Here is a 55,800-nt window from a genome sequence, read left to right as displayed (position 1 = left end):
GGCGAAGCCGGTGGCGTCCATGGGCTGCCCGATCATGAACAACGGGGGGCGCCCGTCTGCGGGCGGCAGCGGCCCGCGAACGTCGTAGACGAGGTCGGCGCCGTCTGTCTTGAGTGTGTGGGTCTCCATACCCGTGCAGACCTGTCCGGACCCTGGAAGTCATCGGCGCGGCGGGCGCGGCTTCGCGCAGGGGTGGGGGCGGGCTGCGCCGGATGTCGCTCCGTCAGCGTTCTGCTCCCGCACGAGGGGTGGGAGTGGGATACGGGGGCTGGTTCACTTTCGCGCGGTGCTGCGCGCCCGGGAGAGCCAGGCGCGGTAGCTGCGCAGCGCCCGCCGCTGCCTGCGTTGCTCGCAGATCAGGGCGATCGCCGGGTGTGTGCCGGGCCGGGGGCTGTGGCCGCGGGCGATGCGGCGCATCTGGTGGCGGACCCTGGCCATGCCGGCCGCAGAGGCGAGGGCTTTGTCGGACCACGTCACCGGCTCCATCCGGCGGTCGGCCTCGCGGCGGTTTTCCCAGCGGTCGGGCAGGTCGGGGGTGACGGCGAGGGCGGTGCCCATGCCGATGACCGCGACGCCGCTGTCGAGGACCAGTTCGGCGGTGGCGCGGTGGCTGATGCCGCCGGTCAGCATCAGCGGGAGCGGGCTGGTCGTGACCAGGTCCCTGGCCAGGTCGAGGAAGTAGGCCTCGCGGGCCCGGGTGCGGCCGTCGGCGGGGCGGCCGGTCATGGCCGGGCTTTCGTAGCTGCCGCCGGAGAGTTCGACCAGGTCGACGCCGAGCGGCGCGAGCATTTCGATGACCTGCCGTGCGTCGTCGGCGTCGAAGCCGCCGCGCTGGAAGTCGGCGGAGTTGAGCTTCACCGCGACCGCGAAGGCCGAGGAGACGGCGGCGCGGACGGCGCGCACGATGTCCAGCAGCATCCGGGCCCGGTTCTCCAGCGATCCGCCCCACTGGTCGGTGCGCTTGTTGACCAGCGGGGACAGGAACTGGGACAGCAGGTAGCCGTGCGCGGCGTGGATCTCCACTCCGTCGAATCCCGCTGCCTCGGCGCGGTGGGCCGTGACGGCGTAGCGGGTCACGGTCTCCTCGATCTGCTGCGGGGTCATGGCGCTCGGGCGGCCGAAGCGGCTGCTGTGCCTGCCCAGGGAGAGTCCGACGTCCGAGGGGCCCCACACGACGCCGGGCATGTCGGAGGCGACCTGGCGGCCGGGGTGGTTGATCTGCATCCAGATCGCGCCGCCGCCGGACTTGCCGGCCTCGGCCCACCGGGTGAAGGGCTCCAGCGGCGCGTCCGCGTCGAGGACGACGCCGGCGGGCCCGGTCAGCGCTTCGGCGTGCACCATGACGTTGCCGGTGATCAGCAGTCCGGTGCCGCCGGCGGCCCAGCGCCGGTAGAGCGTCAGCAGCTGCTGGTCGGGAAGCTGGCCGTGACCGGCCATGTTCTCTTCCATGGCCGCTTTGGCGATCCGGTTGCGCAGGACCTGCCCCGAGCGCAGGGCCAGTGGCGAGAACAGCTCGCTGGTCATCGCGTTTCTCTCTTCCATGTCGAGCACGTATTCCATGCCGAGCACTTACGATGTATGCACCACTCACATTAGAGCAGGATGTGAGCACTGCAAACATGAGGGAGCGTGACCTGTGTCACCAGCCGATGCGTATCACCACGGCGATCTGCGCGCGGCCTGCCTGCGTGCCGCGCGCGAGCTGCTGGAGGAGGACGGCAGCGCGGGGCTCTCGCTGCGCGCGGTCGCCCGCCGGGCCGGCGTGTCGGCGACAGCCCCCTACCGCCACTACGCGGACCGCGACGCGCTCGTCTCCGCGGTCGCCGCGGAGGGCTACCGCGAGCTCGCCGAGAACCTGGCCGCGGTCCACCCCTCCCCCTCGACGCCCGAGGATCTGGCCGGGGTCGCCGTTGCCTACGTGCAGTTCGCGCTCGAGCACCCCGCGCTGTTCCGGGCGATGTTCGCCGAGCCCTGCGACCCCACCAGCGAGGAGCGGGTCGCCGCGACCGCCGTCATCTCGCACTACGTCCAGGGCATCGTCCGCAACGCGTTCCCCGGCGCGGAGAGTGCGGACGCGCTGTCGACCACGGTGTGGGCCCTCGTCCACGGCCTGGCGTTCTTGCACCTGGACGGCAAGCTCGACACCTCCGCCCCCGAGGTGGTCGAGGGCCAGGTCCGCGCCGCCGTGCAGGCACTGTTCACCGTTGCCCCGGCGATGCCACAGGCCGCCCGCCCCAGCTGACCGGACGCCGGGTCCCGTCAGCGCCGGCGGAGCTTTCCGGCGCCGGTCGCCCACGAAGGCAGCGGGCAGCGCCGGTGAGTGGGCACGACGGTGCTGCCGGCCATCGCCCGGCGCGGCCGACGCACCCGTGCCGCCCGTTTGATCCGCCCGCAGGCGGCCGTCTCATTTCCCGTCGGCGCGGTGACCACTATGCGGACAAGCGGACGATTGAATTCCGGCCGGTGCATACGATCCGTCGGTAGATCCCTGCACTACCCCGGAAGGCGCTTGTGAGCTCCCCCTCCCCCCTGCCCGCCGACACGTCTGCGGTGGCGGCGGGCGACACGGTACTGATCCGCTCCGCGGCCGACATCTCCGATCTGGTCAACTCGGGTACGGCACGCGGCCGTCACGCCAAAATGATCGTGATCATCGCGCTCGGCGGCATCTTTCTCGACGCCTACGACCTCAGTTCCCTCGCTTACGGGCTGCCCGACATCACGGAGCAATTCGGTCTCAGCTCCGCCATGGCCGGCACGGTCACCGCCTCGATCAGTGTCGGCTCGCTCGTGGGCGCTCTCGTCGGCGGCTGGCTGGTGGACCGGATCGGCCGCTACCGGGTCTTCATGGCCAACATGCTCTTCTTCGTCGTCACCGCGCTGGTGTGCGCGCTGGCACAGGACGTGTGGACGCTGATCGTCGCGCGCTTCGTGATGGGCATCGGCGTCGGCATGGACATCCCGGTCGCGATCGCCTTCCTCGCCGAGTTCTCCCGGCTGCGCGGCAAGGGCAGCAAGGGCTCACGCACGGCTGCCTGGTCGCCCGCCTGGTACACCGCGACCAGCGGCTGCTACCTGGTGATCATGCTGCTGTACTTCCTCCTGCCCGACGCCCAGTTGGGCTGGCTGTGGCGCTTCACCGTCGGCTTCGGCGCGATACCCGCGCTGCTGGTCCTGCTGCTGCGCCGGCGCTACATGAACGAGTCCCCGACCTGGGCCGCCGACCAGGGCGATCTCGAGGGCGCGGCCAGGATCCTGCGGCAGTCCTACGGCGTGGACGCGCGCGTCGCCGACGACGTTCCCGCGCAGACGCCCCGGCCGCCCAGGCCCGGACTCGCCTCCTACGCACGGCTCTTCGCCCCTCCCTACCGCACCCGCACCATCCAGTCGGTGACGGTCGGCCTGGCGGAGACCTTCGGCTACAACGCCGTCGCGTTCGGTCTTCCGATCATCATCGCCACGCTGATGACCCAGGGTCCGCTGACCACCATCGCGTCCTCGTTCGCGCTGAACCTGCTCTTCGCCCTGACCGGCGGACTGCTCGGCATCCGCTGGGCATCGACCCGCGGCGCCTGGCCGATGATGACGCTGGGCTTCGCGATCCAGTTCGTCGCCATCACCGTGCTGGGACTCATCGGGGACCCGTCCGGGACGGCCGTCGTGACGGCGGGCATCCTCATGCTCGGCGCCTTCATGTTCGCCCAGGGCTTCGGCCCCGGCGCACACATCATGAGCTACGCCTCGCTGGGCTTTCCCACCTCGATGCGCGGCGTCAGCATCGGCTTCAACCAGGCGGTGCTGCGCCTGGGTTCGACGCTGACGCTGTTCTTCTTCCCCGTCCTCAGCAGCGGCCTGGGCACCCACGTCTACTGGGTCATCCTCGCCGCCCCCGCCCTCGGCCTGATCGCCCTGCTGGCCAAGCGCTGGGAACCGATCGGCTTCGACGCGGACGCGGAGGAACGGGCCCGGCTCACAGCGGCGTCAGCGAGCTGAATTCCCCCGCCCCCGGCCCGGCTTGGTTCCCCTGACCACCGAGGACAGGGAGCACCGAAGTGTGGCCCGAACTGCCCGGCGGCACCATGGAGCGGTCCCGCCGCAGGAGCCGGCCGGGAATGGGCCGGCCGCCGGAAAGGGACCGCCCCGGACAGCGGCCGATCAGGGAGGGCATCGCGGCATGGGCGTCGGCAAGAGGCATGCGCAGGGGGCGCCGGATAGGCGCCGGCGGATGCCGCTGGCGCTCGCCGTCGGCTGCTACGTGCTCGCCGCGATCGCCGGGATGTACCTCATCGCCGGGGGCTTCGGCCCGGGCCTCCAGGTGCCCTTGTGGATCGTGCACGCAGTACTGCTCGTCGTGCTGATCCGCAGGCTGGGTGCCACGGGTGAGTCCAGTACGTACGCGGCGCTGTTCATCGTGGGTGCCTCGGTGATGTCGGTGGGTGTGGCGGGGATGGCCCGTGAGGACCTCACGCTGCAGCAGCGGGGCGACGAGGTCCGGGCGACGGTGACGAAGGAACGACGGGACCCGGCCCGGGGACGCAAGAACCGCGACTACCACTACACGCTGCGCCACCAGGACGGCACCCGCGTACCCGGCCCCGAACTGAGGACGGCATCCGGCCTCTACGACATCGGCCAGACCCTCACGGTCATCCAGGATCCCGAGGGCGAGCTCGCCCCTCGCACGCCGGGCCAGGCCGACGCCACCGGCGAACTCCTCGGAGCGTCCGCGTTCGCCCTGGCCGCGCTCGGCTCCGTCGCCTGGATGTCCTGGCGGGGCCCGGCGACGGCGAAGCGCACACGTCCCGGCGACCTCACCGCAGAGCGCGCCCGGGAGCAGCAACTCCGCAAGGTCCTGACAACCTGCCCCGCCGACCACCACGGCTACATCGAGGTGGATCCCGGTAACTACCCCGGCTTCTCGCATCACCGGGCCGCCCGCATCGCCCGGGAAGCCGGCCTGCGTGCGGAAGCTTCCGGCAATCACGGCATGTGGCGCTTCGGGGAGACGGTCGTCGAGGAAGTACCGCTCGACTGATCTGCCGACCGGGCGGGATCACGGTGCGGTCGAACGCGAGGAAGTCGGTTCAGGTGCAGAAGCGGCAGGTAGGCGCACCGCTACCAGCGGCAGGAAGTAGCCGACGAGGGGTCCCATGCACAGGGCGATCAGCACGGTTCCGGCCCCGACGGTTCCTCCGAGCAGCCAGCCGCCCGCGGCAACGGTGACTTCGATGCCGGTGCGCACCAGTGCGACGGGCAGGCGGGTGAGCCGGACGAGTCCGGTCATGATGCCGTCGCGTGGTCCCGATCCGAACTGCGCCCCGAGGTAGAGCGCGTCAAAGAATGCCAGGGCGACAAGGCCGAGGAGGAGGTAGCCGAGCTGGGCGAGGGGTCCCTGCGGGTCGGGGAGCACCATCGCGGTGGCGTCGGCGGCGAAGCCGACGGTCGCGACGTTGAGGAGCGTGCCGAGCCCGGGCAGTTCCCGCAGGGGGATCCAGGCGATGAGCACCAGCAGCGCGATCAGGTTGGTCGCCCAGCCGAACGAGATGCCGAGCGCGTTGGCGGTGCCTTCGGTGAGGACGTTCCAGCTGGCCGCGCCGAGTCCGGACTGGACGAGCAGCATGACGGCGGCCCCGTATCCCACCAGGCCGAGCAGGAGTTGGGGGATCCGGCGTGCCTTGCGGCCTGCCCGGGCCTGGGCCAGTGCGTTCATGCGCGGAAGCACGAAAGGGGCGCGGCGAGCCGGATCCGAGGTGGGGGTGGTGGGAGCGGGAGAGGTCATGCGGCGAGTCTCCGGGCGGTCTGGACCCGGATTCCATAGCCAGATTGCCTATGCTGGTCGGGTGAAGATCAGCTCGCACGCGGTCGCGCGGATGGTGGGAACGTGGCAGGAGGGGCCCGGGCCCGCGCACCAGTGCCTCTCCGACCGGTTGCGCCTGCTGGTCCTGGACGGACGCCTCTCCCTGGGTGCGGTGCTGCCGAGCGAGCGTGATCTGGCGTCCGCGCTCGGCACCAGCAGAACCACCGTCGGCTCCGCCTTTCGCACGCTGGTCGAGCACGGATACCTGGCCACACAGGCGCGGACCAGAGCGACCGTACGGCTGCCTGATGACACGGCACCCCGGCAGCCGCTCGCCACGGACGCCGGGACCATCGACCTGTCCTTCGCCGCGCCGGCCGCGCCCGTGGAGATCCTCCATGCCGCGTTCGCGACCGCTCTCGAACAGCTGCCACGGCATTTCGAGCGGCACGGCTACGATCGGTATGGCATCGCGGAGCTGCGCGAAGCAGTGGCCCGCTGGTATCAGCGGCGAGGGCTGCCCACCCGGCCCGACCACATCCTGATCACCAACGGCGCACAGCACGCGCTGGCCCTGCTGACCCGCATCCTCGTATCGCCGCGCGACAGAGTGCTCATCGATCATCCGACGTACCCCCACGCGATCACGACGTTCGTCCAGGCGCGCGCCCGGCTTCTGCCCGTCGCCGTGACGCCTGCCGGTTGGGACATCGAACAGCTCCAAGCAGCGGGGCGCGATGCGCAGTTGGCCTATCTGATCCCTGACTTCCACAACCCGACCGGGATGTGCATGGCCACGAGCGTGCGCGAACGGCTGCGGTTGGGGTGTCCGACGGTCGTCGACGAGACCATGGCCGATCTGGCTCTGGGCGTGGCCGAGCCCGCACCCCTGGCCCTGCACATGCCGGCAGCCATCAGCATCGGCTCGGTGTCCAAGAGTGTCTGGGGCGGTCTGCGCACCGGCTGGATCCGCGCGCTTCCCTCGCTCCTGGAGCGGGTCGAGAGGGCCCGTCCCACGACAGACCTGGGCACGCCCGTCGTCGAACAGCTCGCCACAGCCGTCCTCCTGAACGAGCACCAGACCCGCCGGCCGGACGCCCTGCGGAACCTCGCGGATCAACGTGACGCCCTGCGCCATGCGCTCGCCGAGCATCTGCCGGATGTCCATGCCCCGCAGCCGGCCGGCGGTCTGACGCTGTGGGTCACCTTCCCCCGGCCCGTCAGCTCCCGGCTGGCAGCGGTGGCGCCTGACCACGGAGTGACCATCGCGGCCGGCCCACGGTTCGGGGTCGGGGGCGCGTTCGAACGCAATATCCGCCTGCCCTATACGCTCCCGCCGGGCCAACTGGCCCCGGCTGTCAACAGACTTGCCCGGGCAGCACAAGCACTCGCCCGGGGCGCCACCGGAACCCACACTCCCCCGCCCCTCGCATGAGCGCCGGCCATTCTCCGGGGCGCGTTCTGGTCGCGACGTTCTGGTCGCACAGCAACCTGTTTGACGCCTTGCGCCGCGCAACGGCAAGCGGGCGGCCGCCTACGGGTCATCTCCCCCGGCCCTCGCGATGAGCCGCTCCCCCAGCTCGCTGCGTGCGTACAGCACGCTCCGTCCCGCCCGCGCCCGGGACACCAGGCCCGCGGCCGACAGCACGGCAAGGTGCTGCGATACCGCGCTCGGCGTGACGCCCAGGGACCGGGCCAGGGACGTGGTGGCGGCCGGGGTGTCGAGAGCTGCCAGCACGGCGGCCTTGCGGCGTCCCATCAGGGCGGCCAGTGCTCCGGGGGCCGGCGCGGCGGCGGTTTCCCACAAGGTGGCGACACCGCGCGCCGGGTAGTCCACACGCGGGACCGCACCGATCGGAGCTGTCGCCTTGCGGCCGAACAGGGTGGGGCACAGGGTCAGACCGCTCGCCGCGTGCACCCGCCTGCTGGTGCCCATGGGGTGCAGCCGCAGTACACCGGATTCCCATGTCACGTTGGGGTGCAGGCTCGCGAAGAGCGCCGTTGCCCCGCCGTCGGCGAGCAGCTGTGCCCGGTAGAGGATGTCCGCCTCCAGAACGCCGCGCATGCGCGGCCAGTGGGGTTCCAGGGCTGCGTGCCAGTAGGCCTCAAGCGCGTCGGCGATACGGTCCCGCAGCGCGGCGGGCTCATCGCGGAGCACCGCCGGCATCTGCTGGTCGCGGAAGGCGGCCGCGATGTCCTGGCGCACCGTGGCCGGATCGGTGGCGCGGATGGCCCGCAGTTCCTCGGTCATGTCCGGCACGCGGGACAGCGGGCGCGGTGTGATGAAGTCCGGCAGCCAGCGGCGCTCGCTGACCAGGGCGAGCAGCACCTCGCTGTCCAGCTGGGCCAGTTCGGACCGCACCAGGCGCAACCAGCGCAGGTGCAGCGGAAAGTCACCGGGATCGCGCAGCGCCCACAGGCTGTGGCTGGTCTCCTGGAGCGGGGAGATGGCGAAGCGCACCTGCGCCAGGTCGTCCACGTTGAGATGGATCTCGATCATCGCCCGCCCCGTCGATTTAGGTGAGAGCTAATTTTCTACTGCCACGCGGGCGCTGACGCTTGAGTTGCAGCGTGATCCTTCCTCCTCGGGGCCCCTTGCGGGTCTATACGACGCTGACCTTCTTCGACTCGCTCGTGCCGGGCATCATGCTCGCGGGCGGAGTGCTGTTCTTCACTGAAGTCGCCCGGCTGCAAGCGGTCGAGGTCGGCATCGGCCTCTCGGTCGCCGCGCTGGTCGGGCTCGCCGCGGCGCTGCCCATGGGCCGGCTCGGCGACCGGCTCGGCCAGCGCAGACTGCTGATCGGCATCAACCTGCTGCGCGCCGTCGTCCTGGGCGCCTACCAACTCGTGGACTCATTCTCCGCGTTCCTGGTGGTGGCGAGCCTCGCCGGACTCGCCGAGAGCGGCGTCGCACCGGTACGCCAGGCCTACCTCGGCACGATCACCGTGCCGGCCAACCGCGTGGCGACCCTCGCCTACAACCGCGTCGTGCACAACATCGGGGCGACGCTGAGCACCCCGGCCCTCGGTGTGGCGCTGGCCGTCGACCGGCCCATCGCCTTTCGTCTGCTGGTCGGGGCGGGTGCGCTGAGCGTGCTCGTCGTCGCCCTGGTCGCGGTGCACCTGCCGGAAACCCGCACCGGCGCCGCGACCGCGCCGGGTCGGCGCACCCAGGCGTCCACCGGTGTCCTGCGCGACCGGCGCTACCTGGGTCCGGCACTCCTCAACGGTGTCCTCGTCCTGCACGCGGAGCTGCTGGAGATCGGCGTGCCCCTGTGGGTCGCCAACCACACGCAGGCGCCCGCCTGGACGACCTCGGTGCTGCTGTTCGTGAACGTGCTGGTGGCCATCGCCTTCCAGATGCGCGTGGGGCGCTCGGTCGGTGATGTGCGCAGTGCGGCCCGGGCGCTGCGCCACGGCGGCTACTCGCTCATGGCGGCAGCCGCAGTGTTCGCGCTCACCGGCTCGCTGCCCCCGCTCGTGTGCGCCCTCGTCCTGGTCGCAGCCGTGGTGCTGCTGACCCTCACCGAACTGTGGCAGTCCGCCGGTTCCTGGGGTCTTTCCTACGATCTCGCGGACGCGCGGCGCCTCGGGGAGTACCAGGGCGCCTGGAACACCGGCACCCAACTCGCGCGCTCCGGCGGCCCCTTGCTCATCACCCTCGCCCTCTCCACGGCGCAGGGCACCGGCTGGCTCGTCATCGGCGGGCTGTACCTGCTGGCGTCCTTCCTTGCGGCTCCCCTGGCACACCGCGCCGACCGCCGAACATGCCCCGCCGCCCAGCCCCACGGCCAGGAGCTTGCCGTGCCGCCGGCGGTTCGGCCGGCCCACTTGCCATCGCACCCGTAGCCCGATCCCCGGATGGTTGCCGACGGGCCCCGCCGGCAACCCGGTTCATGCGTGGTGGATCATTCGTCGTAGTCGAAGGCGAGGAGCCGCTCGCCCACCTGACGGCTGAAGAAGTGCTGCACGATCACGTCGCGGTGGCGCAGTCCGCGCCGTGTCAGGCGCAGCCGCCCTTCGGCCGATTCCAGAAGTCCCATCTGGCGCAGGGTCGTCAGCTGCGGGCCGAAGTGGTCCTCGGGCGGTGCGCCGAAGGTCTGGCGGTACCACTGCGGGTCGAGGTCGGTCAGGCCGAGCACCAGGGCCTTGCGGCGGCGTTCGCCGTCGTCCATCAGGAAGCCGTCCGTGCGGCTGTGGCTGCGCAGCGGCACGGCCTCGAGATAGTCGCGCAGCACCCGCATCCGGTGCCGGACGCTGTAGCCGTTGCGGTAGTCGCATTCCCACAGATAGCCACGTGCTCCGGCGCCCAGGCCCACCAGCGGCTGCAGCCCCCAGTGGTTGGCCTTCTGCCGGTAGCCGCCCGACTCGCCGCGCGCCCAGCGCACATGGGTCTGCTGGCGGTAGCCTGCGGCCCGCAGCTGTTCGTCCACGTAGTCATACTTGGCGTACTGGTCGGCGCCGTCGATTGAGCGGTAGCCGCGGGAGTCGAACCCGGTGCGCGGGCGCAAGGTCAGCGCGTAGGCGCAGACGGTCTGCGGGGCGTCGCGGAGCACGGTGTCGACGCTGCGCCGCCAGGAGTCGTGGTCCTGGCCGGGCAGGCCGTAGATGAGGTCCACGCAGACGTTGTCGAAGCCAACTTCCAGGACCTCGGCGAGCGCGCGCAGGGGGGTGGCCGCGGTGTAGGCGCGGCCGATGCCCGCCAGTTCGGCGTCGGCCAGGGACTGGAATCCGAGGTTGACCCGGTTGATGCCCAGCTGGTGGAACTCCCGGACCTTCTGCGGCGTGACGGTGCTGGGGCTGACCTCGATCGCGACCTCGGGGATGGCGGTGATGTCCGCGCCCAGTTCGTGCTCGACGGCCTCGAGCACGCGGGCAAGCTGTGCGGGAGACAGCAGCGAGGGGGTGCCGCCGCCGAGGTAGAGGGTGTCCAGAGTGCGGCCGGCCAGGAGCGGGGCGTAGGCCCGCAACTCCCGCAGGAGCGTGGAGACATACGCGTCGATCAAGTCCTCGTCGCGGGAGGCGACGGCGAAGAGATTACAGAAGCCGCAGATCTGCTCGCAGAAGGGGAAGTGAAGGTAGAGATTGATCGGTCCGTCGACGAAGTCCGTCAGTGAGCGCTTGACCGCGCCGGTGAGGTCCTCTGCGGCGACCGGGCCGTAGGTCTGGCGCGGCGGGTACATGTAGGCGTAGTCGGCGCGGACATGGCTGTCGAGTTGTCTCTCCAGTCTGCGCGCAAGGTGTGCGGGGTCGCCGTCGACGGGCGCAAGGAGTCGCATGCGGTGTCAGCTCTCCGCTCGGGCGGCGTCGTTGCGGTCCCGCTCGCAAGTGATCAGCAATTCACGGACGTTGGGCGAAAGTTCCGACCAGTGTTCCCGCGCCTCGTCCAGGCTCATGAACCGCACGGCGTCGAAAGCCTTTTCGACGGGTGCCGGGGAGCCCCCCACCAGCCGCACCGCATACCACGCGTACCGGAAAGGCCTTCCGTCCTCGGTGAAGGTGCAGTCGCCCAATCGGTTCTGGACGGCAACCGTGACGCCGAGTTCTTCCCGGAGTTCGCGGATCACCGCCTGCTCGGGGGTCTCGTTCTTTTCAAGCTTGCCTCCCGGGAGTTCCCATCGGGGGCGCGGGGTGGTGCGATGGAGGAGGAGGATCCTGAAGGAAGAATCCTGGAGAACTCCACCGACTACGGGAAGTGCGTTCACGGCCGTCAGACTACACAGCCGGGGCTCACGGGGGGAGAGCGGGCGATGCCGACTCTGAAAGTCATGGCCCTGGCCTGTAGGGACGACCTGAGGCCATTGCTTGACGCCGGATTGATCGGTCAGGCGAGCGACGGTCAGGCGTTCGCCGTGGAAAGGACCTGGCTCAAGAATGAGCACAACAAGAAGTGCAAACCACTACTGACTGTTTCGTATGACACGCAGGCCTTCCTCTTCGAGGACGGTTCGTTCTACGCCGAGGGAACCAAGGACGGGCGGGACGAATTCGAGAGATTCGCCGGCACGGCAGAGGCGGGGGATTTGTGCCATGCCGTCATGCTGTTCGTCGGACCGCATGCGGCGAAGAGCGGCGTTTTCACCGCGATCGACCGCGTGCGCGAACGCTGCCCCGGAATAGCGTTCATGGTGTTCATGCTGACGAAGGACAGCTGGGACGTCTTCAACTACATCTCGGGCAAGGGCAATCCGCACTACGCCATCCCGCAGCACACCCGGAAACCCACGGCGTGGGAGGGGCAGTGGACCGACGGCTTCTTCTGGTGCGCCGAGGCACTCAAGGGGATCAAGGAATCTCTGGTAGAGGGACCGACCCTGGGGGTTGGGTGTCTGCTGGTGGCGTGCGAGGAGGGAACCTTCTTCCTCTCCAAGAGAGAGTGGAAGAACGGTGAACAAAAATACGGAACGTTCGGCGGGCCGCTGCATTCGGACGCGAACGTCACGAAGGTCATCCTCCAGCACGGGAAGGAACGCTTCCACCTGGACGACCCATCCGTCTTCACCCCCGGACCGCTGCTCGCCTGCACGAACATGCGACGCAACGAGAAGAATCACTACGTGGACATGACGTTCCTCTTCACCGTGCAAAAGGAGTCACGGCTGAGGGAGGGCGATTACGGCTGGTACGACGTCGCACAGATGGAAGAGTTCTGGCGGGAGGGCAAACTCTATCTTCCGGTGGCCAACGCCTTTCTCCGCTATTGCGCCCTGGAAGCCTACGGAAGATTGGGAAGCGCGCTGTTACTGCCTGCGGCCATTTCCTGGATCCAGCCGCATTTCACGCGCAGCGTGGCGCTGCCCACCGACAAGCTGCTGGATATCGCCAAGCTGCTCGGCCCCCAGACGAACGGGGAAGGCAGCAGGGAAGGCGTCGGGGGCTGCCCCGAGCTGTGGCCGCTCTTCTTCGAGACGCCGTGATCCCCGCCCTGCTGCTGGTGGGGCCGCCCGCCGCGGGCAAGAGCACCGTCGCCGCCCGTCTCGGCGGCCTGCTCACCGGCCGTGCCGTGCGACTCCTGCAACTGGACACCGTGCACCGGGAGTTGTGCCCTCCGGAGGTGGCGGGGCAGGGCTACCACTACGAGCAGGGCATGCTCATCCTCGACGACCGGCCGCGGCTGGTCGCCGAAGCGCTGGCGGCCTTCGACGGCGCGCTGGCCGCGAGCGCCGGCGCCGACAACGGCGCCGTCGCGCTGGTGGAGTTCTCCTCCTCCGACTATCGCGCCACCTTGTCCGCGCTGCCCTCGCTGCGCCGCTTCACCACGTACGCGCTGCACGTCACCGCGCCGCAGGCGACGCTGTTGCGGCGCAACGCGCTGCGCCCCGAAGCCATCCGGGTGCCGGAGGTGTTCTTGCGGGCCGCCGCCCGGGCGGATGCCTCGGAGGTGGTCGCCTGCGTCGGCCCGGACCGCTTCGCCGAGGTGGCCAACACCGCACGGATGGCCCCCGATCAGCTCGACCCGCTGCTGGAGCGCTGCCTGGTCCGTTGGGGACTGCGCTGACCCGCTGCCCGGCGCGCCGGGCACTCACCCGGCGATGATGCGGCGCCTGGCCGCCAAAACAGCCGCCCCGAACAGGAAGATGCTCGTCAGCAGGCACACCAGCCAGACCCCGGTGTCCCAGATTCCGGGCAACGCGTCGGGGCGGAAAGCGGCGACCCGGGCCGTGCCCGCCAGCGCCGCGAAGTACAGGCGTACCACCATGACCAGGGTGCCGCGCAGCGAGTCGTCGGCCAGCATGCCGATCGCGCGCAGCAGCAGCGCGCCGCAGATACAGATGACCAGTTGGGCGACGAGGGGCGCCAGCACGCTCTGCCCGTAGTGGATGGGGCGCAGGATCTCCAGGACGATCCGGTCGGCGCTCCGGCGGGGCAGAGCCTTGCGCCGGTAGTCCAGTTCGGCCCGGCGTGCGGTCATCCGGATCTGTGCGTGGTCGTGGCCGTCGTCCACCTGACGCAGCAGGGCTCCCCAGTACAGGGCCAGATCGCGGTCCTCGCCGGGCCGGTCCATCGCCCGTGCGCGTTTGATGCCGTCGGCGGCGTTGCGGCCGGCCCAGAAGGACACATGGGCCGCCTTCTTCAGCGCGGCCAGGGAGTGCGGGCGCAGCTCGAAGGCGTTGACGGCGGAGAGTTCGCCGTCCTCGACCGACTCCACCCCGGCGATGACCAGGCCCTGGTCCGGGTCTCCGTCCACCCGGCAGCCGCCCTCTACCGTCAGGGCGTTCACCGTGCCGACGGCCCGCACGATCCGCCCCTGCTGCCCCACGGACAGCCGCAGGCCGTCCTTGAAGAGCGGGGCGTCCAGCACGCCGCCCTCGACCCGCAGTTGTCCGGGGCCGGCGAAGGCGACTCCGCCCCGGGGTGTGAGCGCGTCACCCGCGGTGCCGTCCAGGAGCAGGCGGGTGCCGGCGCCGAGTGACACCTGCTGCACCCCGACGAGCGCGCCGGCGCGCAGGGTGGCGTGCGGGTGGTCCTGGACGGGGGTCAGGGTGAGCGGCGTGCCGTGGACCTCGTCGGCGGTCAGCTCCCGGGCCGGCGCGAGGTCTCCTTCGCTGAAGGTCACCTTGGTGGCATGCAGGGGTACGTCCAAAGCCGCCCGGCCGGTGATCTCCAGGGCGGCGAGGGGCGCCTCGCAGGCTTGCAGGGCTGCGAGCCTGCTGCCGGGGCCCAGCCTCAGGGTGCCCGGCCAGTGCTGCAGTTCCGCCTCAAGGCCCACCAGCGTCAGGTGCGTGTCCCGCTGCGCGGCGGATTTGGACAGGACGATGGACTGCCGGTGGGCGGCGGTTGCCGTGCTGCCGCCCGGTGTGCGCTCCAGGCACACCTCCGCGAGCGGCTCGGGAATGTAGAGCTTGCGCACCCCGGGCCCCACCAGCACGTGCACCGGGCCGCCGGGCCCTGCTGCGGGCCGCAGGTCATAGGCGGGCTGCGGCCCGTACTGACTGGGCGTCACCACCGCCGGGCCGGATACCACTTCACAGTCCATGCCGCTGTCCCCCCTCGGCCGCTGCTGCCCGCCATCCCTCGTAGCGGGGAAACCACCATTCGTTGGCGGCGAAGTGCAGAAGGTTCACCACCACGATCGCCGGCGCGACGATCGCCACCGTTTCGGGCAGGGCCGGCTCCAGCATCAGCGCGAGGATGATCGCGGTGATGCCGTTCTGCTGTCCGCAGGCCAGCAGAACGCGATCGACATGTGCCAGGCGCCGCGCGACGATCCACCCCACCACGCCTTGCGCGGCGAAGGCCGCCGCACCCAGCACCAGCCCGCGCCACAGATCGACGCCCGCCACCAGCAGCAGTCCCAGACACAGCGCGGCCGCCACGAACGCGCCCCGCACGGCCCGCTGCAGCCAGGCGCCCAGCCGCGGACGGTAGAAGAGGCCGAGGGCGGCCAGCCCCAGCAGCAGCGAGTAGCGCACGGCGGCTGCCAGGAACGCCAGCAGGAGCACGACCTCGAGGACGTGAAGGACCATGCTCCGGCGACGCGGTGGCGGCTGCGCCGTGCGCCGGCGTGCCGCGCGCAGGGCGCGGTGCACCACCACCGCGACCGCCACCAGGACCGCGTTGGCGGCCAGTTCCAGGGCGTAGGTGCCGGTGCGCAGCGGGGAGGCGACCTGCTCCGCGAAGGCGAACCCGGCGACGTAGGCCGCAAGGAGCACGCTCACCGGGTCGTCGAAGGAGGCCCAGATCACCAGGACCGCCCGGCCCCGCGGCGAGAGGCGGGAGCGCTCGAGCAGCGCGGAGACGGCCAGCGGGTCGATCTGCGCCATGACGACGGCCAGCAGCAGATACGCCGGGTCTTCCACGACGCCCCACAGGGCGCCTGCGATCAGCGCGGCCTTGAGCACCACCCCGGCGGTGACCGCGGTCAGGACGGTCGGCAGGTCCTCGCGTATGTCCTTCCATGCCACGCCGTAGGTGCTGCCGTACAGGCCGATGGCCAGCAGCAGGGTCGCAAACAGCAAGAAGCCCTCGGAGCCGCTGATGTCGGCAAGCCCGCGCCAGCGGGCCACCAGCCAGCCCAGACCCATCAGCGCCGGGGCGAACAGCAGGCCCTTGAGAGCCGGTGAGAGCCGCGCGGAACCCTGCCGCAGCGGTGCCCGCTCGCCCACGTCAGTGCGACGCGCCGGGTTCGCCGGAGTGGGAGCGGATGTCCGCCAGGAGCCGGGCCATGCGCTGGTCGGCCTGGCTGACCCGGTTCTGGTCGAGGGTGACACCCAGCAGATAGGTGCCCCCGCCGACCGCGTAGTAGTAGACCGCGCCTTCCTCGACGTCCAGCACGGTGCGCGACAGCCGGCTGCCGGTCACCGGCACCAGGGTGTGGTCCAGGCGCCCGGTGATGAAGTGCAGCCGGTGGCCGATGTGTTCGTAGTGCTCGCGCCGCTTGTCGCGGGTGACCCACGCGAAGTAGGGGTTGAGATTGTCGTGGTCCAGTACGTCGACCGCGAAGTGGTGGTCCCCCGCGCGGAAGTACGCCACGTAGTGCAGGTCATGGACGTCGACCGCGGCCGCGCACAGCCTCAGCAGATCCTGCTGGCCGCGCGTGAGCGGCTGCGGCACATGGGTGTGCCGTCCGGCCGACCGCTCCGGCGGCCCGCCCGCATCCGCCGCCCGCCTTCGCTCCTCTTCCTCCTGCTGCCGCTCGCGCTCCAGTTCCTCCTGATGGGAGGCCGTGTAGAGGAAGCCGCCGGTGTCCAGAGCGGGCCGGTGCAGGCTGGCCTGGATGGCGTTGGCCAGGCCGGCCATCGTCAGGTCGGCCCGGTGGACGGCGTCAGAGCCCAGGGCCACCCCCACCAGGCACTCCCCCGGCCGGATGAAGTAGTGGTAGAGCGCCCCGTCGCGCAGGTCCCACACCGTGCGGATGAGCCGGCCGCTCTCCACCGGGGTGAGCGATTCATCCAGCCGGTTGACCAGGTAGTTGAGCTGGCGGCCCATGCGTGCGTAGAAGGTGCGGCGCAGGTGCCTGTTGTCCTCCGGCGGGAAGTAGCCGTCCAGGCCGGGGTCGTCCAGCAGATCGGCGGAGAAGTTGAAGACGCCTTTGACGTAGTGCGCCACGTACGGCAGGCAGCCGGGCCCCTGTGGTCCGACGGCACGGCAGCACAGGTTGATCACCGTTTGGCTCTCGGCGGGGCGCACATGGGGTGCGATCTGCATGTTCGGTTCCTGGACGGTGTGCGAAAGCTGCTCCGTCGGCGGCACGATGGCTCCTTCGTCGTCGGGGGTCACGCGGGGCCCGGGAAGATCTCGGGAGCGAATACGCCGAGCGCGGTGAGGATGGCGGTGCAGAAGGGGCCGTCGGCGGGCGGCAGTTCCCCCCGCCCCGCGGCCGCGGCGGCTTCCTTGTCGTAGGGCAGTTCGGCCACCACCGGCATCGGCGATGGCGCGCCGGAGGTGCCCGAAGGCTCGGGGCCGTGGAGTTGGGTCTTGTTGAGCACGCAGCCCAGTACCCGCTCCGCCAACCGGGCCTCGCTCAGTGCTCGCTCCAGGTCCTCCAGCGCGCCGGCTGCCACCTCGTGCGGCTCGGCCACGACGGCGATGTGCTGGACGCCGGAACAGACAGCGAGCGTCTCGGGGCCCCAGCCCGCCCGGCAGTCGACGACCAGCAGGCCGGCCAGCTCCGCGAGCCGGTCGACGGCGCAGGCCAGGGTGGCCGGCAGGTCGATGGGCGGATCGGCGGCCAGCCGCGCGGGATCGCCCAGGCCCAGCAGGAAGGCGCTGGGCTCCGCTCCGCGGCCCGGCCACAGCGGTTGCAGGAGTCCTTCGATCGACCGGTAGACCAGCTCCACCTGCCCATCCAGTGCGAAGTCGGCGAGGTCGCGGTGGTGGGTCGCGGTGCGGTGGGGGGCCAGCAGCCGGGTCAGGCCGGCGCTCGTGGCGTCGCCGTCCATCAGGAAGATCTCGTGACCGGTGTCGCGGAGCGCGGTGTTGGTGAGCATCGCCGCGCTCGCCGCGATCAGCGTCTTGCCGCTGCCCGGCCCGCTGGAGATCAGGGCGACCGAGCGCGGCTGCCCCGGGATGTGGTCCTCGTATGTCACAGATGGCCCCCTCCGTGCCCGTTCAGAAGATCGGCATGTCGATGTCGATGCGCTTCTTCTCCCGGCCGGCAGGCTGCGGGCGGCCATGGGAGGCCGCGCCGCTCGGATCCGGGGCGCCGCCCGCGGGCTCCGCGCAGCGGCTGCGGCTGTCGCGCAGGTTCTCCTCGGCCGCCCGGGTGTAGGGGTGGGCCTGGCCGAGCCGGGTGCGCAGCCCTGCCGCGGTCTGCTCGTCGAGCTGCCGGGCCGCCTCGGGCAGGCCCGCGGCCATCAGCGTGTTCGCCTGCCCCAGACAGGCGAGCAGGGTGCAGGGGTGCTGGGCGCCGAGCGTCTGGGCCAGACCGCGGCGTCCCTCCTCGCCCCAGTCGGGGTGCGGGGCGCTGTAGCCCGACTCCCGGGTCAGCAGCGCCAGGTTCACCCGGCAGATATGGGTGAAGGGGTGGTCGGGGCCGAAGACCTGTTCGTAGGTCGGCAGCGCGTCGGCCACCAGCTGCCGGGCACGCTCGTGGCGGCCCAGCGCGCGAAAGTCCGCGGCCAGGCTCAGCACGCAAGCGAGGGCGTGGGGGTGGCGGGCCCCGCCCAGCTCCCGGTAGAGCTCCAGGGCCGTCTCATCCAGCCGCTGCGCCTCGCGTACCAGGCCGGAGCCGCCGCAGCGGCGCAACGTGGCGGCGAGGCTGCGGGCGGTGTGCGAGCGGTCGATCCGGGCTCGCTCGCCCATCTGGGTAAAGCGGTCGTAGGCCTCTCGCAGCCGTACCCGGGAGGTTTCGTACTGGCCCAGTTCCCGGTAGTAGGTGCCCAGGTTGCGGGCGGAGACCCAGGTGCGGTGGTGTTCGCTGCCCAGTACGCGCCGGCGGCGTTCATAGGTTTCGCGGTCCAGCTGGATGGCTTCCTGGGGGGCGCCGGTCATGGACAGCGAGACCGCGAGGTTGCTGGCGGCGCTGAGCGTGTCGGGGTGTTCGTCGCCGAAGGTGTGCCGGTAGCCGTCCCAGGTGGCCTGGTCCTCGGCGAACGCGTCGGGGAACCGGCCGGCGTACAGCAGGTCGACGCCACGGCTGCGGGCGGCCGTCAGGGAATGCGGGTGCTCAAGACTCAGGATGGTGCGCAGTTCCTCCAGGGCGGGCGAGTTGAGCTGCTCGGCCCGGCCGAACTCGCCCAGCGCGCGGTGCGCGTTGGCCAGCTGCACGCGCAACCGGGGCAGCAGCGGGTCGTCGGCCAGCGGCGCTGCCTCCCAGCGGGCCAGGACTCTGGTGCCCAACTCCACGGCGGTGAACCACTGGTAGGTGCGCCACAGATAGCGCACCTGGTTGACCAGCCAGCGCCGCACGGCGACGTCGGTGCTGTCCAGGGCGCCCGAGGGACTGATGTGCCGGACGAGTTCGCCGTACTGGGCGCCGTAGGAGGCGCTGTCGGCCGAGGCGTCGGGCGGCGCGTAGTCCGCGAGGATGCGCAGCACCTGGTGGCGGGTGAGGTGCTGGATCTCCTCGTCCATGTGGTCGCGCAAGAACGCCAGGAACAGGGTGTGCGACAGGATGCGGCCCCCGCCCTGGTAGTCGACCCGCACCAGGGCACGCCGGGACAACTCGTGCAGGACACAGGGGAACAGGACGCTGTCCGCCAGCCGCACGTCGGGCGCGGAGAACAGCTCCAGGGCGCGCGGCGAGTGCAGCAGATCCAGGGCCACACCGTCCGGTGACAAGAACGCGATCAGCTCAAGGAGCCGGGTTCCCGCGGGCTGCTCGCGGCGCAGATCATCCAGGGTGATGCGCCAGGACGCGGCGGTGGAGGCCGCGTACTCCGCATCGTCGGCGAGCACGGGCTGGCGCAGCGCACCTTCGAACCGGACGATGTAGGAGTCCACCGCGCGGGCGGGGGGCTGGTCTGTTGTGTCCAGTGCCGCGGCCGCCTGCTCGACGGTCTGGGGCAGGTGCCCGATGGTGGCCAGCAGCCGCTGGGCGTCGTGCTGCTCCAGGTGCGGCAGGCGCCGGTGCAGCATCTCCAGGCTCTCGGCGGGGGCGAACGCCTCGACCCGCAGCGGGGCGACGGTGTCCTTCCAGCCCTCGCTGCGCGAGGTGATCAGAACGTGGCCGGTGCCCGGCTCGGGCAGCAGGGCCACGATGTCGCCCGGGGTGTCCGCGTTGTCGTACACCAGCAGCCACCGGCCGTGCCGTCGCTCCTGCCCGCCCAGTGCACGCAGCATGGCCTCCACCGCGGTGGGCCTGGAGTCCGACGCCGCCACGTCCAGCTGCACGGCCAGCGCGGCCAGTGAGCGCCGCACCGAGATGGCCTGGCGGGCGTCGATCCACCACACCACGTCGTAGTCGGCGGCGAAGCGGTGCGCGTACTCCAGGGCGATCTGGCTCTTGCCGATGCCCGGCCTGCCGCTCAGCACACAGGGTTTGGCACCGACCCCGGGCGAGAGCCGCTCCCGCAGCTCCGCGATCATCGCTTCGCGTCCCACGAACACCGGGTTGAGCGGGGCGGTCAGCCGCACGGCGGGCGCGCGGCCGGGGAAGCGCGGACCGCTGTCCGCCGGGTCGCCGTCCACCAGCGGGGGCAGCGCGGCGATCCGCCCCAGCTGCTCGATCAGCAACTGCCGGGCGGTGTCCTCGTCGTGGTCTTTGAGATTGACACCGGGAATGGCGGTGAAGGCGTTGTCCACGCTGCGGTCCTGGCCCTCCTCCACGCGCACGGCCACCAGCCCGGGCGGCCCGGTGGGACTGCCCGCACGGCCGCGCAGGAAGAGCTCCACCACCGGCCCGGCATCCGGCGCGAGAGCCAGCGCCGGCGAGAGGACGACGACGGTCGAATCCACCTCGGGCAGATCCTGGCCCGGCTCGCTGCCCGGCGGCCGCTCCTTGAGGACCATGCCCGCCTGCTCCAGCTGTACGCGGATCCAGTCGGCCCACAGCCGGTCCCGGGGCGATGAGACCACGTAGGCGGTGCGCGGGGCGTCGGCGGGCTGCCGCTCGAAGCGGCGCAGATACATCCGCCGGCGGCCCTCGTCCAGCGGCACCAGCCGGGTGACGGCGCGCCGGGTGATCTCGCCGGTGAGCCGCTCGTACGCCGAGAGCAGAGTGTTGCCCGCATCGGGTCGGTCGTGGAAGGGGGCGAGCACCTCTTCGTACGCATACTGCGGGAAGTAGGGGATCTCGACCTCGGTCCAGTACCGCAGCTGATCCGTGTCCTGCGCTTCGGGCAGCAGCCGGGCGAAACGCTGGTGGCACAGCGCGAGGCTCAGTTCCCTCTTGGCGGGCTCGCCCTGCTCGACCCGCATGGGCACGGGCAGGATGCGCACCTCGTGCGGTGCATCGCGCCGCAGGGCGTCGGCCATCGCCGCGGCCCCCTCGATGGCCTGGCTGTTCATGGTGAAGCCCACGACCATCACGTCCGGCGGCAACGGTGGACACAGGCCCGGGCTCTCCCTGCGCCCGGCGGAGGTGTCGATGAGCACGTAGTCGTAAGGACCCGAGCGGATCGCCGAGCACAGCGTCTGGGCGAATCGGCGTCCCGCCGTACTGTCGCGCAGCGCCGGCCGGTCGAGGGCGGCGACGGCATCGGCGTAGGCACTGTCCTGGCGGCCCGCGCCGAGGAAGTCGATGCGCCCGGCCGGGTCGGTGAAGGTCCAGTGCAACGTCATCGTGTGCTGCTCGAGGTCCAGGCCGAGGCCCGGCTCCCGGCCGGGGGCCGGGGGCTCAGCCGCCGCCCCCTGGTCGAGCAGCATGTCCACGAGGCCGGGGGTCTGCGTCAGTTCGGGGTCGGTCAAAAAGGGCCGCAGATAGCGGTGCAGCCCGGGCGACGGCAGGTCCCAGTCGATCAGCAGTACGCGCCGTCCGGCCCCGGCGAGTATCCAGGCCACATTGGCGGCGGCCATGGTACGGCCGACTCCGCCGGTGGACGAGTGGAAGCTGACGACGGTGGGGCGGGCATGCTCGCCCTCGGGCGGCGGTCCTGCCGACGGCGCGGTCGGGGCGGGGGCAGGCGGCGAGTCCAGCGGCGGCGTCTGCCCGGGTGAAGTCGCCCCGGGTAAAGAGGGAATGGTCGGTTCCATCGCGGCCCCCCGCTGCTGCTCTCCTGCCCGGACCGTGATCGGTACATCGAGCCGGTCCGCGTTCGGCCCTCCAGCCTTCCCAGTTTAGGGACACGCGGACGCCGTGGGTATGGTGCTGTGCCGAACTGGCCTGTTGCCGGGCGCGGTTAGGCACTTGGGCGCAACAACGACCGGGCCCCGTGGGCGGGAGCTTGGCCTACGCCCACGGAGCGGGTCCGCGTGGTGCAGGGCGCAGCCATAGGCCCGTGCCGTCGCTGCCTCTCACCTCACCAGATGAGAACTCCGCCGCCCATCGCGAGGGCTCGCCTCGCCGTGTCCTCGATGATCGACAGCCGGTCGCAGATCGCGTCGCGGTGCTCCGTGATCGACCGCACGGGTTCCGTGCCCGCGACGATCGTCTCCAGGTTCTCGCGAAGCAGCAGGCACTCGCGCAGGAAGGCCGGGACCTGTCCGGGATCGACTTGCAGGTCGGCATCGGCCAGGACCGGAAAGAAGCCCGCCCCCAACGACCGCACCACCGGCGCACCCCACACGCGTGTGCGCCAGCTCTCGAACCCCGCGGAGTCCGAGCATCCCTCCGGAACGTCCAGCACCTGCCTTCCACCGTCCGCGCCGACCACGAAGACATCCACCGACAGGCTCATGCCCTCAGTCGATCACAGCGTTGACCGGGCGGTCCAAGGAGTTTGCTCGACGGCGGCCGGGCTCTACTGCTCCTGCCGGTCTCCCCGCTCCTGTGCCTGGTCGTGCGCGGATTTCCGGCCTGCGCCCTGGCACCCCTGCTCGGCACGCAGAAGGAATGCCGCTCGGGATGGGGACAGGTCCTCAGCAGGTCCTCAGCCATGAGCCGCTGACCGGCGGGATAGAACGGCCGCCCCGCGACGGCCAGTGAGGACACCTCCAAGCCCGGACTGTCATCGTTGTGTCAGTCGCAATCACCATGTCCCTTCGCGCCGTCGCAGACTTGCAGGACGCAGTGGCCCTGGCGGCCGCCGTGTCCTTGTCCGTGACGACATCTGGGGACATCACACCGTGAGCGAACGCGTCATCGCGCCCAAGAACCGGGGCTTCCTGTTCCTCGACTCCCACCCGGACGGCTGCCGACAGCTGGTGGACGAGATGTGGAAGGCCGTCCCCGCCCCGGCCTTGGCCCGGGGCGAAGGACCGGTGGCTCTGATCATCGGCTCGTCCGCCGGGTACGGCTTGGCCGCCACGATCGCGGGCCTGGCCCGAGTGGGCATCCGCGGCATCGGCGTCTGCTCCGAGAAGGCGCCCGCCCGGCGCACCGGCACAGCCGGCTGGTATCGCACCGCCGCCACGGCCCGGCTCGCTCAACAGCACGGCCGGGACATGGTCTTCGTCAATGGCGACGCCTTCAGCGACGCGGTCAAGGAGGAAGTCGCCGACCTGATCACCGAGCGGTTCGGGGGCCGACTCGACTACCTGATCTACTCGGTGGCAGCGCCCCGCCGCACGGACCCGGACACCGGCACGGTCTATGCCTCGGTCCTCAAGCCGGTCGGCTCGCCGCACACCACCAAGACCCTCGTCTTCGACGAAACCGGCGCCCCGGAGGTCAAGGAAGTCACCACCGCGTCGGCCGAGGACGACGACATCGAGCAGACCGTGGCAGTGATGGGCGGTACCGACTGGGAACGGTGGATCGCCTTCCTGGCCGACCGCTCCCTGCTCGCCGACGGGTTCACCACCGCGGCCCTGTCCTACATCGGCTCGCCGCTCACTGCGGCGATCTACCGGCAGGGCACCATCGGCGCTGCCAAGACCCATCTGGAAGCCACCGCACACACGCTGGACGAACGCCTCGGCAAGAGTCTGGGCGGCCGGGCAGTGACCTCGGTCAACGCCGCAGCCGTCACCCAGTCCTCGACCGCCATCCCCGGCATCGCCCTGTATGTCGGGCTGCTGCGCGGCGCCCTGGGCGAAGCCATGGTGCCCCCGATCGGCCAACTGGTGCAGCTGTGGGACCAGCTGACCGGTGCCCACCCCCTGACCCTCGACGACGAGGGCCGCATCCGCCTCGACACCTGGGAACTCGCCCCCGCCGTCCAAAGCGCCGTCGCCGAACGCTGGAACGCCGCCACCAGCGCCACGATCACCGACCTCGCCGACCTCGACTGGTTCCGCGACGAAGTGCGCCGCCTCTACGGCTTCGCCGTCCCCGGCATCGACTACACCGCCCCCGTCGAGACCGACACGCCCTGGCCCAGCTCAACCCCCTGACCACGCCTCAACTCCCTGACGAGGCAAGCGACGAACTCGAGCAGTGGGGTACCCGGCTCCTTTGGGGGCAGGAGGAGAGGACCGTGGCCCCGGTGTGCACGCGAAAAGAGGTGCCCCTTGCTCAGGCTGCGGGTCAGTGCTCCCGTAGACGAGCACCAAGGGCACCCGGGCCCGCAGGTGCAGGGGCCGCTAGGTCACCCGAGGCGGAAGGTCCGGATCTTGTTCAAGGGATTTCAGGTCAGGCGAGTGCAGGTCGACGAAGCATCCGTCTTCGTCCGCCACGGCGGAGAGGGCCCGCCGGTGGTGCTGCTGCACGGACACCCCCGAACCTCCGCGACCTGGCATCGGGTCGCACCCCGCCTCGTCGAGCGCGGCTTCACCGTCGTCTGCCCCGACCTGCGCGGGTATGGCCGGTCCACCGGCCCGGCACCCACCGCCGACCATGCGGGGTACTCCAAGCGGGCGGTGGCAGGTGACGTAGTCGAGGTCATGCGCTCCCTCGGTCACGCCCAGTTCGCGCTGGCGGGGCATGACCGGGGAGGAGCTGTCGCGCTGCGTCTCGCGCTCGATCATCCCGACGCGGTCTCGCGGGCTGCGCTGCTCGACTGTCTGCCCATCAGCGAGCACCTGTCCCGCATCACGGCCAAGTTCGCCACGCAGTGGTGGCACTGGTTCTTCTTCGCCCAGCCGGACATCCCCGAGCGGGTCATCAACGCGGACCCGGACAGCTGGTACCGCGGCGATCCGCACCGCATGGGCCAGGACAACCACGACGAGTGGCGTGCGGCCATGAGGAATCCCGACGTGGTGCGGGCGATGCTGGAGGACTACCGTGCCGGCCTGACCGTCGACCGGCGGCACGAGGAGGACGATCGCGCCGCCGGAACCCAGATCCGGTGCCCGGCCTTGATCCTCTGGTCACTCCGGGACGACCTCGAAGACCTGTACGGGGAACCGCTGGAGATCTGGCGCCGGTGGGCACCGGATCTGCAGGGTCACGGCATCGACTCCGGGCACCACATGGCCGAAGAGGCCCCCGAGGCGCTCGCGTCCCACCTTGCGGACTTCTTCCCCGGACGACCGGGGTAAGAGAGCGCCGGGCAGCCATCTACCTCATGGCGGACAACGGCACCGATCCGCGCCTCTCACACGCTGCGAGCTCGCGAGCCCTTCCCGTCTCGTCGTCCGCGATTCCGTGTAGCCGAACAGCAAGCTTGTCCGAAATGCCCCGGAGCCAGGCCAAGTTCACTGCGCGGCGGAGCGCCGGGCCATCGAACGCCGCAACTGCGCGCCCACGGGCTCGGGAATGTGTTCCCCCTCGGCGCTGGCCACCACCATCTCCGCAACCCGCCGCAGTTTGGTGTTGGTGCGCTGGGAGGTGTCCACCAGCACCTCCCACGCATGCTCTGCACCACAGCTCCCTACGGCCATCAGCACGCCGCGCGCCTGGTCCACCACCGGCCGGGCGGCGAGCGCCTCATGCAGCTGTGCGACCTCCCGCCGCAATCCCTCGACGTCTGGCGCGCTGGGCTCCGCACCGGGCACTGCTGCTGCCCGATGCTGTTCCGGGGCCCGTGCTGGGGGCGGCAGTGCCACAGCTCGTGCCTGAGCCCGGCCGACCGTACAGAGCGAGGGCCTGCGCTTATTACGCCCCTCACGGCTGAGCTTGCGGAACAGTCGGCTCGCGTCCGACGCTTGACGAGCCCGCACCATCAGCTCGTCCGCATGACTGTGCGTGGTCTCCAACTGCTCCAGCAGAGCTTTTACATCTACCGCCATATGATTCGGCTTCCCACAAATCATTGCTTCATGACAAGTCTTCGTGCTGCTGACCCAGTCGCAGCTGACGTGCTTGCGGCTGCCCGTTATGCGGAAGCGGGGAATCTCCAGGTAATCGACTGGAACGGGTTTCCTCACGTGCAGTTCAGGGGTGGCCCCGAGGGGCATCCTCAACATCGCTGCCGGGAGAAGTAGCTACCGGTGGCTTGCTCCCCGGGAGGGTGACGACCGCGCGCACGGTCGTACCGCCGTGGTCGTCTCTGCTCTGCTCCCACCGACTCGCCAGGGCTTCGACGATCAGCAAACCGCGGCCGTGCTCGGCATCGGGCGCGGCCTGCCGGGCGTGGAGCCGGCGGTGAGGGCCGCGGTCGCCGACGCTGACGGCGGCTTCGTCGTCGGTGAGGGTGATCTCGACGGTGATCTCGGCACTGCTGGTGTAGGTCACCGCGTTGGTGGCCAGCTCACTGACGATCAGCTGCAGGTCCGCGCGGACGGCCTCGGCCACGCCCCAATCGGCAAGGGTGAGGCCGACGTAGGCACGGGCCTCCCCCGGGGTGCGCTCGGAGTGGCCGGGCAGTCGCAGGCAGGTGCTCAGCGAGTGGGACCTGCTGGTGGGCGACTCGGCCGCATGGTCTCTGGGTGCTGCGCGCTTCATCACGCCGGCGCCGCCTCCTCTGGCGTCAATGGGCCACAGGGCGCTCGGAGGGAACAGTGCTGCGGGTAGAGGGCGCAGGCTGATGTGCCGCGCAACCATGCGTGCAGGGCAATCCGCTCGCCGTACGTCCAGGCAATCTCCCGCTCCGCCGGGGCGATAACAGCATTCACCTCACCGCGCAGCACCAGGCTCTCTACCGTGCGCCAGCCGATTCGCCGGCGACGCGGGAGGCCGAGCGGTGCCAGGTCATACACCTCCTGGAGGACCGGCCAGCCGCACGCGTCAGCGAAGCCGCGGAGGTCCACGAGCGTCCGCGCCACTATCTGCGAGTCGGTACGGCAGGTGTAGAGCACGCCACAGGGGCGGCCGGGGGCCGCACCGACCAGGGTGGCAAGGGGTACGGCGGACGCATAGGCCGGAATCTTGGACATCGCGCCTCAGCTCCAAGGCAGTTGAGGGTAGGGCTGTGGGGCACAAGCCCCCGAGCGCATTGCCGCGGTGCTGCGCACGGGTTGAGTGCAAGGGGCTCATGGCTCGCCTCGCCGACCGAGTCGGCTTCGGCCCCGGTGGTCGACGTCCCGCCTCTGCGGAGGCTGCGGCCGAGGGAACGGCCCGCCCGAGGAATCGAAAGGCCGCGAGCCGCTCGGGCTCGCCGGGTGAGAACCGCAGCGTCGACCTCGACACTGATCCACACCGCGATGGATGCCCTCGCGCGGCCTCACGCCGAACGCGTTGGTGCACGAGGGATCGCCGGCGACCGGGGTCTGGTCCATCCAACGGGCGCCCCGTTTGCTTGCCGTGCCGGATGACATGAGAGGTGCCTCCGTCAATCGGGCGATGCGCGGATCGCTAGGCGAGGAAGGGGCGGGGCCGTTCCGGTGCACAACTACAGTCCTCCGTCTGATAGTTGCCGTGCAAGCTCAAGTGAAATCTTCACTTGGATTGGTATATGCAATGCAAGATGCTCTGTCCTTTGCAAGGAGGACTTCAGGTGCCAGACTCGGGACTCCAAGCCACGGTTTGGCGGACTCTCGCCTCGGTGCGCGGGGCACAAGCCTGAGTTCGCGGCACTCTGGGCAGAATCGGATGGACTCAAGGAGGACGCGTGGCAGCTCCCACCGGACCTACCGTCCGGCGCATGCAGCTCGGCGCGGAGCTCGAACGTCTACGGAAGCAGGCGGGCTTCACCAACCACAAGGACGTGGTCGACGGTCTACCGATCAGTGAGTCTCAGTACTACCGAGTGGCGCGAGGCCTGTCCGCGTTCCGCAAGCAGAGCGACCTCATCGCAGTCCTCGAGCGGTTCGGTGTAACAGACGAGGACGATGTGCAGTTCCTCGTCGACATTCACCGCGACAGCCTCAACCGCGGATGGTGGTCGATATACGCCCGCACCATGCCCTCCGGCATGGCCATGTACGTTGGTCTGGAGGATGGCGCCCGATCACTCCGGTGCTGGCAACCGAACCTTGTGTTTGGCCTGCTACAGACCGACGAGTACGCCCGCGCCGTCTTCCAGCACGCGAAGACAGTCGAAGAACGCACCACCGAGTTCGTCGAGCGCGGAATCGAGCTCCGCAAGGAGCGTAGAAGTGTCCTGACGCGCGAGAAGGCACCCGAGGTCCGCGCGATCCTTGACGAGGCGGCGTGCCACAAAGTGATGGGGAGCAGCGCCATCATGCGCGCACAGATCGAGCACCTGATCGAACTCTCCGAGCTGGAGAACATCACGATCCAGGTTCTTCCGATGACCACGCCGACCTACAGGTGTTCCCACAACTTCACGCTGCTCGAGTTCGATCACCCGCTTCCTTCCGTGGTGCAAATGGACACCGTGGACGGCGGATCGGAAATCAGCGACAAAGACACCGCCATCTGGCAGTTTTCCCGCAGGTTCGAGGCCCTGCGAGACGGCGCTGTCCCCGTAGGAGACACGCCCAAGTTCCTGCACCAACTATCCCGAAAGATTTGACATGACATCCACCTTGAACGCTCTGGACCTCGCGCCCCGTGGCAGTTGGTTCAAGTCGTCGTACAGCGACGCCGGCAACAACTGCATCGAGGTCGCCAGCCTCCCCTCGGCCATCGCCGTTCGTGACTCCAAGGAGAAGAACGGCCCGGCCTTCGCCGTATCGCCGCGTGCGTTCGCCGCGTTCGTCGCATGCGCGAGCGCGGGAACGCTGACCGGCTGACGCTCACTGCGAAGAACGGCACGGTCCCCCTCGAACGGGCCCTAGGGACCGGGCCGTTCGCAGCCGGGACATCCCGGAAGATCTACAATCCGCCAATGATCGCCGACCTGCAATGCGTGGTGTTGGACTGCCCGGACCCGGCGGAACTTGCCGCGTTCTAGCAGGCGTTGCTCGGTGGCAGCGTCAACCAGCAGGACGAGCGGTGGGCAGTTGACGATGGCTGGGCGACACTGCACACGCCCTCCGGTCTCGTACTCGCCTTCCAACGGGTAACGGAGCACCGGCCGCCCCTGTGGCCCGACCCGGACCGGCCCGCTCTCGCGTCGCATCGTGGAGCATGGGTGCCCGGGCAGCGGTGGTGAACATCACCAGCACGGGCGTGACCGTGTTCGGTTAGGTTCGTGCGACGCACCACCGTCCGAGAAAGCAGCCCGACATGCGCACGACGCCCACCAGCCCGCTCACCCCCGCAGACCTCGCGGACGGCTGGCGCAAGGCCGGACTCGAAGAGGGCATGGACGTGATCGTGCACTCCTCGTTGTCCAGCCTCGGTCCGGTCGATGGCGGCGCGGCCACCGTGGTCGACAGTCTGCGCAGCGTTCTCGGCCCCACCGGGACACTGGCCGTCCCGACCTTCACCTGGCAGGTCACCGACCCCGATCCCGACCACGTCGGCGTGCCCACCACAGATGTGACCACGCGCCGGGCCGCGGTGCCGGCCTTCCATGCGGACCTGGACACCACCAGCATGGGCGCCATCCCCGACACCGTGCGCGCACTGACCGAAAGCATCCGGAGCACGCACCCCCAAGCCTCCGTCACCGCCATCGGCGCACGGGCCGCGGAGATCGCCGCTCACCAGCCGCTGGGCTTCGCCCTCGGCCCCGGCTCGCCGTTCGGGCGGTTGCACGACCTGGGCGGGTACATCCTGCTCGTCGGCGTCGGCCACGACCGCAATACCTTCCTCCACCACGTCGAGACCCTGACGCCCAGCCCGCGCCTCAAGGTCCGGCGCTTCCCCTACGCCATCAACGGTGAGCGCGTGTGGGTGGAGACACTCGATGTCGGCAACGACAACGGCCGGCACTTTCCGACCGTCGGCCGAGAGTTCGAGGAGCAGGCCGGCACCCCGGAAACCATCGTGGGCAACGCCCCTTGCCGGCTGATCCCCATTCAGCCTCTGGTCGCCTTCGCCGTCCCCCGGCTCACCGAACTGCTCGCCGCTGACGCCGCCTGCCTCGCAGAGGAGTAAGGCGAGGGCTCCGGCCTACTGGGCGCAGATGGACCGCTGGTAGACCTGTCGTCGTCGGCGTACGGCACGTATCTGCCGCGCTGTTTGCAGGTTCGGCGCGGCCGGAGACGGAGCGTCCTATCCGGCGAAGCCGGTCGCGCATGCCCCGGGGCGGCGGCAGCTGCCGTGCACAGCAGCACGGACTCCCGGCTCGTAGCGCCTCCTGTACCTGGTGCGGGGGTCAGACCCCCGGCGCCGCACTCAACGAGCCGGGCAGAGCCTCTCCCGCCCCGTGAGGAAGATCACTGGGGACAACCCGGGGCATCCGCACATCATCCTCCTTCGTGATCAAGGAGTTCGCAGCGGCAGCTGCGGGCCGAGGCCGAGTGGCCGGTTCGTCGGATTCAGATAAGGCAAGACCATCCATGCCCCCCGAAAAGCGCATTCTGGCGCGCGCAACGCGTCGCCATGTTCTCGCGGCCACCGTCCTGGGTGTCATGACTCCCGTAGGGGTCGGCATAGGCATGGCCGTCCGCGCGCAGAGTGACCCCGCCAGCAGCCCCGTCACGCCCCACCAGTCACCCGACATGGACACGGCGGCCCCCTCAGGTACGTGGGCGGCCTCCGGGCCTCAGCCCGTGACCGAGGAAGCGGTCGTGCAGATCGTCGCGCATCCCGACGACGACCTGTTCTTCATCAATCCGGAGGTCGGGCAGTCGCTGCGCAGCGGTCGGCCCCTGGCCACCGTCTATCTGACGTCCGGGGAGTCCAACGGCGTCAACGGGCCCCGGGAGGGCACCGGCCGGGGCGTCCCCCGCCTCGCGCCCGACAAGCCCAAGTTCGCCAAGGCACGCCAGAACGGCATTCGCGCCGCCTACGCGGAGATGGTCACCGGACAGCCGGGCCACCCCTGGCAGCGCTCGGTCATCGCGACGGCGGGCGGCGGGCAGGCGGAGCTCGACACTTTGCAGGGGTATCCCCACATCCAACTGGTGTGGACGCTGCTGCACGAGGCTGGCAGCATCTCCGGCGACCGCCCGCACAGCCTGCACGGCTTGTGGGAGGGGCGGGTCGGGGTGCTCGGCTCCCAGTTGGCGCACGGCGGTGTGGTCACCCGCGACTTCTCGTACACCAAGGAACAGCTGATCCAGACCCTGGTCGGCTATCTGGAGCGGTTCGGGCCGACGCAGGTGCGGATGCAGAACCCGACGCCGGGGCGTCTGGACCGTAACCTCAAGTGCTCCGACCACCAGGATCACCGGTTCGGCGCCCGGTTCGTCCAGCAAGCTCTGGCCCGGTATGCCGCCTCCGGATCGCGTCCGCACTTCACCGTGCAGACCTACATGGGTTACTTCAACGGCGGCCTGCCCCAGGCGCTCGACCCCGCTTCCGGCGCGTCCAAGGCCCGCACCCTCGAGACGTACGCCGGGGGTGATGCCCCGCACGACGCGTGCAAGGACACGGCGGGCTGTGGTGACCTCAAGGTCGCCGCGAGCCCCAAGCCCCGCTGGTCGCACAGCATCCACCACGCCGGCGAGAGCGGCGCCGACTGGCTGCTGGCGGGCAAGGACGACAGCCTGTGGGCCTTCGCCGTACTGGACGGCCGGATCGCCCACTGGCACCGGCCGGGCGGCAGCGGCGCGCGGTGGAAAGGCGGCCGGTGGACGGGTCCCGTGCTCCAGACGGAGACCGGAATGGATACGGGTGTGCGGCCGGTGGCCCTGCCCGACGGACGCATCGCCGTCTTCGGCACCCGCACGCTGCTGGGCGACCATCCGGCCGACTACCGCAAGGAAGTGGGATTCATCGTTCAGCAGGCCCCGGACAAAGCCTTCGGTCTCTGGCAGTCACTGGGCAGCCCGGAGCTGTCGGATGAGGTCGGTACCCACGACATCAGCGGGCCCGCGGCCGTGGTGCACGCCGACGGCACGATGTCGGGGTTCCTGCGCGACAGCAGCCATCAGCTGACCGCGCGCCACCAGCAACCGGACGGGACGTGGACGCCCTGGCGCGCTCTGGGCGGCAAGGCCGTGCACGGCGACCCGGTCGCCGTGCGGGATCGTGCCGGGAGAACCTGCGTCCTTGCCGCCACGCCGCACAGCGTCCTGGCCTGGATCCAGGACCGGCCCGGTGCTCAGGTGCGCGGCCCGCTGGCCACCGGCCTTCCGGCCACCACCTTGCCGTTGACCCTCCGGCCGGACGGCGACGGTGTCCGGGTCTACTACCGCGCCCCGAACTCCGGGAACGTCGGCTCGGCCCTCCTGCACGCGGACGGCCTCACCTCCTCCTCGGCGGGGCCGGGCCGGGTACGCCGCTCGTCCACCACGCACGCGTCGACGTCCGTCACCGAGCTGGGCGGGGCAGGCGGCTACGGCCCCGTCAGTGCCGCCCCGGACAACTCGGGCAGTGTCCTGCTCGCGGCCCGTGCCGCCACGGGCGATGTCGCCACGGCCTGGGGCACGCCGGGCACCGCCAGGAAGGGGCCGCAGTGGAACCACACCGGCGTCCTCCCCGCGGGTGCCCCCTCCAGTGCCGCGCTGGCGTCGGGCGGCGTCGCCCTGACCATGCTCGGCCTCGACAGCCGCCTGTACTGGACCCATGCCCCGCGCGGCGGAGGCCGCCTGGCTGCCTGGCAGCCCGTGGTGCCCACGACGGCGGGGAGGTCGAAGGCCTGATGCGGATGCCGATGCGGTCGCCTAACGCCGACCCGCTCGACCTGCGGCACCCGCGGGACAACCCGGAGGCCCGCGACCCGCAGGACAAGTTGGAAACCCCGGGCCCGCAGGACACCCCGGAGACACGGGTCCTCCCGCAGGACGCGCGTGACCCGTTCTTCGACAACGCGAAGTTCCTGCTGATCGTGCTGGTCGCTCTCGGCCACTCCTGGGAGCAGATCGTCAACGGCACGCATGTGCTCCAGGCGGTCCACACCCTGGTGTACGCGTTCCACATGCCGGCGTTCATCCTGCTGTGCGGCTACTTCTCGCAGCGCTTCACCGGCCGCCCCGACCAGGTACGCCGCCTGATCGAAGGGGTGCTGATCCCCTACCTCCTGTTCGAGGCGGCCTACTCCGCCACGAACAGCGCGGTGCGGGGCGAGCCCTACGTCTTCACCCCCACGGAACCCACCTATCTCTGCTGGTTCCTCATCGCCCTGTTCCTCTGGCGACTGAGCACACCCCTGTGGCGGGCGATCCGCTATCCCGTGCCGATCGCCGTGCTGATCTCCCTGGCGGCGGGCCTGACGACGATGGGCTACGACCTGGCGCTTCCGCGCGTGCTGATGTTCCTGCCCTGGTTCGTCCTCGGTCTGCACCTGCGCCCCCAGCACTTCGCCCTCCTGCGCACGAGGGCCGCCCGCCGCTGGGGTGTGGCGGCCCTGGTCTGCGCCGGGGCCGGGGCGTACCTGCTGATCCCCGCACCGGACGAGCACTGGCTCTCGATGGACGCCGGCTACACGGAGCTGGACGTGGGCTGGCCGCATTACCTGGCCGTGCGCATCGGCCTCTTCGCGCTCAGCGCGGTGCTGGTCGCCGCGTTCTTCGCCTGTGTGCCCCGGCGTCGTACGGTCTTCACCGCGCTCGGCGCGGCCACGATGTATCCCTATCTCCTGCACGGACTGCTGATCCGCGCGGGCGAGGCGGCGGGCTTGTACCCGGTCCTGAAGGACCTGGGCGCGGCCGGCCAGATCCTCCTCACCCTCGGCGTCATCACCACGGTGTTCCTGCTGTCGACGCCGCCGGTCCGGAAGCTGTTCCGCCGGCTGGTGGAACCCCGGCTGCCGCAGGTTGCCGTGCCGGTGGGCGAGCGGTCGAAGCAGCCCGAGTGATGGTCTGCCGGCGCCTGCGCCCGGGGACTACCCGGGAAAGGAGCCGGGGTCGACGCCGGTCAGGTCACAGCTTGCGTCCCACGACCGCGCCGCGACGGAGGCCTCGGCGAGGTGACTCCACACCGGTTCGCATCGGGGCTCGCCGCGCAGGCCGAAGACGCGCGGTCCCCACAACTGCCCTCCCAGCACGCCCGGATCGAGCACCGCCCGCACCGCGGGCCACGCGCCGGCATGCTTGCCCTGGACGACGAGAGCCGCAGGCGCCGTGCTCAGCCGTGCACCGGTCGTCCGCACATGGATGGGCGGGCGCGACGGGGTGAGGGAGTCCAGTGCGCCACCGGGATGCGCCACCACACTCGCCACCGGGCTGCCGACCGCACGCAGGCGGCGGTCGAGTTCGACGCCGTAGTACATCTGGGCCAACTTGGAGCGCCCGTAGGTGCGCTTGGGCTGGTAGTCCTTCCGGGACTGCAGGTCCTCCAGGTCGAGCCGCTCCGACTTGGCCGCGAAGCTGCCCATGGTCACCACCCGGGCCGCCGGAGCCGCCGTCAGCAGCGGCATCAGCCACCGGGTCAGCGCAAAGTGCCCGAGATGGTTCGTGCCGAACATCAGCTCATGGCCATCCCCCGTCTCCTGACGCGGCGGGTCATCCAGCGCGACGCCGGCATTGAGCACCACCGCGTCGAGGCGTTCCACCTCCAGTGATTCCGCAACCGTGTGGAGTGAGGAGAGGTCGGCGAGATCCAGCCGTACGGCCCGCACCCGCGCATCAGCAACATGCGCACGGATCGAAGCAATAGCGTCCCGGGCCTTCGCGGGATTGCGGCTGCCGAGTACGACGGTCGCTCCGGTTGACGCCAACTGCTCCGCGACGAAATACCCGATGCCGGCGTTGCCGCCGGTGACCAGAAAGACGCGGCCCTCGGCACGCGGCAGCCGTTGGACACTCCAGGGCGGGGTGGGGGATGCGGACGACATGGTGACAGGGCTCCCTTGCTGGTGAAGCAAGCTGCGGCTGCTTGCCGGCAACTCGACTCCCACGATTCCATCAGCCACCGACATATCGCCGACAGGTCATCGAAAGTTCTGCCGGCCGACCGACATCCCACCGCCACGGCGCTGGCCCCCTGGTCATGGCCCGCCGGTGAACACCACGTTGGCCAACCTGACTCACAGACCAGCCGGGCCACTCAAGGGCACGTGCAGGTTCGCCTTGCTGCCTGCTCCGGGATCAGGGGCAGCCGGCCAACTCCGCCCCGTCGCCGAACAGGATGAGCAGCAACCGTAAGCTCCGTTCATGAAATTCTTCCGGGCGCGCGGTCGAAGAAGCGATGGCAGGCCGCTGTCGGATCCCCCTGTGTCCCGGGCCGGAGCGCTGTACGAGGCCGGGCGTTATGCCGAGGCGGAGGCCGAGGCCCGCGCCGTGGCCGAGTCGCGGCCGAGCGACGACATGTACGTCCCCATTGCGCTGGGCATCGCCGCGCTCGCCACCGGCGCCCAGGGCCGCCACGCCGAGGCCCTCGCCACCTATGACCAAGCGCTGCCGGCCTCCGGCAGGATCTTTGGAGCCGATCACTGGCAGACGCTGAAGCTGCGCTCGGACCGCGCCCAGCAACTGACTGCGCTCGGCCGGCACGCCGAGTGCGAGGCAGAGACTACTGCCGTCGCCCTCGCCGCGGACCGCGGCGCAGGCCCGGAAATGCAGGTCCTGGCCGCGGCCGCCCGCAACGGACTGGTCTTCGCCCTCAACGCGCAAGGACGCCACCCGGAGGCCGAAGCGCTCGCCCGCGAGGCCCTGGCCGCCCTTCGCGCACGGGACCGGCTGTCGCTGGTCCTGCGGCTCGGCCTGGCCCGCAGCCTCAACGGCCAGGCCCGCCACGAGGAAGCCCTCGCCGAGGCGGAGGACGCCGGCAAACTGCGCCACAGGCTCCCCGCCGAACAATGCCGCCCGGAGACCGGTGCCGCCGAACTGGCCGTGGCCACCGCCCTCCTGGGACTGCACCGCATTTCCGAAGCCCGCCTCCAGGCCGCGGCCGCCCACGATGTCTGCCTGGCTTCCTTCGGCCCCGAGCACCGCCGCACCCTTGAGGCCCGGACGCTGCTCGACCGCATCGACGGCTCCACATAGCTCTGGTCCCTCCGCGAAAACCCGTTGGTGGATCGCAACGCCCCCTGCTACTTTTCCGGAGGCCGTGCGAGAGAACGAGGAGGTGGTACCCGTGAACGTATTCACATGGGTGCTCTCCTCCGGGGTCACGGTCGGGCGATAGGTCGTCCGGGAGCGCCGTTTCTGAGCCCTCCCGAAAGGCACGACCATGCATTTCACTTCTGAACAGCGTCTCGACGACGGTGTCCTCGAGCGCGCATTCACCCTCGGCGAGATCCCCGGCATCCTGTGGACGCCCGGCTCCGTCTCCACACCGGTACCAGCGCCGCTGATCCTGCTCGGCCACCCCGGCGGACTGCACCAGATGTATCCCCGGCTGGCGGGCCGCGCCCGGCAGGCCGCGGCGGACGGCTTCGCCGCGGCCGCCATCGAGCTTCCCGGTAGCGGTGACCGGCCCCGGTCCGCCGCCGCCGACCAGGCCCGCGCCGACCTGCGCCGGGCGCTGCAGGCCGGCGAGCCGGTCGGCGCGGACATCGTGGACCGGCTCGTCCTTCCCCTGGTGGACAAGGCGGTCCCGGAATGGCAGGCCGCCCTGGATGCCCTCCTTGCGCTGCCGGGGATCGGCGGCCCCGTCGGCTACTCGGGGGGAGTCATCTCCATCGGAACCCGGCTGACGGTGGTCGAGCCGCGCATCACGGCCGCCGTTCTGTTCGCCGGGAGTTTCGTGCCGCGCGCCATCCTCGAGGAGGCCCGCCAGGTCACCATTCCGCTGCACGTGCTGCTGCAGTGGGACGACGCGGGCAATGACCGGCAGCAGGCCCTGGACCTGTTCGATGCCTTCGGCTCCAAGGAGAAGACCCTCAACGCCAATATGGGCGGGCACACCGGCGTCCCGCAGTTCGCGGGAGACGCCGCGGCCCAGTTCTTCACCCGCCATCTGAAGTAATCGCGGGCCGGCCATCGCCGCGGGTCCCTGCCAACTCGGCGGGGGCCCGCACCCGTTGCTCGCGGCTCCGGCAAGTCCGGCGGCCACTTGCGGCGCCCCGCGTTGCAGCCGACGTCTCCGAGGCGCCGTTCCAGGTGTTTCCTCAACCCTCTGCCTTGCGTTCGACGAGGTAGCGGCCGTCGCGGGTGAACCCGGTGACCGCCGCGCCATCCGTGAGGAGACTGCCGAGGGTCTGTCGCACCGCCGAGCGCCAGGCCCGGGCGGCTTGCGGCCGCTCGGCGCGCAGGGCCTCGATGTCCGAGGGGATTCCCACCGTGAGAAAGGGGGCCTCGCGCGGTCCCGGGACCGGCAGCCCCTCCGCATCCGCTTCGAGCACCGCGGCCGCCTCCGGCAGCGGGGCCGCCGGGCGGTGGCGTTGGAAGCAGCTCTCGGCGACGGCCGGGTCGGTCAGGTCCCAGCCGACCAGTAGCCGGTCGGAGCCCTGGCCCTTGTTCACGCCGTCGTCCATCACACCGTAGAAGTCCGGCAGGTACTCGAGCGCGACCGCGCCCAGCTTGGCGAGGTTGAAGTAGGCATTGCGGCTGACCAGTGGGTCGTACGTCCATGTCACCTTGGTGATGGCGCGTTGAAGTGACCAGGCCCGCTGGTGGACTTTCAGCGCGAACCCGATGCTGCGGCCCCGGGCCCCCGCGTCGACGCCCGCGATGTGCGAGTGCAGCCCGGTCTGCGCGAGGAAGCCGATGCACACGCCGATCAGCCGGTCGGCCTCGTAGGCGCCGGCCACATAGCTGCCCGTGTGCTGAAAGCTCCGCAGCAGCGCCATGGTGATGAGCGGGCTGTCGGCCGGGGGCCGCCAGACCCGGTCGAGCAGGGCGCAGGCCGCCCGCAGTTCCGTTTCCTGTGCCAGCTCCTTGATGTCCACACCGGATCGTCGTTGGGCCAGGGAGGATGCCGCCGCGGCCGCGTCGAGGAGTTCACTCATGCCTGGCTCCCTGTGCGCCCGGGGTGGACACGTGCGGACGGCGCGGGCCACAGCTGGCCTGCGCGCCGGTCGTCGAGGGTCGGCGGCCGGGTCACAGCAGCCCCGTTCCCGCGCGCGGGGCCGGGCCGGTGCCGCACGCCACGGTCCGTTTGCCCTGCGCGGCGCGCACCGCCTGGAACTTGCGCGAATGGAACTGCCACGAGCGCATGGCGTGGTCTCCTTCATGTCGTTTCTGGCTGCCGGTTTACGGTCGTGATCTGAGCCGGTGTGCACCCCGCCCGCCTCGGCCGGGGGCACCCGGGTGCTGGATGCTCCGGGCGAGGCGGGCTGAGCGGGCGGGGGTGCCGGTCCCGGGTCAGAAGAGCGGCAGGGGGCGGACCGTCGGACGCGTGGGCGTCGGACGTGTGGGCGTCGCCTCCGCCCGCGTATCGGCGCCGGCCTTTGTGGCGGGGCAGAAGACGGCCTGCATCAGGTCGGTGGAGATGCCGCCCTGGTCGACCCAGTCGCCGTTGATGTTGGTGCTGGCGACCTTCGAGCCGTCGCGCAGCCCCATCGCCCAGGACAGCGAGCCGTGGATCGTGCCGCCGTGTCCCCACACCTGCACACCGCACGACAGCTTCTGGGCGATCATGCCCAGTCCGTACTGGGTGTTGGGGATCCAGTTCACGGTCGGTACGCCCGTGAACATCGCCTTTTGCTCGGCGGGACGCAGCAGACGGCCGCCGAGCAGGGCGCGGTAGAAGCGGTTGATGTCGCCGGCGGTGGAAATCATGTCTCCGGCCGAGCCGGCCCAGCTGGGGTTCAGCTCGCTCACGTCGTACACCGGGGCTGCGGGGTCGGTCGCGTAGAGCTTGGAGTAGGCCTTGCCGTGCGGTCCGTAGATGCTGGTGCTCTGACCGGGCAGGTAGGTGTCGGACAGGCCCAGCGGGACGATGATGCGCCGGGTTACTTCGGTGGCGAGGGGGCGCCCGGTCACTTTCTCCGCGAGCATCCCGGCCAGGATGAAGTTGGTGTTGGAGTACGCCCACGACGTACCCGGTGTGAAGTTGGGCGCGTGGCTCATCGCCGTCTTGACCAGTTGGGTGGGCCGGACGCTGTCGAAGCGGTGGTCGAGGAAGCCCTGGCCGACCAGGTTCGCTGCGAACTGGGGGTCGTCGGTGTAGTTGAAGATGCCGCTGGTGTGGTTGAGCAGTTGCCGGACGGTGATTTTGCTGCCGTCGTGTCCGTTGCCCTGCACGACGCCCGGCAGCCACTTCTCGACGCTGTCGTCGAGGCTGAGCCGCCCTTCGCCCACCAGCTGCAGCAGGACGGTGGCCGTGAACGTCTTGGTCGTGCTGCCGATCCGGTAGCGGTCGCCGGGCTGCAGGTTGCGCTTGGTGGTGGTGTCGGCGACGCCGGCGGTGCCGAACCAGCGGGCGGAACCGTTGTGGACCTCGGCGAGGATGCCGGGTGCCCCGCCGTCCTTCACCGCTTGGTCGAGTACGCGCTGGACGGCGTCGTTACCCGTCGTGCTGCTCTTGCCCGTCGTGTACTTGCCCGTCGCGCTGCTCTTGGCCGGTGCGCTCTTGGCCGGTGCGGCGACGGACGCGGCGGGCGTCGCGGCCATGACCATGGCCGCGATGCCTGCGATGAGGGCAGCTCTGGAACGAGGGAACATGGGGGCTTCCTTTCGTAGCGAGAGGATCAGGTACGCGCTCCCGGGCAGTGGGTGCCTTCGGGGAACGACATCGTCGCGACCTGCAGCAGCCCGTGGCTAAGGGCGGCCGGACACAATCGCGTCCGCCCCTTGGTGCCGCACGACGAACCCGTGCGCTCCCGGGCCCGTGCGGGCAGCCGGCCGGGGCCCTTCGTCGAGCAGCACATACGAGTGCGCCGCTCTTCGTGCGACGGGCCGAAGTGCCGTCCCGGCAGCTGCCCTAACGTTCGCTGCTACCCCGTCATGACCTGCACACCTTGCATGACTTGGCCGACGTGCACGGTCTGCACGATGCCCACTGTCTCGCGCTGCCGTCCGACCTGGAGGTCCTCTCATGGCGCCCCGCACCACTTTGACGGCCCTGCTGCTGGCCACCGCTGTGGCCCTGTCCGCCTGCTCCGGCGGCGGCTCGGGCCCGCCGTCGGCCGGCAACAGGACGCTGGTCGTCGACACGTCCTTCGACCTGAAGACGGCCGACCCCGGACGGATGTATGAGGCGACCGGACTGTTCGTGGGCAAGGCGGTGTACGACACGCTGCTCACCTTCGACGGCGGCGACGTGACCAAGCCGGTGCCGGCGCTGGCCGAGTCGTTCGAGTTGTCACACGACGGCAAGGTCCTGACGCTCAAGCTCCGTTCGGGGGCGAGGTTCAGCGACGGCTCCCCGCTCACCGCTGATGACGTCGTCTTCTCCCTCACCCGCCTGCGCGATCTGAAGGGCAATCCGTCGTTCCTGCTCGACGGGGTGAAGGTGGCCAAGACCGACGACGCGACGATCAAGATGACGTCGAAGACGCCCAACCCCGCACTGCCCTACATCCTGCCCAACCCGGTGCTCGGCATCCTCAACAGCAAGGTCGCCAAGGCGCACGGCGCGACCACCGACCCCAAGGACAAGGCGGAGAAGTACCTCAACTCGGCGTCGGCCGGCTCGGGTCCGTACGTCATCGAGTCCTTCAACGTCAGCAACCAGGTCGTACTGCGCGCGAACAAGCAGTACTACGGCACCAAACCCGCCTACGACAAGGTCGTCATCCGCAACGTCGAGGCGGCGACCCAGAAGCTCAACGTGCAGCGCGGCGACAGCCAGGTCGCCCTGAACCTCTCCGGCGACCAGGCCAAGAACATGCCCGCGGGTCTGCAGGTGAAGCAGACCGCATCGGCCAACGTGATCTTCCTGTTCGCCACCCGCAACAAGGCGGTCAGCAAGACGACCGCGAACCCGAAGTTCGCCGAGGCGGTACGCAAGGGCGTCGACTACACCGGCCTCCTGGAACTGGCCGGCAAGGGGTCGGTGCAGGCGCCGGGCATCATCCCCTCCCAGCTGCTCGGCGCGCTCCCGCCGGAGCAGGCGCCCAAGCGCGATGTGGCGGGAGCCAAGGCGGCACTGGCAGAGAGCGGACTGACCAACCCGTCGGTCGAGCTGGAGTATCCCAGCGAGCTCACCGTCAACGGCCTGTCCCTGCAGCCGCTGGCCGAGCGCGTCCAGTCCAACCTCAAGGAGGTCGGCATTACCGTCGACCTCAAGCCCACTCCCCTGACCACCGCGGCGGATAACTACCGCAACGGAAAAGAGGAGATGGGCCTGTGGTACTGGGGTCCCGACCACCCCGACCCCAGCGGCTACCTGGTGTTCCTGCCCGGCAAGCCGGTGGGCCTGCGCCTGGGCTGGAAGGCGGGCGCGGACAAGAAGCTGGAGGCCCGGGGCCAGAAGGCGGCCACCGCGATCGGCGACCAGGCACGTGAGAAGGCCTTCGCCGACGTGCAGACCCGGCTCAACACCTCGGGCCCCTACATCCCGCTCCTGCAACCCGGCCAGAACATCGTCACGACCGCCTCGGTGACGGGCCTGTCCTACCACCCGGTGTGGACCGTCGACCTCGCCGACCTCGGTGTGAAGTGACATGGCCACCCGTGACACGACCACCACGCACCCGCGCGTGCGGCGCCGCCGCAGCAGACCCCTGCTGCGCTTCCTCGCCCGCAGGACCCTCGTCGCACTCCTGCTGGCCTGGGGCGTCACCCTGGTGACGTTCGTCCTGACCAACCTGGTGCCGGGCGACGCTGCGGCGGCGAACCTGGGACAGCGGGCGCTGAGCGACCCGACCGCCGTGGCCCAGTGGCGGGCCGAGCACGGCCTGGACAAGCCGCTCCCGCAGCAGTACGTGCTGTTCCTGCAGGGGCTGCTGCACGGCGATTTGGGTACCAGCCAGCAATCCCACCGGCCGGTCAGCGAAGACCTCGCGGAGTTCGTGCCCGCCACCCTGGAGCTGGCCGGCGCCGCGATCATCATCTCGCTGCTCCTCGGCGTGACGTTCGGCCTGATCGCCGCCCTGCGCCGGGACCGCCTGACCGACCACGTACTGCGGATGGTGAGCCTGATCGGCCTCTCCGTGCCGACGTTCTGGCTGGCGCTCCTGGCCTTCTACATCTTCTTTTACCGCCTGCAACTCACCCCGGGCAGCGGCCGCGTCGACGCCGGCCTCGGCGCCCCGCCACCCCTCACCGGACTGCACACCCTGGACGCGGCGCTGGCCGGCCGCTGGGACATCTTCACCAGCGCACTCGGCCACCTGATCCTGCCCGCCCTGGTGCTCTCGCTCTACACGATCGGGCTGCTGACCCGCTTCACCCGCAGCGCCGTCCTCGAGGTGCTCGGCCAGGACTACGTCCGCGCGGGCCGGGCCAAGGGACTGCCCGGCCGGGTGATCCTGACCCGGTACGTGCTGCGCTCGGCCCTGGTGCCCATCATCACGGTGGCGGGACTCGCCTTCGGAAGCCTCCTGTCCGGCACCGTACTGGTCGAGGCGATCTTCGCCTGGCAGGGCATCGGCCAGTACGCGTTCAAGAGCGCCACCGCACTGGACCTGCCCGCCATCATGGGCGTCGGCCTGGTCGTCAGCGGCGTCTACCTGGCCATCAACCTGCTCGTGGACATCCTCTACGGCGTGATCGACCCCCGCGTGAGGCTGCGATGACCCCTGCCCCGGCCGCCACCACACGGCTTTCCCGCCCCGTCAGAGGACTGCGCGCAGCGGCAGGACGGCTGCCCGACGCCTGGCGGCGCCCGCAAGCGGTCGCCGGCGCCGTCGTGGCCCTGGCCTGGCTGGTGATCGCCGCCGCCGCGCCCCTGCTGGCACCGCACGACCCCCTGGCCCAGGAGCTGCCCCGCCTCGCCGAACCGGGCCCCGGGCACTGGCTGGGCACCGACCAGCTCGGGCGCGACATCCTCAGCCGCATCCTGTACGGCGCCCGCGTATCGATCCCGCTGACGCTGCTCCTGGTCGCCCTGTCCGTACTGATCGGCGGCTTCCTGGGTGCCGTCGCCGGATACTTCGGCCGCTGGGCGGACGAGACGATCATGCGGTTGGCGGACCTTGTCTTCGCCTTCCCGACGATCATCCTGGCCATGGTGGTGGCCGCCGCACTCGGCGCCAGCCTCACCAACGCGGTCCTGGCCGTCCTCGTCGTGGCCTGGGCGGCCTACGCACGCGTCAGCCGCGGCCTGGTCCTTGCCGTACGCGAGCAGCAGTACGTGCTCAGCGGCAGACTGCTCGGCTTCTCGGTGTGGCGCTCGCTGCGGGTGGACGTTCTGCCCAACGTGGTGGGACCCATCCTCGTGCTGGCCACCCTCGACATCGGCACCGCGCTGCTGCTTTTGTCGGGACTGTCGTTCCTCGGCCTGGGCGCCAAACCGCCGTCCGCGGAGTGGGGGGCGATGGTCGCCTCGGGGGTGGAGGTCTTCGACAGCTGGTGGGTGGCCACCTTCCCGGGCCTGGCGATCCTGACGGTGGTCCTCGCGTTCAACTTCCTCGGGGACACGCTGCGCGACGCCCTCGATCCCCGAACTGCCCGCACCGTCAAGGAGCGTGCGCTGTGACCCTGACCATCACCGATCTGCGGGTGACGATCCGCGGCACGCCGATCCTCTCCGGCGTCGACCTGGCCCTGCACAAGGGGCAGGTGCACGGGCTGGCCGGCGAGAGCGGATCGGGCAAGACCATGACGGGCTTCGCCGCCCTGGGGCTCCTGCCCCATGGCGCACGCGCGAGCGGGCGCATCGAGCTGGCGGGGCGCGAGCTGCTCGCGCTGCCCGACAAGGAGCTCAACCAGGTGCGCGGCAAAGATATCGCGATGGTCTTCCAGGACCCCTCCACCAGCCTGCACCCCATGCTGAGTGTGGGCAGACAGCTGACCGAACACATGCGCCTGCACCTGGGCCTCGGCCGGGCCCCGGCGCGCGAGCGCGCCGTGGAACTCCTGGCCAAGGTCCGCATCCCCGCCCCCGCGGAGGCCGCCCGGCGCTACCCTCACCAGTTCTCCGGCGGGATGCGCCAGCGCATCGCCATCGCGGTGGCGCTGGCCTGCGACCCGCAGGTCCTCATCGCCGACGAGCCCACCACCGCCCTGGACGTGACCGTGCAGGCCGGGGTCCTGCGACTGCTGCGCGGCCTGTGCGACGAGCTCGGCCTGGCGATCCTGCTCATCACCCACGACCTCGGCGTCATGTCGGCGATCGCCGACGAGGTGAGCGTGCTGCGCGACGGCCTGGTCGTGGAGTCGGGCCCGCGCCAGTCCGTACTGCGCAAGCCCGCTCATCCCTACACCCGCTCGCTGCTGGAGGCCATGCCGTGACCCTGCTCCGTATCGACGACCTCGTCGTCGAGCACCGCTCCCCCGGCCGCCCCGCCGTCCGGGCGGTCGCAGGGGCCTCGCTCACCGTCGCCCCCGGCGAAGTCGTGGGCCTGGTCGGCGAATCGGGGTGCGGCAAGTCGACGCTGGCCCGCGCCGTCTGCGGGCTGCACGCCACGGCGGGCGGCTGCATCACCTTCGACGGCCGGCCCGTCACCTCGCTGGGCCTGCGGCGCAGGGCGCTGACGGGCATCCAGATGGTCTTCCAGGATCCCTACGCCTCCCTCAACCCGCGCCGCCGCGTCGGCGAGCAGATCACCGACGGGCTGCGCGTCTGCGATGCGCCCGGCACCGCGGCCGACCTGCTCGAACGCGTCGGCCTGCCGGGCTCGTTCACCGACCGTCATCCGCACGCGCTCTCCGGCGGCCAGCGCCAGCGCGTCGCCATCGCCCGTGCGCTGGCCGCCCGCCCCCGCCTGCTGATCGGCGACGAACCCATCTCCGCGCTGGATGCCTCCGCCCAGTCCCGGGTCGCCACGCTCATGCGCGACCTGGCCGTGGACGCGGGCGCAGGGCTGCTGTTCATCAGCCACGACCTGTCCGTGGTCCGGCTGATCGCCGACCGGATCGCGGTCATGTACCTCGGCAAAATCGTCGAAGTCGGCGAGACCGCCGCCGTTTGGGCCTCCCCCCAACACCCCTACACGCAGGCCCTCTTGCGGGCCATACCGCACCCCGACGGGCTCGGCACCCTGCCCGCCGAACTCGTCGGCGACATCCCCGACCCGGCCGACCCGCCATCGGGCTGCCGCTTCCACCCGCGCTGCCCGCACGCGATGGACCTCTGCCGCCTGAAGGAACCCGACTTCGGCCCGGCCGCCTGCTGGCTCCACGCGCCCGCGTGACCCTCACGAGTTATGTGCAGGGATGCTGCGCTCCGCGGCCCGGGGCCCTGTGCCGATGAGGCACGCCGGGCATCCGGGCCGCGGACGCGGAGTGCGGCGTGGCGGTACTCAGGCCGATTCGAGGATCGGGCGCAGTTCGAGGGCCTCCGGGGTGGGGAAGCTGCGCGCCACCTCAAGGGCCTCGGCGTGGTCGGCCACCTCCAGCACGAACCAGCCGCCGAGGGTTTCTTCGCCGCTGTGTACGGGCCCCTCGGTCACCGCCGTGGATCCCTCCGCCGTCTTGCGTACGGTCACGGGGCCCCGGGACTCGGTGTCGAGGGCGTCGCCGCCCACCAGCTTGCCCGCTGCCGCGACCTCGCCGATCCAGGTCTCGTACGCCTTGCGGTGGGCGTCGCGGTCGGCCTGGATCCGGACGCGGGACGCATGCGTCTCGAAGATCACGAGGGCGTACTTCATCGGCTGTTCCTCTGTTCGGTGTTGGTGGTGGAAGCGGTGGCTGTGCGGGTGGTGGGTTGGATACGGGCCAGGGCGCCTGTCTCCAGGGCCGTCCACAGGGCGCCGTCCGGGCCCACCGTGATGCCGTGCGGCTCGGAGGCGGGAGTGGGCAGGTCGTGGACGGTGATCGTGCCGTCGGTGGTGATCGAGCCGACGCGGTTGGCGCCCCACTCGCTGAACCACGCCGTGCCGTCGGCGTCGGTGGTGACGGCGTGCGGCCGGGCAGCGCGGTCGGGCAGCGGGTACTCGGTGATGCGCCCGTCAGGTGTCATGCGGCCGATCTGACCGGCCGCGATCTCGGTGAACCAGACACTGTCGTCGGGGCCCACGGCGATCCCCACCGGTGCGGCCGCCTCGGTGGGCAGGTCGTGGATCGTGATGCGGCCGTCCATGGCGATTCGGCCGATGGCATTGGCCTGGTTCATGGCGAACCACATCGCGTCCCCGGCCGCGGCGATCGCGGAGGGGAAGGCGCCGGTGCGCGGCAGCGGGTACTCCGTGACCGTTCCCCCGGCGGTGAGGCGGCCGATGCGGTCGGCGGCGGTCTCGGTGAACCACAGCGCCCCGTCGGGTCCGGTGGCGATACCGAAGGGCCCGCACTCAGCAGTCGGCGGCGCGAACTGCGACACCCGGCCGTCTGTGGTGATCCGCCCGATCCGGTGCGCCCGGTACTGGGTAAACCACAGCGCTCCGTCCGGGCCGGTGGTGATGACCGTCGGGCCGCTGTCGGGGTCCAGTTGCTGACGGGTCGGCTCCTGTCCCGGGACGAGCCGGCCGATCTGGCCGCTGTGCACCAGGGTGAACCACAGAGCGCCGTCCGGTCCGGTGGTGATCGCGTACGGGCCGCTGTCGGGGCCGGACACCGGGTATTCGTGGATCGTAGGGGTGATTGTCACTGCTGCGGCTCCAGACCTTCGTCGGCGGCGATACGCGCGATGGCCCGCGAGCACGTTCCTCGCGGGCTGCCGGCCAGGACGGTCCGGGCGTACGCGGTCACCAGTTCCACGGGCCAATCCCACCATGCGTCCCGCAACAGCGCTTCGATGTCGCTGTCTTCAACGTCGCTGTCTTCGACGTCGCTGTCTTCGAAGCGCTGCCGGATCGTCGCGAACGCTGTCGCGCTGCCGGGATCGTCGCAGTAAGTGAAGTCCCCTGCAACGGCATTCGTCCCGGCGAGCAGCGGCGTGAGGACGACGACGCGATTGTGGGCCGGCAGCGGAGGGAGGGTGGCCGGGTCAGGTGTCCGGGCCGTGCGCGGGTCGGATGTCACGCGGGAATGTCTCCGTCAGGGGGTGTGCTCGGCGGGCGCAGCCCGGGCGGCAAGGTGTCGCGGCCGATGACCTATGAGGTACGCGCCTTGCGCGCGGTCCGCGCCCCTCGGGCCATCCCCTCGGGCCATCGGCCGACCTGGGCGGGCCGGTCCAGCCGCCCTCCGTCCCCTACCGAGGGCGGCCTCCCGGTCCGACGCCCAGCATGCGTTCCGGGCCCCCGGGGAACAACAGCCGATCTTGTAATATTCGTTAACCCAGAGGTTCACGAACCTGAGGGACCAGGAGACAACCGGGGGCGGAATGGAACTGCGGGACATAGAGATCTTCCTGACGCTCGCGGAGGAACTCCACTTCGGCCGCAGCGCCGACCGCCTGCATGTCTCCCCCGCCCGGGTCAGCCAGGCCATCAAGAAGCAGGAACGCGTCATCGGCGCCCGGCTCTTCGAACGGAACAGCCGCCAGGTGCACATGACTCCCGTCGGAGAGGTCCTGCTCCAGCGGCTGAAGCCTGCCTACGAAGGCATCCAGGAAGCCCTCGCGGAGGCCACCGCCCTCGCCCGCCACCCGTCCGGCACGCTGACGCTGGGAGTGATGGGCGCACAGGTGCACGACCTGGCCCCGGTCCTGGCGCACTTCCGGGCCCGCCACCCCTTGGCCGAACTCCGTTTCCGGGAAGTGTTCTTCAGCGATCCGTTCGCAGCCTTGCGGTCCGGTGAGGTCGACGCGGTGACCACCTGGCTGCCGGTCCGCGAGCCGGACCTGACCGTGGGCGTAGTGCTGCGCGAGGAACCACTGAACCTGATGGTGGCCGCGGATCACCCGCTCGCCCGGCAGGAAACGGTGAGCGTGGAGGTGCTCGGCGACCACATCGTGCCGCGCCTGCACGGCCCCCTTCCCGCCTACTGGGAGAGCGCCGTCCTGCCGACCCGCACGCCGGCCGGACGCCCCGTCCGCCGAGGCCCGGCCGTCTCCACCTTCAACGAGGCCCTGGCGCTGGTCGCGGCAGGCGGCGTGGTCTGCCCCGTCCCCGATGAGGGACGGCGCTACAACGCGCAGACGGACGTCGTCTACCTGCCCCTCCACGATGCCCCGCCCGTCCAGTGGGCCCTGGTCTGGCGCACGGACCGCGCGACCCCACTGGTACGCGCACTGGCCCGGGCGGCGACGGACTGCGGGGATGAAGCCGGGCAGTAGAGACAGGACGTACGCAGCCTGGACGCGCTGCCTGTCGCAGCGGGCAGAGTGCGGTGCATCGGGGTAGTTGAAGCGGCCCGGCACAATCAGGCCAGCGAGCCGCCACTGCGGACGCGCCCCCAGACGACCTCAGCTCTGCTTGTCCCGGGCCTTCTGGGCGTCCCGGGCGGAAGCCTCCAGCCGCTTGCGGTAGTCCTCGTACCAGGCCGCGTCGCCGCCGTCCATGTTGCTGGTGTCCCTCCGCATGCCGACCGTGCCGTCGATCAGCTCGCGGACGATGTCGGCGTGGCCCCCGTGCCGGTTCGTCTCGGCCGTCATGTGCAGCATGATCCGCTGAAGCGTCACGTCTCCGTTGTCACCCCACCAGGGAACGTGACCCATCGCGTCGAGCGGCAGCGCCTCGATCGTCGCGTCCGCGTGCGCCCGGGCACGGTCGTAGAGGCCGAGAACGTCCTCGCGCGACTCGTCGGCGGGGGCCCACATGTCCGAGTTGGGCTCGGCGCCCTCCTCCTCCCAGGGCAGGGATTCACCGTGCGGGCGGCCGAAGGTCGGCCCGAAGTAGCCGAGTTCGACGCCGGCGAGGTGCTTGATCAGGCCCAGGAGGTTGGTGCCGGTCGCCGTCAGGGGGCGGCGGATGTCGTACTCGGACAATCCCTCCAGTTTCCAGATGACGGCATCGCGGGCTGCGTTGAGGTAGCGGTGCAGGTCGTCTTTTGGATCATTGGGCTTCATGGGGGCGAGTCTCGCATCACCTGCCGATGGCGGTCACGCAAGTTTCCCCGCATCCACGTTTCCCCGCTTCTTTCTCCGGTCGATGACAGCCCCACTACTCAGTGATACCGTATAGTGGTACTCGGTACTACGCAGTACCTTGGCCGAGGAGGACTCGCGATGGACGATCTGACGGAGATGCTGAAGGGCACGCTCGAAGGGTGCGTGCTCGAGATCATCGGCAGCGAGGAGACCTACGGGTACGCCATCACACGCCAGTTGAACGGGCTCGGCTTCGGTGACGTCGTGGAGGGGACGGTGTACACCATCCTGCTGCGGCTGGAGCGGAACAAGCTCGTCGAGGTGACCAAGCGGCCGTCCGGAGTGGGTCCACCGCGCAAGTTCTACGCACTCAACGACGCCGGACGCGAGGAACTCGCGAAGTTCTGGGCGAAGTGGCAGTACGTCTCATCACGCATCGACAGACTCAGGGAGGGCGGCAGATGAACTTCTGGGAGACCATCACCGGCAGCGATATCACCAGGGACTGGAAGGCGTTCGAAGCCAGGGCCGCGGTCCTGCCGGACGAACACCGGGTGGCGTGGGAACAGATCAAGGTCTGCCTCCTGCCCCACGGGGACTTCACCGGCCGCAACCTGCTGCCGATCCTCGACGCGGCCCTGGGGCTGCTCGAAGAGACGGCGGCGGACGGGCAGAGCGTCCGCGAGGTGCTCGGCGACGACATCCCGGGCTTCTGCGCGGCGCTGGCCGGCGGGGAAGGGGCGCGGACCTACCGCGACCGGTGGCGCGAGCAGTTGAACCGGAACGTGGCTCGGAAACTGAACCGGCTGGGAGGCTGACGTGGGTATCCAGGACATCATCGAGGGCAAGAAGCAGTGGCGGGCGCACCTGGCCCGGGTCAGGGCGCTGCCGCGGGACTACCGGATCGTCTACGGGGAGATGCAGAAGTACCTGTTCAAGGTCGGACCGGTCGACCTGCTCGACGGGCCGCTGCTGCCGGGGATCGTCGACTTCTTCGAGGAGGGCGCCGCGTCGGGCAAGGGGGTCCTGGAACTCATCGGCACGGATGTCGCCGCGTTCTGCGACGACCTGATCAAGGACTCCCGCACCTACGCGGACCTCTACCAGGAATCCCTCGGCGGGCAATCCGGCACGGCCGCAAAGTAGCACCCCTCACCCATGCCGGCGGGCGTGGTCCTCCCGCCCGGCTTGCTGCTCCGCTGCTCGCTTTTGCATCTCTTCGAGCGTGGCCTGCCAGCGCCGGTTGACGTCAGCCGGCCGCTGGTGACCGCACTCGACGAGGTTGCCCTCGCGGTCGGTGACTTCCGCGTAGCAGTCGCCGTTCTCGATCCAGACCGCCATGTTTTCGATCCCCGCCGACCGGTCCTCGTCATCCACCCAATAAGTCACGGAGAAAGCCAACTCGTCGCCGTGGTAGTCGGATCGGACCCGGAACGTCTCGTCGGGTTTGAGCCAGCGATCCTCACCAAGCGGCTCGAGCCACATCGTGAGCCAGCCTTTGGAATCGTTGCGAACATCCATGACGGCCATGTCCGCACCCTAGCCGTGTGCGGTGGGCGTGCGGGCAGTGGTGTCAGGCAGCCACTGCTTGGAGCGCTGCCGGGACGTCGTCAGCAAGTTCTTTGGCGCCTTCCACGCTGATGTGTCAGCACAGCACCACGCGCCTGTTGAGACAAGAACCCGGCTGCACCGCCGACGCCTACTGCCTGGCGCACGCCAGGACTCAGCAGGACAGCGGCTGACCGCAGCCGTCCCCCACTGGTCACACCTCACTGGTCACACCTCGGGCGTTCCGTCGGCTCGCACCCTCGCCAGGACCTGGTCGGCCAGCCCCTGCGGGGTCAGCTCGCCGTCCAGGAACACCGTGTCGCCGGGCAGGGTATCGGCCGCCGCCATGCACGCCTCGATCTTGCCCTTGCACCAGCGCCGGACCTTCTCGTCCTGCTCCGGATTGTCCGGCGTGACGCTGCGACCATCGATCCGCTGTTCCAGCTTCTCTCGGGAGACCTTGAGGAAGAAGTGGTGGACGCGGATGCCCTCATCCTTCAACGCGCCGAAGATCTCACCGGCGTAACCCGGATCGGCCAGGGTCATGGGGACCAGGACCGGGCGGCGATATTCCTCGACCAGTCCCACCGCCAGGTCGGCGACCTGCCGTCGCCACAGCCGAAGGTCCTGGAAGTCGCCGGTCGGCACCTCCACGATCTCCCGCAGCACATAGCCCACCGTCTCCGGGTCATAGACCAGCGCCTCGGGCCAACGCGGACGCAACTCCTCCACCAGCGTGGTCTTCCCGCTGCCGAACGCACCGTTCACCCAGACGATCAACGTGATCCTCCCCGCCCCGTTGCCATGCCCTGCGTCGGGCCCAGCATGTCGGATCAGCATGCCGCGCGGTCGGGCCGGGTCAAATTCCACTGCCGGATCAGGCCCGAAAGATCGCGCCTGGTCCGCCGAGCGAGGCGGGAGCTGCTGCCGGCCCCGTGGCGGGTCAACTCCCCTTGTGCTGCTGCTCCGCCTGTTCGCGAAGGGCGTGGATGAGCGTCGTGATGTGGGGTCGGTCGCTGCGGCTGAGTGCGGCGGCGCCGATGTGCCGGACCGGTACCGGCGACGTGATCGGGACGGTGCTCAGGCCGGGGATCTCGGGGGTGAGCGCGATCGAGGGGATCAGGGAGATGCCGATGCCCGCGGCGACGAGCGAGCGGGCGAAGAAGTAGTCGGTGGTGGTGCCGCGCACTTGCGGGTCGAAGCCGGCGCGTTCGGCGTAGCGGCGCAGGTATGCCTCGGTCTTCAGGCAGCCCAGTACCCAGGGTTCGGCTGCCAGTTCGGCGAGGTCGAGCGTGTCGCGGCCGGCGAGGCGGTGTCCTTGCGGCAGGACGGCGTGCAGGGGGTCTTGCAGGAGCGGCGTCCACTCCAGGCTGGAGGTGCGGCCCGGCCCCACGGGGAGCGGGCCGTCGAAGTGGTAGGCGAGGGCCAGGTCCACGGCGCCCTGGCGGACCAGCGGCAGGGTGTCCTCGGGTTCACCCTCCCTGATGTGGAGCACGGTGTGCGGATGGGCCGCCATGAGCCGGGGCACAGCGGCGGGCAGCAGGAGCCTGCCGCCGCTGGTGAAGGTGGCGAGGGTGAGTTGGGTGCGGCCGGTGCTCAGTTGGGCGACCTGTTGTTGTGCGTGTTCGAGTTCGGCGGCGACGGATTCGGCGGCGCCGACCATGACGTGTCCGGCCGGAGTGAGGGTGGCGCCGCGGGTGCTGCGGGCGACGACCGGGGTGCCGAGGCTGCGCTCCAGGGCGGCCACCTGCTGGGAGACGGCCGAGGGAGTGAGGCGCAGAGCTGTGGCCGCCCGGTTGAAGCTGCCGTGCTCCGCCACCGCCCGCAGGACGCGCAGCCGCTGCACATCGATCAACAGTTTTCCTTAATACGTGGCCAGCAAGTCAGTACTTCTGCTGGTGACGATAGGGCTCCAGGATGGGCGCATGCAAAGGATCTGCGTCATCGGCGGAAGCCGATACTTCGGAAAGCTCCTGGTCAAGCGCCTGCAGTCCGCGGGCCACCGGGTCACTGTGCTCAACCGCGGTTCCGTCGCGCCGCCCGCCGGTGTCGAGCACCTCGTGGTCGACCGGAACGACGAGGCGGCCCTGACGGCCGCGCTGGGCTCGCGTGCTTTCGACGTCGTGGTGGACCAGGTCTGCTACACCCCGGTGCAGGCCGCTGTCGCCGCCCGCGTCTTTGCCGGCCGCACCCGGCGCTACGTCATGACCTCCACGATCGAGGTCTATGACCCTGCGAGCGCCGCGCTGCCGGCGGTACCTCCCGACACACCGGTGCCCGAGGAGGTCGTGGATCCGGCCGCCTGGCGGGTGACCCTGGATCTTCCCTGGCACGACGAGGCGTACCTGGAGGCGCATTACGCCGAGGGCAAGCGCCAGGCGGAGGCCGTCCTGGCCCGCGCCGCCGGTTTCGGGTTCGCCGGTGTGCGCAGCGCCCACGTACTCGGCGGCGGCGCCCGGGAGTTCACCGGCCGGCTGGCGCACTACGCCGGGCGCATCACCCGGGGCGAAGAGGTCACGGTGCACGCCGACGCGCTGCCCACGGTTTTCATCCACTACCAGGAGCTGGCCGACCTGCTGCTGTGGGCGACCACAGCCGACTTCACCGGCCCGGTCAACGCCTGCTCCGACGGCCCGCTCGACGTACACGACCTCGCCGCGATCATCGCCGCACAGGCCGGCCGGGAGCCTCTCTGCCGGATTGTCCCGGCAGGCTCGCAGGCCTCGCCGTTCTCCATCGACCGCCACTACGCCATGAGCAACGCGCGCGCGAAGAAGCTGGGCTTCTCCTTCTCCCGCACCACCGACTGGCTGCCCGCAGCGGTGGCCGAAGCCCTGGCCGCCGAGCCGTCACCCACCGTCTGAGGAGCACAGCCGCCGTGCAGTACCGCCCTCTTGGTCACACCACCGTCAGCGCCATCGGCCTGGGCGCCATGGCACTGTCCATCGAGCGCCGCCCGGATCGGACGCGGGCCATCGGCACCATCCACGCCGCCCTCGACGCCGGTGTCACCCTCATCGACACCGCCGACAGCTACCACTGGCACCCCGGCGAGGTCGGCCACAACGAGCTGCTGATCGCCCGCGCCCTGGCGTGCTACGGCGGTGACACCTCCAACGTCCTGGTGGCCACCAAGGGCGGCCGCGGCCGCCCCGGCGACGGCAGTTGGACCGTGACCGCTACCCCCGCGCACCTCAAGCAGGCTGCCGAGGCCTCCGCCACGCGCCTGGGTGTCGAGGCGATCGGCCTGTACCAGCTGCACAAGCCGGACCCGGCCGTGCCCTGGGCGGAGTCCGTCGGCGCGCTGCACGACCTGCTCGAGGCCGGCACGATCCGCGCCGCGGGTATCTCCAACGTCACCACCGCCCAGATCCGCCAGGCGCACCAGATCCTCGGCGACCAACTCGTCTCCGTACAGAATCAGTACTCCCCCGCCGTCCGCGCCGGCGAGCCCGAGCTGCGGCTGAGCACCCAGCTGGGGCTGGCCTTTCTGCCCTGGAGCCCGCTCGGCGGCATCTCCCGCAGCTCCCTGGACGGCCCTTCCGGCGCCACCTGCGCCGGGACCGCCTTTCACCGCATCGCAGCCGCGCGCGGTGTCAGCCCGCAGCAGATCGCCCTGGCCTGGCTGCTCGCCCGCTCCCCGGCCGTGATCCCGGTACCGGGAGCCGGCCGCCCGTCCTCCATCACCGACTCGGCCAGGGCCGCCGAAATCGCTCTGAGCCCGCAGGAATTCGCGCAGCTCGAGGACACTCAGCTTGAGCACACGCTGCCGGGCTGAGGTGGTGCGCGGGGAAGCTCTGGTGCCTCGCCGGCTGCGGCAGCACGGGCCCATGCTCATCGTCATCGGCGGGCTGCCCGGCACCGGCAAGACCACATTGGCGCGCCTCTGGCCGTGCCCGGCGGATCTGGGCGGTGGTGACGTTGGAGGCCGAGCGTGGGCACCAAGGCAGGCGTCCCTGCCATAGAGGTCGAAGTGATCTGCTCGGATCCGGCCGAGCACCGGCACCGCGTGTCCTCACGTGCGGGCGACATCTCTGACCTGCCGCTGCCCGACTGGCAGCAGGGCCTCAACCGCGACTACGTGCCCTGGGACCGGGGACACCTCGTCGTCGACACCGCGGGACAAGGTCCGGAAGGTTCCCTCGTCTCGCTCCTGCGTCGCCTCGACCCCCTCATGCCCATCCGCCCGACGTCGGTGCCGGTCAGGCGAGTGGGTCCGGGTCGAGTCAGGTCAGGTCAGGGACAGCGCCGCAGTGATCGTCTTGCCGCCCGGCTCCACCTCGACGTTCAGGCGCGAGCACAGGCGCTCGATGACCATCCAGCCGTGGCCGCCCGGCCGGCCGCGAACGGCCTGCTGGCGCCGCGGCACCTGGGCGCTGGCGTCGCTGACCCGCAGCTCGAGCTCGTCACTGTCCAGGCGGGCGCTGAAGCGTGTCACGCCGCCCGCGTGCAGCAGGGCGTTGGCTGTCAGCTCACTGACCACGAGCAGCGCGTCGTCACGCAGACGCCGGGCCCGGGGCAGTGGCAGAGAGCTGCACACCTCCGTCAGTACCTCGCGGACCGCGGAACGCGCATCGGCACAACTGATGTCCCCTGCTTCCACTGCCTTAACTGCTTCCATTGTTCCCACTGCTCCGGCACCGCTCATAGCAGCATTGGTCCTCTCCCCGTCCATGTCCCATCACCGCTCCCGTAATCGTCGGTATCCCTCCGTCTGCCCGACACTGTCCACCCCACACCCCTCCCCCGGGCCACCTTGGGCCACCCGGCCGTCCCGCCCGGGCTCGGGGCACGCTTCCCCGGGGATCATCGCAATCCGGCTGCCCTGTGTCACAGCCGATGCCTACCCCCGGCGGGTCCGGCAGTGGATCTGCTGGTCACGCGGGTTGGGACATGTGGCAGGCTCACGGGATGGACCCCGACAGACAGAGCATCGATGTCACCCGGCAGGACCGGGTGAGCGTCGTTTCCTTCCGCAACGAGCTCGACCTCGAAGACACCACCGAGGCAACGCTCGCGCTGTCCCGAGCCCTTACGGACACGGCCACCGCCGGGACGCTACTGGACCTGACCGGCCTGACCTTCGCCGACAGCACCCAGCTCAATGTGATCCTGCGCGCCCACGCCGAACACCAGGAAGCACAACGCCCCTTCGTCCTGGCCGGCCCCTACCACCCCGGCATCGCACGGCTCTTCGAGATCACCGGTGTCACCGAGGTCCTGGACCTGGCCGGCACACGCGAGGACGGTCTGCGGCGCATCCGGACACTCCTTGACACCACCAGGACTGCCGCGCCGGACGAAACCGGACACTGACCAGGGCACGGCCCGCGCGAGCACGGAAGTGCAGCTTTCCCACTGCAATGACCCGCGGGGCCGATACCCCGCGCCTGTCCGGCACAGCATCCGATACGCCCGGCTCGCGGCGCCATCGACCACACACGAACAGGGGTGGGCCCGGCCATCTCAGGCC

Annotated in this window: 54 protein-coding genes and 1 pseudogene (1 of these 55 only partly in view); 29 read left to right on the top strand and 26 right to left on the bottom strand. The window is 70.4% G+C overall.

Translation table 11 applies throughout. The features are described 5' to 3' along the window. On the bottom strand, window positions 1-129 hold the 5' end (the start) of the coding sequence (locus tag ACWFR3_RS00275; protein ID WP_453732232.1) for an alpha/beta fold hydrolase. It extends 741 nt beyond the left edge of the window; 129 of the gene's 870 nt are visible here — the first part of the coding sequence; the start codon lies at window positions 127-129; its stop codon lies off the left edge, out of view. Between the two features lie 144 nt (window positions 130-273). Next, on the bottom strand, window positions 274-1,524 hold the full coding sequence (locus ACWFR3_RS00270) for an NADH:flavin oxidoreductase/NADH oxidase family protein (RefSeq protein ID WP_453732521.1): 1,251 nt from the start codon (window positions 1,522-1,524) through the stop codon (window positions 274-276). 112 nt (window positions 1,525-1,636) lie between these two features. Between ACWFR3_RS00270 and ACWFR3_RS00265 the strand changes: the two genes are divergently transcribed. The 3 genes from ACWFR3_RS00265 to ACWFR3_RS00255 all read left to right on the top strand — a co-directional run bounded on the left by ACWFR3_RS00265 (window position 1,637) and on the right by ACWFR3_RS00255 (window position 5,035). Continuing rightward, entirely contained in the window at window positions 1,637-2,242 is a 606-nt protein-coding gene (locus tag ACWFR3_RS00265; RefSeq protein WP_453732231.1) for a TetR/AcrR family transcriptional regulator, read from the top strand. Window positions 2,243-2,511: 269 nt separating this feature from the next. Further along, on the top strand, window positions 2,512-3,993 hold the full coding sequence (locus ACWFR3_RS00260; protein ID WP_453732230.1) for an MFS transporter: 1,482 nt from the start codon (window positions 2,512-2,514) through the stop codon (window positions 3,991-3,993). 181 nt (window positions 3,994-4,174) lie between these two features. After that, window positions 4,175-5,035, top strand: coding sequence for a hypothetical protein (locus ACWFR3_RS00255; RefSeq protein WP_453732229.1), 861 nt, complete (start codon window positions 4,175-4,177; stop codon window positions 5,033-5,035). 18 nt (window positions 5,036-5,053) lie between these two features. Here the strand turns inward: ACWFR3_RS00255 and yczE are convergent, their stop codons facing one another. After that, window positions 5,054-5,779 (bottom strand): membrane protein YczE, encoded by a 726-nt coding sequence (gene yczE / locus ACWFR3_RS00250; RefSeq protein ID WP_453732228.1) that lies wholly within the window; start codon window positions 5,777-5,779, stop codon window positions 5,054-5,056. Between the two features lie 61 nt (window positions 5,780-5,840). On the opposite strand from yczE, the gene yczR reads away from it, so the two are divergent. Beyond that, window positions 5,841-7,232: a MocR-like transcription factor YczR gene (gene yczR / locus ACWFR3_RS00245; RefSeq protein WP_453732227.1), complete on the top strand. Its 1,392-nt coding sequence runs from the start codon at window positions 5,841-5,843 to the stop codon at window positions 7,230-7,232. A gap of 99 nt (window positions 7,233-7,331) precedes the next feature. Here yczR and ACWFR3_RS00240 read toward each other — a convergent pair whose 3' ends face one another. Then, complete coding sequence (locus ACWFR3_RS00240; RefSeq protein WP_453732226.1) at window positions 7,332-8,297, bottom strand: DUF5937 family protein; 966 nt, start codon at window positions 8,295-8,297, stop codon at window positions 7,332-7,334. A 71-nt stretch (window positions 8,298-8,368) separates the two neighbouring features. Between ACWFR3_RS00240 and ACWFR3_RS00235 the strand changes: the two genes are divergently transcribed. Beyond that, window positions 8,369-9,646 carry an MFS transporter gene (locus ACWFR3_RS00235; protein ID WP_453732225.1) on the top strand — a complete coding sequence of 426 codons (1,278 nt, stop codon included), beginning with the start codon at window positions 8,369-8,371 and terminating at the stop codon, window positions 9,644-9,646. Window positions 9,647-9,705: 59 nt separating this feature from the next. Here ACWFR3_RS00235 and ACWFR3_RS00230 read toward each other — a convergent pair whose 3' ends face one another. Both ACWFR3_RS00230 and ACWFR3_RS00225 read right to left on the bottom strand, forming a co-directional pair. Continuing rightward, complete coding sequence (locus tag ACWFR3_RS00230) at window positions 9,706-11,076, bottom strand: coproporphyrinogen-III oxidase family protein (protein WP_453732224.1); 1,371 nt, start codon at window positions 11,074-11,076, stop codon at window positions 9,706-9,708. A 6-nt stretch (window positions 11,077-11,082) separates the two neighbouring features. Continuing rightward, a complete protein-coding gene (locus ACWFR3_RS00225) occupies window positions 11,083-11,502 on the bottom strand; it encodes an NUDIX hydrolase (RefSeq protein WP_453732223.1) in 420 nt (139 codons plus the stop codon). Between the two features lie 45 nt (window positions 11,503-11,547). On the opposite strand from ACWFR3_RS00225, the gene ACWFR3_RS00220 reads away from it, so the two are divergent. Next, window positions 11,548-12,714, top strand: coding sequence for a hypothetical protein (locus ACWFR3_RS00220; protein ID WP_453732222.1), 1,167 nt, complete (start codon window positions 11,548-11,550; stop codon window positions 12,712-12,714). Further along, window positions 12,711-13,295 (top strand): AAA family ATPase, encoded by a 585-nt coding sequence (locus ACWFR3_RS00215; RefSeq protein WP_453732221.1) that lies wholly within the window; start codon window positions 12,711-12,713, stop codon window positions 13,293-13,295. Before ACWFR3_RS00220 ends, ACWFR3_RS00215 begins: the two co-directional genes overlap by 4 nt. 24 nt (window positions 13,296-13,319) lie before the next feature. On the opposite strand, the gene ACWFR3_RS00210 is transcribed toward ACWFR3_RS00215, so the two are convergent. The 6 genes from ACWFR3_RS00210 to ACWFR3_RS00185 all read right to left on the bottom strand — a co-directional run bounded on the left by ACWFR3_RS00210 (window position 13,320) and on the right by ACWFR3_RS00185 (window position 22,515). Beyond that, window positions 13,320-14,774 (bottom strand): hypothetical protein, encoded by a 1,455-nt coding sequence (locus tag ACWFR3_RS00210; protein ID WP_453732220.1) that lies wholly within the window; start codon window positions 14,772-14,774, stop codon window positions 13,320-13,322. Beyond that, window positions 14,764-15,903, bottom strand: coding sequence for a hypothetical protein (locus ACWFR3_RS00205; RefSeq protein ID WP_453732219.1), 1,140 nt, complete (start codon window positions 15,901-15,903; stop codon window positions 14,764-14,766). Before ACWFR3_RS00205 ends, ACWFR3_RS00210 begins: the two co-directional genes overlap by 11 nt. A 1-nt stretch (window position 15,904) precedes the next feature. Then, a complete protein-coding gene (locus tag ACWFR3_RS00200) occupies window positions 15,905-16,990 on the bottom strand; it encodes a hypothetical protein (protein WP_453732218.1) in 1,086 nt (361 codons plus the stop codon). A gap of 23 nt (window positions 16,991-17,013) precedes the next feature. After that, entirely contained in the window at window positions 17,014-17,826 is an 813-nt protein-coding gene (locus tag ACWFR3_RS00195; RefSeq protein WP_453732217.1) for a hypothetical protein, read from the bottom strand. Between the two features lie 22 nt (window positions 17,827-17,848). Further along, on the bottom strand, window positions 17,849-21,871 hold the full coding sequence (gene fxsT, locus ACWFR3_RS00190) for an FxSxx-COOH system tetratricopeptide repeat protein (protein WP_453732216.1): 4,023 nt from the start codon (window positions 21,869-21,871) through the stop codon (window positions 17,849-17,851). A gap of 266 nt (window positions 21,872-22,137) precedes the next feature. Continuing rightward, window positions 22,138-22,515 (bottom strand): hypothetical protein, encoded by a 378-nt coding sequence (locus ACWFR3_RS00185; protein ID WP_453732215.1) that lies wholly within the window; start codon window positions 22,513-22,515, stop codon window positions 22,138-22,140. 388 nt (window positions 22,516-22,903) lie between these two features. Here ACWFR3_RS00185 and fabV point away from each other — a divergent pair, with 388 nt between their 5' ends. Both fabV and ACWFR3_RS00175 read left to right on the top strand, forming a co-directional pair. Beyond that, window positions 22,904-24,112 carry an enoyl-[acyl-carrier-protein] reductase FabV gene (gene fabV, locus ACWFR3_RS00180; RefSeq protein ID WP_453732214.1) on the top strand — a complete coding sequence of 403 codons (1,209 nt, stop codon included), beginning with the start codon at window positions 22,904-22,906 and terminating at the stop codon, window positions 24,110-24,112. Between the two features lie 219 nt (window positions 24,113-24,331). Beyond that, window positions 24,332-25,201 carry an alpha/beta fold hydrolase gene (locus tag ACWFR3_RS00175; protein ID WP_453732213.1) on the top strand — a complete coding sequence of 290 codons (870 nt, stop codon included), beginning with the start codon at window positions 24,332-24,334 and terminating at the stop codon, window positions 25,199-25,201. Between the two features lie 156 nt (window positions 25,202-25,357). On the opposite strand, the gene ACWFR3_RS00170 is transcribed toward ACWFR3_RS00175, so the two are convergent. The 3 genes from ACWFR3_RS00170 to ACWFR3_RS00160 all read right to left on the bottom strand — a co-directional run bounded on the left by ACWFR3_RS00170 (window position 25,358) and on the right by ACWFR3_RS00160 (window position 26,977). After that, the gene (locus tag ACWFR3_RS00170; protein ID WP_453732212.1) at window positions 25,358-25,891 is read right to left on the bottom strand and encodes an ANTAR domain-containing protein; all 534 of its coding nucleotides are present in this window, start codon (window positions 25,889-25,891) and stop codon (window positions 25,358-25,360) included. Between the two features lie 145 nt (window positions 25,892-26,036). Then, window positions 26,037-26,546: an ATP-binding protein gene (locus ACWFR3_RS00165; RefSeq protein ID WP_453732211.1), complete on the bottom strand. Its 510-nt coding sequence runs from the start codon at window positions 26,544-26,546 to the stop codon at window positions 26,037-26,039. Then, complete coding sequence (locus ACWFR3_RS00160) at window positions 26,546-26,977, bottom strand: hypothetical protein (RefSeq protein WP_453732210.1); 432 nt, start codon at window positions 26,975-26,977, stop codon at window positions 26,546-26,548. Before ACWFR3_RS00160 ends, ACWFR3_RS00165 begins: the two co-directional genes overlap by 1 nt. Before the next feature lie 674 nt (window positions 26,978-27,651). On the opposite strand from ACWFR3_RS00160, the gene ACWFR3_RS00155 reads away from it, so the two are divergent. The 6 genes and pseudogenes from ACWFR3_RS00155 to ACWFR3_RS00130 all read left to right on the top strand — a co-directional run bounded on the left by ACWFR3_RS00155 (window position 27,652) and on the right by ACWFR3_RS00130 (window position 33,798). Further along, window positions 27,652-28,518, top strand: a complete 867-nt coding sequence (locus ACWFR3_RS00155; RefSeq protein ID WP_453732209.1) for a helix-turn-helix domain-containing protein — start codon at window positions 27,652-27,654, stop codon at window positions 28,516-28,518. A 1-nt stretch (window position 28,519) separates the two neighbouring features. After that, window positions 28,520-28,738 carry a DUF397 domain-containing protein gene (locus ACWFR3_RS00150; RefSeq protein WP_453732208.1) on the top strand — a complete coding sequence of 73 codons (219 nt, stop codon included), beginning with the start codon at window positions 28,520-28,522 and terminating at the stop codon, window positions 28,736-28,738. A 95-nt stretch (window positions 28,739-28,833) separates the two neighbouring features. Further along, window positions 28,834-29,052: pseudogene (locus ACWFR3_RS00145) on the top strand (VOC family protein); the annotation flags it as partial. 122 nt (window positions 29,053-29,174) lie between these two features. Beyond that, window positions 29,175-29,990: an aminoglycoside N(3)-acetyltransferase gene (locus ACWFR3_RS00140; RefSeq protein ID WP_453732207.1), complete on the top strand. Its 816-nt coding sequence runs from the start codon at window positions 29,175-29,177 to the stop codon at window positions 29,988-29,990. A 476-nt stretch (window positions 29,991-30,466) separates the two neighbouring features. Further along, a complete protein-coding gene (locus ACWFR3_RS00135) occupies window positions 30,467-32,644 on the top strand; it encodes a PIG-L family deacetylase (protein ID WP_453732206.1) in 2,178 nt (725 codons plus the stop codon). A gap of 11 nt (window positions 32,645-32,655) precedes the next feature. Then, window positions 32,656-33,798, top strand: coding sequence for an acyltransferase family protein (locus ACWFR3_RS00130; RefSeq protein ID WP_453732205.1), 1,143 nt, complete (start codon window positions 32,656-32,658; stop codon window positions 33,796-33,798). A 27-nt stretch (window positions 33,799-33,825) separates the two neighbouring features. Here ACWFR3_RS00130 and ACWFR3_RS00125 read toward each other — a convergent pair whose 3' ends face one another. Next, window positions 33,826-34,776 (bottom strand): SDR family NAD(P)-dependent oxidoreductase, encoded by a 951-nt coding sequence (locus ACWFR3_RS00125; protein WP_453732204.1) that lies wholly within the window; start codon window positions 34,774-34,776, stop codon window positions 33,826-33,828. 319 nt (window positions 34,777-35,095) lie between these two features. Between ACWFR3_RS00125 and ACWFR3_RS00120 the strand changes: the two genes are divergently transcribed. Both ACWFR3_RS00120 and ACWFR3_RS00115 read left to right on the top strand, forming a co-directional pair. Beyond that, window positions 35,096-35,926, top strand: coding sequence for a tetratricopeptide repeat protein (locus ACWFR3_RS00120; protein WP_453732203.1), 831 nt, complete (start codon window positions 35,096-35,098; stop codon window positions 35,924-35,926). 187 nt (window positions 35,927-36,113) lie between these two features. Continuing rightward, the gene (locus tag ACWFR3_RS00115; protein ID WP_453732202.1) at window positions 36,114-36,851 is read left to right on the top strand and encodes an alpha/beta hydrolase; all 738 of its coding nucleotides are present in this window, start codon (window positions 36,114-36,116) and stop codon (window positions 36,849-36,851) included. 142 nt (window positions 36,852-36,993) lie between these two features. On the opposite strand, the gene ACWFR3_RS00110 is transcribed toward ACWFR3_RS00115, so the two are convergent. Together ACWFR3_RS00110 and ACWFR3_RS00105 are read right to left on the bottom strand one after the other, a co-directional pair. Further along, window positions 36,994-37,833: a GNAT family N-acetyltransferase gene (locus tag ACWFR3_RS00110; protein WP_453732201.1), complete on the bottom strand. Its 840-nt coding sequence runs from the start codon at window positions 37,831-37,833 to the stop codon at window positions 36,994-36,996. 355 nt (window positions 37,834-38,188) lie between these two features. Further along, complete coding sequence (locus ACWFR3_RS00105; protein ID WP_453732200.1) at window positions 38,189-39,490, bottom strand: serine hydrolase domain-containing protein; 1,302 nt, start codon at window positions 39,488-39,490, stop codon at window positions 38,189-38,191. A 373-nt stretch (window positions 39,491-39,863) separates the two neighbouring features. On the opposite strand from ACWFR3_RS00105, the gene ACWFR3_RS00100 reads away from it, so the two are divergent. From ACWFR3_RS00100 to ACWFR3_RS00080, 5 genes are read left to right on the top strand one after another with little or no spacing between them, the layout of a single operon-like run. Continuing rightward, window positions 39,864-41,432, top strand: a complete 1,569-nt coding sequence (locus tag ACWFR3_RS00100; protein WP_453732199.1) for an ABC transporter substrate-binding protein — start codon at window positions 39,864-39,866, stop codon at window positions 41,430-41,432. Between the two features lies 1 nt (window position 41,433). Continuing rightward, window positions 41,434-42,507, top strand: a complete 1,074-nt coding sequence (locus ACWFR3_RS00095; protein WP_453732198.1) for an ABC transporter permease — start codon at window positions 41,434-41,436, stop codon at window positions 42,505-42,507. Further along, window positions 42,504-43,409, top strand: a complete 906-nt coding sequence (locus tag ACWFR3_RS00090) for an ABC transporter permease (RefSeq protein WP_453732197.1) — start codon at window positions 42,504-42,506, stop codon at window positions 43,407-43,409. Before ACWFR3_RS00095 ends, ACWFR3_RS00090 begins: the two co-directional genes overlap by 4 nt. Then, window positions 43,406-44,164, top strand: coding sequence for an ABC transporter ATP-binding protein (locus ACWFR3_RS00085; RefSeq protein WP_453732196.1), 759 nt, complete (start codon window positions 43,406-43,408; stop codon window positions 44,162-44,164). Before ACWFR3_RS00090 ends, ACWFR3_RS00085 begins: the two co-directional genes overlap by 4 nt. After that, window positions 44,161-45,066 carry an ABC transporter ATP-binding protein gene (locus ACWFR3_RS00080; protein WP_453732195.1) on the top strand — a complete coding sequence of 302 codons (906 nt, stop codon included), beginning with the start codon at window positions 44,161-44,163 and terminating at the stop codon, window positions 45,064-45,066. The genes ACWFR3_RS00085 and ACWFR3_RS00080 overlap by 4 nt, the downstream gene beginning before the upstream one ends. 108 nt (window positions 45,067-45,174) lie before the next feature. Here the strand turns inward: ACWFR3_RS00080 and ACWFR3_RS00075 are convergent, their stop codons facing one another. Genes ACWFR3_RS00075 through ACWFR3_RS00065 form a run of 3 tightly spaced genes read right to left on the bottom strand, consistent with a single transcriptional unit; the run spans window position 45,175 to window position 46,831 of the window. Beyond that, entirely contained in the window at window positions 45,175-45,522 is a 348-nt protein-coding gene (locus ACWFR3_RS00075) for a YciI family protein (protein ID WP_453732194.1), read from the bottom strand. Next, the gene (locus ACWFR3_RS00070) at window positions 45,519-46,457 is read right to left on the bottom strand and encodes a virginiamycin B lyase family protein (protein WP_453732193.1); all 939 of its coding nucleotides are present in this window, start codon (window positions 46,455-46,457) and stop codon (window positions 45,519-45,521) included. Before ACWFR3_RS00070 ends, ACWFR3_RS00075 begins: the two co-directional genes overlap by 4 nt. After that, window positions 46,454-46,831: a hypothetical protein gene (locus tag ACWFR3_RS00065; protein WP_453732192.1), complete on the bottom strand. Its 378-nt coding sequence runs from the start codon at window positions 46,829-46,831 to the stop codon at window positions 46,454-46,456. The genes ACWFR3_RS00070 and ACWFR3_RS00065 overlap by 4 nt, the downstream gene beginning before the upstream one ends. Window positions 46,832-47,132: 301 nt before the next feature. On the opposite strand from ACWFR3_RS00065, the gene ACWFR3_RS00060 reads away from it, so the two are divergent. After that, a complete protein-coding gene (locus ACWFR3_RS00060) occupies window positions 47,133-48,026 on the top strand; it encodes a LysR family transcriptional regulator (RefSeq protein ID WP_453732191.1) in 894 nt (297 codons plus the stop codon). 129 nt (window positions 48,027-48,155) lie between these two features. Here ACWFR3_RS00060 and ACWFR3_RS00055 read toward each other — a convergent pair whose 3' ends face one another. Then, window positions 48,156-48,758 (bottom strand): DinB family protein, encoded by a 603-nt coding sequence (locus ACWFR3_RS00055; RefSeq protein ID WP_453732190.1) that lies wholly within the window; start codon window positions 48,756-48,758, stop codon window positions 48,156-48,158. A 159-nt stretch (window positions 48,759-48,917) separates the two neighbouring features. Between ACWFR3_RS00055 and ACWFR3_RS00050 the strand changes: the two genes are divergently transcribed. The 3 genes from ACWFR3_RS00050 to ACWFR3_RS00040 are packed head-to-tail and all read left to right on the top strand — an operon-like array spanning window position 48,918 to window position 49,925. Further along, window positions 48,918-49,244, top strand: a complete 327-nt coding sequence (locus ACWFR3_RS00050; RefSeq protein WP_453732189.1) for a PadR family transcriptional regulator — start codon at window positions 48,918-48,920, stop codon at window positions 49,242-49,244. After that, window positions 49,241-49,597, top strand: a complete 357-nt coding sequence (locus tag ACWFR3_RS00045) for a DUF1048 domain-containing protein (protein ID WP_453732188.1) — start codon at window positions 49,241-49,243, stop codon at window positions 49,595-49,597. Before ACWFR3_RS00050 ends, ACWFR3_RS00045 begins: the two co-directional genes overlap by 4 nt. 1 nt (window position 49,598) lies before the next feature. Next, the gene (locus tag ACWFR3_RS00040) at window positions 49,599-49,925 is read left to right on the top strand and encodes a DUF1048 domain-containing protein (protein WP_453732187.1); all 327 of its coding nucleotides are present in this window, start codon (window positions 49,599-49,601) and stop codon (window positions 49,923-49,925) included. Between the two features lie 6 nt (window positions 49,926-49,931). Here ACWFR3_RS00040 and ACWFR3_RS00035 read toward each other — a convergent pair whose 3' ends face one another. From ACWFR3_RS00035 to ACWFR3_RS00025, 3 genes are all read right to left on the bottom strand, one after another. Then, window positions 49,932-50,309, bottom strand: a complete 378-nt coding sequence (locus ACWFR3_RS00035) for a hypothetical protein (protein WP_453732186.1) — start codon at window positions 50,307-50,309, stop codon at window positions 49,932-49,934. A gap of 246 nt (window positions 50,310-50,555) precedes the next feature. After that, window positions 50,556-51,107, bottom strand: coding sequence for an AAA family ATPase (locus ACWFR3_RS00030; RefSeq protein ID WP_453732520.1), 552 nt, complete (start codon window positions 51,105-51,107; stop codon window positions 50,556-50,558). A 163-nt stretch (window positions 51,108-51,270) separates the two neighbouring features. Then, window positions 51,271-52,182 (bottom strand): LysR family transcriptional regulator, encoded by a 912-nt coding sequence (locus tag ACWFR3_RS00025; protein ID WP_453732185.1) that lies wholly within the window; start codon window positions 52,180-52,182, stop codon window positions 51,271-51,273. 70 nt (window positions 52,183-52,252) lie between these two features. Between ACWFR3_RS00025 and ACWFR3_RS00020 the strand changes: the two genes are divergently transcribed. Both ACWFR3_RS00020 and ACWFR3_RS00015 read left to right on the top strand, forming a co-directional pair. Then, window positions 52,253-53,191 (top strand): NAD-dependent epimerase/dehydratase family protein, encoded by a 939-nt coding sequence (locus tag ACWFR3_RS00020; protein ID WP_453732184.1) that lies wholly within the window; start codon window positions 52,253-52,255, stop codon window positions 53,189-53,191. A gap of 14 nt (window positions 53,192-53,205) precedes the next feature. Beyond that, a complete protein-coding gene (locus ACWFR3_RS00015) occupies window positions 53,206-54,105 on the top strand; it encodes an aldo/keto reductase (protein WP_453732183.1) in 900 nt (299 codons plus the stop codon). A gap of 453 nt (window positions 54,106-54,558) precedes the next feature. Here the strand turns inward: ACWFR3_RS00015 and ACWFR3_RS00010 are convergent, their stop codons facing one another. Next, window positions 54,559-54,930: an ATP-binding protein gene (locus ACWFR3_RS00010; RefSeq protein WP_453732182.1), complete on the bottom strand. Its 372-nt coding sequence runs from the start codon at window positions 54,928-54,930 to the stop codon at window positions 54,559-54,561. 308 nt (window positions 54,931-55,238) lie between these two features. Here ACWFR3_RS00010 and ACWFR3_RS00005 point away from each other — a divergent pair, with 308 nt between their 5' ends. Continuing rightward, window positions 55,239-55,643, top strand: a complete 405-nt coding sequence (locus tag ACWFR3_RS00005; protein ID WP_453732181.1) for an STAS domain-containing protein — start codon at window positions 55,239-55,241, stop codon at window positions 55,641-55,643. Window positions 55,644-55,800 lie beyond the last annotated feature (157 nt).

The organism is Streptomyces sp. NPDC055189, from assembly GCF_053606765.1.
The sequence above is the reverse complement of the archived record's forward strand: the minus strand, read 5'-3'. Positions and strand labels throughout refer to the sequence as shown.

Excerpts from the sequence above, each read along its gene's own strand:
- ACWFR3_RS00115 (WP_453732202.1), top strand. The coding sequence starts at position 36,114 with ATGCATTTCACTTCTGAACAGCGTCTCGACGACGGTGTCCTCGAGCGC.
- ACWFR3_RS00185 (WP_453732215.1), bottom strand. The coding sequence starts at position 22,515 with ATGAGCCTGTCGGTGGATGTCTTCGTGGTCGGCGCGGACGGTGGAAGG.
- ACWFR3_RS00095 (WP_453732198.1), top strand. The coding sequence starts at position 41,434 with ATGGCCACCCGTGACACGACCACCACGCACCCGCGCGTGCGGCGCCGC.
- ACWFR3_RS00255 (WP_453732229.1), top strand. The coding sequence starts at position 4,175 with ATGGGCGTCGGCAAGAGGCATGCGCAGGGGGCGCCGGATAGGCGCCGG.
- ACWFR3_RS00210 (WP_453732220.1), bottom strand. The coding sequence starts at position 14,774 with ATGGACTGTGAAGTGGTATCCGGCCCGGCGGTGGTGACGCCCAGTCAG.
- ACWFR3_RS00165 (WP_453732211.1), bottom strand. The coding sequence starts at position 26,546 with ATGAAGCGCGCAGCACCCAGAGACCATGCGGCCGAGTCGCCCACCAGC.
- ACWFR3_RS00035 (WP_453732186.1), bottom strand. The coding sequence starts at position 50,309 with ATGGCCGTCATGGATGTTCGCAACGATTCCAAAGGCTGGCTCACGATG.
- ACWFR3_RS00110 (WP_453732201.1), bottom strand. The coding sequence starts at position 37,833 with ATGAGTGAACTCCTCGACGCGGCCGCGGCGGCATCCTCCCTGGCCCAA.
- ACWFR3_RS00060 (WP_453732191.1), top strand. The coding sequence starts at position 47,133 with ATGGAACTGCGGGACATAGAGATCTTCCTGACGCTCGCGGAGGAACTC.
- ACWFR3_RS00270 (WP_453732521.1), bottom strand. The coding sequence starts at position 1,524 with ATGACCAGCGAGCTGTTCTCGCCACTGGCCCTGCGCTCGGGGCAGGTC.
- ACWFR3_RS00090 (WP_453732197.1), top strand. The coding sequence starts at position 42,504 with ATGACCCCTGCCCCGGCCGCCACCACACGGCTTTCCCGCCCCGTCAGA.
- ACWFR3_RS00170 (WP_453732212.1), bottom strand. The coding sequence starts at position 25,891 with ATGGCGGTAGATGTAAAAGCTCTGCTGGAGCAGTTGGAGACCACGCAC.
- yczE (WP_453732228.1), bottom strand. The coding sequence starts at position 5,779 with ATGACCTCTCCCGCTCCCACCACCCCCACCTCGGATCCGGCTCGCCGC.
- ACWFR3_RS00140 (WP_453732207.1), top strand. The coding sequence starts at position 29,175 with ATGCGCACGACGCCCACCAGCCCGCTCACCCCCGCAGACCTCGCGGAC.
- ACWFR3_RS00160 (WP_453732210.1), bottom strand. The coding sequence starts at position 26,977 with ATGTCCAAGATTCCGGCCTATGCGTCCGCCGTACCCCTTGCCACCCTG.
- ACWFR3_RS00100 (WP_453732199.1), top strand. The coding sequence starts at position 39,864 with ATGGCGCCCCGCACCACTTTGACGGCCCTGCTGCTGGCCACCGCTGTG.
- ACWFR3_RS00230 (WP_453732224.1), bottom strand. The coding sequence starts at position 11,076 with ATGCGACTCCTTGCGCCCGTCGACGGCGACCCCGCACACCTTGCGCGC.
- ACWFR3_RS00075 (WP_453732194.1), bottom strand. The coding sequence starts at position 45,522 with ATGAAGTACGCCCTCGTGATCTTCGAGACGCATGCGTCCCGCGTCCGG.
- ACWFR3_RS00135 (WP_453732206.1), top strand. The coding sequence starts at position 30,467 with ATGACTCCCGTAGGGGTCGGCATAGGCATGGCCGTCCGCGCGCAGAGT.
- ACWFR3_RS00005 (WP_453732181.1), top strand. The coding sequence starts at position 55,239 with ATGGACCCCGACAGACAGAGCATCGATGTCACCCGGCAGGACCGGGTG.
- ACWFR3_RS00050 (WP_453732189.1), top strand. The coding sequence starts at position 48,918 with ATGGACGATCTGACGGAGATGCTGAAGGGCACGCTCGAAGGGTGCGTG.
- ACWFR3_RS00150 (WP_453732208.1), top strand. The coding sequence starts at position 28,520 with ATGACATCCACCTTGAACGCTCTGGACCTCGCGCCCCGTGGCAGTTGG.
- ACWFR3_RS00125 (WP_453732204.1), bottom strand. The coding sequence starts at position 34,776 with ATGTCGTCCGCATCCCCCACCCCGCCCTGGAGTGTCCAACGGCTGCCG.
- ACWFR3_RS00105 (WP_453732200.1), bottom strand. The coding sequence starts at position 39,490 with ATGTTCCCTCGTTCCAGAGCTGCCCTCATCGCAGGCATCGCGGCCATG.
- ACWFR3_RS00120 (WP_453732203.1), top strand. The coding sequence starts at position 35,096 with ATGAAATTCTTCCGGGCGCGCGGTCGAAGAAGCGATGGCAGGCCGCTG.
- ACWFR3_RS00130 (WP_453732205.1), top strand. The coding sequence starts at position 32,656 with ATGCGGTCGCCTAACGCCGACCCGCTCGACCTGCGGCACCCGCGGGAC.
- ACWFR3_RS00240 (WP_453732226.1), bottom strand. The coding sequence starts at position 8,297 with ATGATCGAGATCCATCTCAACGTGGACGACCTGGCGCAGGTGCGCTTC.
- ACWFR3_RS00020 (WP_453732184.1), top strand. The coding sequence starts at position 52,253 with ATGCAAAGGATCTGCGTCATCGGCGGAAGCCGATACTTCGGAAAGCTC.
- ACWFR3_RS00045 (WP_453732188.1), top strand. The coding sequence starts at position 49,241 with ATGAACTTCTGGGAGACCATCACCGGCAGCGATATCACCAGGGACTGG.
- ACWFR3_RS00220 (WP_453732222.1), top strand. The coding sequence starts at position 11,548 with ATGCCGACTCTGAAAGTCATGGCCCTGGCCTGTAGGGACGACCTGAGG.
- ACWFR3_RS00055 (WP_453732190.1), bottom strand. The coding sequence starts at position 48,758 with ATGAAGCCCAATGATCCAAAAGACGACCTGCACCGCTACCTCAACGCA.
- fxsT (WP_453732216.1), bottom strand. The coding sequence starts at position 21,871 with ATGGAACCGACCATTCCCTCTTTACCCGGGGCGACTTCACCCGGGCAG.